At 65.3% G+C, this 56364-nt stretch carries 49 protein-coding genes, 2 tRNA genes and 4 pseudogenes; 29 read left to right on the top strand and 26 right to left on the bottom strand.

Going from position 1 to position 56364, the window contains the following annotated elements; translation table 11 throughout:
* Window positions 1-467: 467 nt before the first annotated feature.
* The gene (locus tag QX039_RS32510; RefSeq protein WP_315799222.1) at window positions 468-1826 is read right to left on the bottom strand and encodes a cytochrome c3 family protein; all 1359 of its coding nucleotides are present in this window, start codon (window positions 1824-1826) and stop codon (window positions 468-470) included.
* A 12-nt stretch (window positions 1827-1838) separates the two neighbouring features.
* Complete coding sequence (locus tag QX039_RS32505) at window positions 1839-2717, bottom strand: pyridine nucleotide-disulfide oxidoreductase (RefSeq protein WP_315774014.1); 879 nt, start codon at window positions 2715-2717, stop codon at window positions 1839-1841.
* A gap of 359 nt (window positions 2718-3076) precedes the next feature.
* Here QX039_RS32505 and QX039_RS32500 point away from each other — a divergent pair, with 359 nt between their 5' ends.
* From QX039_RS32500 to QX039_RS32465, 8 genes are all read left to right on the top strand, one after another.
* Window positions 3077-4378, top strand: a complete 1302-nt coding sequence (locus QX039_RS32500; protein ID WP_315774012.1) for an NAD(P)-binding domain-containing protein — start codon at window positions 3077-3079, stop codon at window positions 4376-4378.
* The gene (locus QX039_RS32495; protein WP_315737698.1) at window positions 4365-5888 is read left to right on the top strand and encodes an ankyrin repeat domain-containing protein; all 1524 of its coding nucleotides are present in this window, start codon (window positions 4365-4367) and stop codon (window positions 5886-5888) included. Before QX039_RS32500 ends, QX039_RS32495 begins: the two co-directional genes overlap by 14 nt.
* A gap of 298 nt (window positions 5889-6186) precedes the next feature.
* Entirely contained in the window at window positions 6187-8175 is a 1989-nt protein-coding gene (locus QX039_RS32490) for a heme lyase CcmF/NrfE family subunit (protein ID WP_315737697.1), read from the top strand.
* 8 nt (window positions 8176-8183) lie between these two features.
* Window positions 8184-8720 carry a DsbE family thiol:disulfide interchange protein gene (locus QX039_RS32485; protein WP_315737696.1) on the top strand — a complete coding sequence of 179 codons (537 nt, stop codon included), beginning with the start codon at window positions 8184-8186 and terminating at the stop codon, window positions 8718-8720.
* A complete protein-coding gene (locus tag QX039_RS32480; protein WP_315737695.1) occupies window positions 8717-9229 on the top strand; it encodes a cytochrome c-type biogenesis protein in 513 nt (170 codons plus the stop codon). The genes QX039_RS32485 and QX039_RS32480 overlap by 4 nt, the downstream gene beginning before the upstream one ends.
* Window positions 9226-10545 (top strand): c-type cytochrome biogenesis protein CcmI, encoded by a 1320-nt coding sequence (gene ccmI / locus QX039_RS32475; protein ID WP_315737694.1) that lies wholly within the window; start codon window positions 9226-9228, stop codon window positions 10543-10545. Before QX039_RS32480 ends, ccmI begins: the two co-directional genes overlap by 4 nt.
* A 64-nt stretch (window positions 10546-10609) precedes the next feature.
* Window positions 10610-11263 (top strand): response regulator transcription factor, encoded by a 654-nt coding sequence (locus tag QX039_RS32470; RefSeq protein WP_315737693.1) that lies wholly within the window; start codon window positions 10610-10612, stop codon window positions 11261-11263.
* Window positions 11264-11267: 4 nt separating this feature from the next.
* Window positions 11268-12644 (top strand): HAMP domain-containing sensor histidine kinase, encoded by a 1377-nt coding sequence (locus tag QX039_RS32465; RefSeq protein WP_315737692.1) that lies wholly within the window; start codon window positions 11268-11270, stop codon window positions 12642-12644.
* Here the strand turns inward: QX039_RS32465 and QX039_RS33140 are convergent.
* The 3 genes and pseudogenes from QX039_RS33140 to QX039_RS32455 all read right to left on the bottom strand — a co-directional run.
* Window positions 12551-12784, bottom strand: a pseudogene (locus tag QX039_RS33140) (hypothetical protein); the annotation flags it as partial. The gene QX039_RS32465 and the pseudogene QX039_RS33140 overlap by 94 nt on opposite strands.
* A gap of 259 nt (window positions 12785-13043) precedes the next feature.
* Window positions 13044-13128: transfer RNA gene (locus QX039_RS32460), tRNA-Leu, on the bottom strand.
* Between the two features lie 135 nt (window positions 13129-13263).
* The gene (locus tag QX039_RS32455; RefSeq protein WP_409997775.1) at window positions 13264-13557 is read right to left on the bottom strand and encodes a FliM/FliN family flagellar motor switch protein; all 294 of its coding nucleotides are present in this window, start codon (window positions 13555-13557) and stop codon (window positions 13264-13266) included.
* A gap of 20 nt (window positions 13558-13577) precedes the next feature.
* On the opposite strand from QX039_RS32455, the gene lipB reads away from it, so the two are divergent.
* Window positions 13578-14300, top strand: a complete 723-nt coding sequence (gene lipB, locus QX039_RS32450; RefSeq protein ID WP_315737691.1) for a lipoyl(octanoyl) transferase LipB — start codon at window positions 13578-13580, stop codon at window positions 14298-14300.
* Window positions 14301-14302: 2 nt separating this feature from the next.
* On the opposite strand, the gene QX039_RS32445 is transcribed toward lipB, so the two are convergent.
* Entirely contained in the window at window positions 14303-14731 is a 429-nt protein-coding gene (locus QX039_RS32445; RefSeq protein WP_315774009.1) for a 4-oxalocrotonate tautomerase family protein, read from the bottom strand.
* A 108-nt stretch (window positions 14732-14839) separates the two neighbouring features.
* Here QX039_RS32445 and QX039_RS32440 point away from each other — a divergent pair, with 108 nt between their 5' ends.
* The gene (locus tag QX039_RS32440; RefSeq protein WP_315754369.1) at window positions 14840-15697 is read left to right on the top strand and encodes a LysR family transcriptional regulator; all 858 of its coding nucleotides are present in this window, start codon (window positions 14840-14842) and stop codon (window positions 15695-15697) included.
* Window positions 15698-15756: 59 nt separating this feature from the next.
* Entirely contained in the window at window positions 15757-16794 is a 1038-nt protein-coding gene (locus QX039_RS32435; protein ID WP_315774007.1) for an AraC family transcriptional regulator, read from the top strand.
* 14 nt (window positions 16795-16808) lie between these two features.
* Here the strand turns inward: QX039_RS32435 and QX039_RS32430 are convergent, their stop codons facing one another.
* The 3 genes and pseudogenes from QX039_RS32430 to QX039_RS32420 all read right to left on the bottom strand — a co-directional run bounded on the left by QX039_RS32430 (window position 16809) and on the right by QX039_RS32420 (window position 19487).
* Window positions 16809-18245 carry a TIGR01777 family oxidoreductase gene (locus tag QX039_RS32430; RefSeq protein ID WP_315774005.1) on the bottom strand — a complete coding sequence of 479 codons (1437 nt, stop codon included), beginning with the start codon at window positions 18243-18245 and terminating at the stop codon, window positions 16809-16811.
* Window positions 18242-18900: pseudogene (locus QX039_RS32425) on the bottom strand (DUF4166 domain-containing protein). The gene QX039_RS32430 and the pseudogene QX039_RS32425 overlap by 4 nt, the downstream one beginning before the upstream one ends.
* Before the next feature lie 17 nt (window positions 18901-18917).
* The gene (locus QX039_RS32420; protein ID WP_315737686.1) at window positions 18918-19487 is read right to left on the bottom strand and encodes a GbsR/MarR family transcriptional regulator; all 570 of its coding nucleotides are present in this window, start codon (window positions 19485-19487) and stop codon (window positions 18918-18920) included.
* A 149-nt stretch (window positions 19488-19636) separates the two neighbouring features.
* Between QX039_RS32420 and QX039_RS32415 the strand changes: the two genes are divergently transcribed.
* Window positions 19637-20446: a class I SAM-dependent methyltransferase gene (locus QX039_RS32415; RefSeq protein WP_315737685.1), complete on the top strand. Its 810-nt coding sequence runs from the start codon at window positions 19637-19639 to the stop codon at window positions 20444-20446.
* A gap of 117 nt (window positions 20447-20563) precedes the next feature.
* Here the strand turns inward: QX039_RS32415 and QX039_RS32410 are convergent, their stop codons facing one another.
* The 5 genes from QX039_RS32410 to QX039_RS32390 all read right to left on the bottom strand — a co-directional run bounded on the left by QX039_RS32410 (window position 20564) and on the right by QX039_RS32390 (window position 25549).
* Window positions 20564-20866 (bottom strand): acylphosphatase, encoded by a 303-nt coding sequence (locus tag QX039_RS32410; RefSeq protein ID WP_315737684.1) that lies wholly within the window; start codon window positions 20864-20866, stop codon window positions 20564-20566.
* Entirely contained in the window at window positions 20863-21729 is an 867-nt protein-coding gene (locus QX039_RS32405) for an isocitrate lyase/PEP mutase family protein (RefSeq protein WP_315737683.1), read from the bottom strand. Before QX039_RS32405 ends, QX039_RS32410 begins: the two co-directional genes overlap by 4 nt.
* Before the next feature lie 233 nt (window positions 21730-21962).
* Entirely contained in the window at window positions 21963-23978 is a 2016-nt protein-coding gene (locus tag QX039_RS32400) for an acetyl/propionyl/methylcrotonyl-CoA carboxylase subunit alpha (protein WP_315737682.1), read from the bottom strand.
* Between the two features lie 156 nt (window positions 23979-24134).
* Window positions 24135-24353 (bottom strand): hypothetical protein, encoded by a 219-nt coding sequence (locus QX039_RS32395; protein ID WP_315737681.1) that lies wholly within the window; start codon window positions 24351-24353, stop codon window positions 24135-24137.
* 68 nt (window positions 24354-24421) lie between these two features.
* On the bottom strand, window positions 24422-25549 hold the full coding sequence (locus QX039_RS32390; RefSeq protein ID WP_315737680.1) for a putative zinc-binding peptidase: 1128 nt from the start codon (window positions 25547-25549) through the stop codon (window positions 24422-24424).
* Between the two features lie 226 nt (window positions 25550-25775).
* On the opposite strand from QX039_RS32390, the gene QX039_RS32385 reads away from it, so the two are divergent.
* The 3 genes and pseudogenes from QX039_RS32385 (at window position 25776) to QX039_RS32375 (ending at window position 29829) form a co-directional block, all read left to right on the top strand.
* Window positions 25776-28241 carry a PAS domain-containing protein gene (locus QX039_RS32385; RefSeq protein ID WP_315737679.1) on the top strand — a complete coding sequence of 822 codons (2466 nt, stop codon included), beginning with the start codon at window positions 25776-25778 and terminating at the stop codon, window positions 28239-28241.
* Window positions 28242-28268: 27 nt separating this feature from the next.
* Window positions 28269-28556: pseudogene (locus QX039_RS32380) on the top strand (MFS transporter); the annotation flags it as partial.
* Window positions 28557-28578: 22 nt separating this feature from the next.
* Window positions 28579-29829 carry an arsenic transporter gene (locus QX039_RS32375; RefSeq protein ID WP_315737678.1) on the top strand — a complete coding sequence of 417 codons (1251 nt, stop codon included), beginning with the start codon at window positions 28579-28581 and terminating at the stop codon, window positions 29827-29829.
* A 47-nt stretch (window positions 29830-29876) separates the two neighbouring features.
* Here the strand turns inward: QX039_RS32375 and QX039_RS32370 are convergent, their stop codons facing one another.
* Complete coding sequence (locus QX039_RS32370) at window positions 29877-31001, bottom strand: NAD(P)/FAD-dependent oxidoreductase (RefSeq protein WP_315737738.1); 1125 nt, start codon at window positions 30999-31001, stop codon at window positions 29877-29879.
* 45 nt (window positions 31002-31046) lie between these two features.
* Between QX039_RS32370 and QX039_RS32365 the strand changes: the two genes are divergently transcribed.
* The gene (locus tag QX039_RS32365) at window positions 31047-31754 is read left to right on the top strand and encodes a TetR/AcrR family transcriptional regulator (RefSeq protein ID WP_315737677.1); all 708 of its coding nucleotides are present in this window, start codon (window positions 31047-31049) and stop codon (window positions 31752-31754) included.
* A gap of 179 nt (window positions 31755-31933) precedes the next feature.
* Here the strand turns inward: QX039_RS32365 and QX039_RS32360 are convergent, their stop codons facing one another.
* On the bottom strand, window positions 31934-32428 hold the full coding sequence (locus QX039_RS32360) for a ferritin-like domain-containing protein (RefSeq protein WP_315737676.1): 495 nt from the start codon (window positions 32426-32428) through the stop codon (window positions 31934-31936).
* A 205-nt stretch (window positions 32429-32633) separates the two neighbouring features.
* Between QX039_RS32360 and QX039_RS32355 the strand changes: the two genes are divergently transcribed.
* Entirely contained in the window at window positions 32634-34490 is a 1857-nt protein-coding gene (locus QX039_RS32355) for an alkaline phosphatase family protein (protein WP_315774003.1), read from the top strand.
* A gap of 259 nt (window positions 34491-34749) precedes the next feature.
* Here the strand turns inward: QX039_RS32355 and QX039_RS32350 are convergent, their stop codons facing one another.
* Complete coding sequence (locus QX039_RS32350; RefSeq protein WP_315737674.1) at window positions 34750-35319, bottom strand: hypothetical protein; 570 nt, start codon at window positions 35317-35319, stop codon at window positions 34750-34752.
* A gap of 363 nt (window positions 35320-35682) precedes the next feature.
* Here QX039_RS32350 and QX039_RS32345 point away from each other — a divergent pair, with 363 nt between their 5' ends.
* Window positions 35683-36342, top strand: a complete 660-nt coding sequence (locus QX039_RS32345; protein WP_315737673.1) for a peroxiredoxin — start codon at window positions 35683-35685, stop codon at window positions 36340-36342.
* Window positions 36343-36359: 17 nt separating this feature from the next.
* Here the strand turns inward: QX039_RS32345 and QX039_RS32340 are convergent, their stop codons facing one another.
* From QX039_RS32340 to QX039_RS32320, 5 genes are all read right to left on the bottom strand, one after another.
* A complete protein-coding gene (locus QX039_RS32340; protein ID WP_315737672.1) occupies window positions 36360-36710 on the bottom strand; it encodes a type II toxin-antitoxin system RelE/ParE family toxin in 351 nt (116 codons plus the stop codon).
* A gap of 29 nt (window positions 36711-36739) precedes the next feature.
* Window positions 36740-37024: a type II toxin-antitoxin system ParD family antitoxin gene (locus QX039_RS32335; RefSeq protein ID WP_315737737.1), complete on the bottom strand. Its 285-nt coding sequence runs from the start codon at window positions 37022-37024 to the stop codon at window positions 36740-36742.
* An 83-nt stretch (window positions 37025-37107) separates the two neighbouring features.
* Window positions 37108-37509 (bottom strand): DUF2177 family protein, encoded by a 402-nt coding sequence (locus tag QX039_RS32330; RefSeq protein WP_315717693.1) that lies wholly within the window; start codon window positions 37507-37509, stop codon window positions 37108-37110.
* 72 nt (window positions 37510-37581) lie between these two features.
* Window positions 37582-39549, bottom strand: a complete 1968-nt coding sequence (locus QX039_RS32325; protein WP_315737671.1) for a DEAD/DEAH box helicase — start codon at window positions 39547-39549, stop codon at window positions 37582-37584.
* 182 nt (window positions 39550-39731) lie between these two features.
* Window positions 39732-40238, bottom strand: a complete 507-nt coding sequence (locus tag QX039_RS32320; protein ID WP_315737670.1) for a Spy/CpxP family protein refolding chaperone — start codon at window positions 40236-40238, stop codon at window positions 39732-39734.
* A 112-nt stretch (window positions 40239-40350) separates the two neighbouring features.
* On the opposite strand from QX039_RS32320, the gene QX039_RS32315 reads away from it, so the two are divergent.
* From QX039_RS32315 to QX039_RS32290, 6 genes are all read left to right on the top strand, one after another.
* On the top strand, window positions 40351-40863 hold the full coding sequence (locus QX039_RS32315; protein ID WP_315773998.1) for a DUF6789 family protein: 513 nt from the start codon (window positions 40351-40353) through the stop codon (window positions 40861-40863).
* A gap of 898 nt (window positions 40864-41761) precedes the next feature.
* Window positions 41762-43846, top strand: coding sequence for a hydantoinase/oxoprolinase family protein (locus tag QX039_RS32310; protein WP_315737668.1), 2085 nt, complete (start codon window positions 41762-41764; stop codon window positions 43844-43846).
* Between the two features lies 1 nt (window position 43847).
* Window positions 43848-45506 carry a hydantoinase B/oxoprolinase family protein gene (locus QX039_RS32305; RefSeq protein ID WP_315737667.1) on the top strand — a complete coding sequence of 553 codons (1659 nt, stop codon included), beginning with the start codon at window positions 43848-43850 and terminating at the stop codon, window positions 45504-45506.
* 275 nt (window positions 45507-45781) lie between these two features.
* Window positions 45782-46783 (top strand): TRAP transporter substrate-binding protein, encoded by a 1002-nt coding sequence (locus tag QX039_RS32300; RefSeq protein WP_315737666.1) that lies wholly within the window; start codon window positions 45782-45784, stop codon window positions 46781-46783.
* On the top strand, window positions 46776-47381 hold the full coding sequence (locus QX039_RS32295; protein ID WP_315737665.1) for a TRAP transporter small permease: 606 nt from the start codon (window positions 46776-46778) through the stop codon (window positions 47379-47381). The genes QX039_RS32300 and QX039_RS32295 overlap by 8 nt, the downstream gene beginning before the upstream one ends.
* An 88-nt stretch (window positions 47382-47469) precedes the next feature.
* Window positions 47470-48774: a TRAP transporter large permease subunit gene (locus QX039_RS32290; RefSeq protein WP_315737664.1), complete on the top strand. Its 1305-nt coding sequence runs from the start codon at window positions 47470-47472 to the stop codon at window positions 48772-48774.
* Between the two features lie 6 nt (window positions 48775-48780).
* Here the strand turns inward: QX039_RS32290 and QX039_RS32285 are convergent, their stop codons facing one another.
* The gene (locus QX039_RS32285) at window positions 48781-50484 is read right to left on the bottom strand and encodes a methyl-accepting chemotaxis protein (protein ID WP_315737663.1); all 1704 of its coding nucleotides are present in this window, start codon (window positions 50482-50484) and stop codon (window positions 48781-48783) included.
* Window positions 50485-50610: 126 nt separating this feature from the next.
* On the opposite strand from QX039_RS32285, the gene QX039_RS32280 reads away from it, so the two are divergent.
* Both QX039_RS32280 and QX039_RS32275 read left to right on the top strand, forming a co-directional pair.
* Window positions 50611-52056: a deoxyribodipyrimidine photo-lyase gene (locus QX039_RS32280; RefSeq protein WP_315737662.1), complete on the top strand. Its 1446-nt coding sequence runs from the start codon at window positions 50611-50613 to the stop codon at window positions 52054-52056.
* Window positions 52057-52128: 72 nt separating this feature from the next.
* On the top strand, window positions 52129-52422 hold the full coding sequence (locus QX039_RS32275; RefSeq protein WP_315737661.1) for a histone: 294 nt from the start codon (window positions 52129-52131) through the stop codon (window positions 52420-52422).
* A 236-nt stretch (window positions 52423-52658) separates the two neighbouring features.
* On the opposite strand, the gene QX039_RS32270 is transcribed toward QX039_RS32275, so the two are convergent.
* The gene (locus QX039_RS32270) at window positions 52659-53102 is read right to left on the bottom strand and encodes a hypothetical protein (protein ID WP_315737660.1); all 444 of its coding nucleotides are present in this window, start codon (window positions 53100-53102) and stop codon (window positions 52659-52661) included.
* 224 nt (window positions 53103-53326) lie between these two features.
* Between QX039_RS32270 and QX039_RS32265 the strand changes: the two genes are divergently transcribed.
* The 3 genes from QX039_RS32265 (at window position 53327) to QX039_RS32255 (ending at window position 55232) form a co-directional block, all read left to right on the top strand.
* Entirely contained in the window at window positions 53327-53587 is a 261-nt protein-coding gene (locus QX039_RS32265; protein WP_315737659.1) for a hypothetical protein, read from the top strand.
* Window positions 53588-53703: 116 nt separating this feature from the next.
* Window positions 53704-53780: transfer RNA gene (locus tag QX039_RS32260), tRNA-Arg, on the top strand.
* A gap of 225 nt (window positions 53781-54005) precedes the next feature.
* Entirely contained in the window at window positions 54006-55232 is a 1227-nt protein-coding gene (locus tag QX039_RS32255; protein ID WP_315773996.1) for a tyrosine-type recombinase/integrase, read from the top strand.
* A gap of 36 nt (window positions 55233-55268) precedes the next feature.
* Here QX039_RS32255 and QX039_RS32250 read toward each other — a convergent pair whose 3' ends face one another.
* The gene (locus tag QX039_RS32250) at window positions 55269-55475 is read right to left on the bottom strand and encodes a helix-turn-helix domain-containing protein (RefSeq protein ID WP_315774017.1); all 207 of its coding nucleotides are present in this window, start codon (window positions 55473-55475) and stop codon (window positions 55269-55271) included.
* 172 nt (window positions 55476-55647) lie between these two features.
* Window positions 55648-55857: pseudogene (locus tag QX039_RS32245) on the bottom strand (transposase); the annotation flags it as partial.
* Window positions 55858-56364: the final 507 nt, after the last annotated feature.

Genomic DNA, 56364 nt, shown 5'->3' with positions numbered 1-56364 from the left:
CTCGACTCGATCGCCATCCGAATATTCAACGGAGACCGGTCACCCCGAATCCAGCCGAAACCCTTGAGCGGCCCGCTGCTCGCCGGTCGCCCCAACAAACCCAAGACACTCCTGCGGATTTCCTCCCCAAACGGCCCGGCAGCATGCCTTCCCAGCTACCGAACACTCGGAACGCCCCCGGTCCCTTCAATCGAGCGCTACGTTGATCGGCGGCGACCAAGTCATCAGCCGGATCACGCAGCGTCACGCCCAACACAGGGCTTCATAGACCGGCAAAGCTGGCCCAAAACTGGGCCAAGCTGAACTCAAGCTGAATGGGTGGTAATGTTTCTGGTGTCCTTCGCTCACGAGGTTCTCGCAAGCGCATCGCGCAAACCGTTGATCTGCAGGCGAACTGATAACTGTTGCGAGCTGATGTCAGCTCGACACGATGTCGGACGACCGATGCGCCAGCGCAGCCGTCCGAATCAGTTCCTGATCTGAACGTTGCGCCATCCCGTTGCGACATGGCAGCGCTCGCACGTCTGACCGAAAGTGCCATTGTGCACGTCCGAGCTGCGATGACAGCTGAAGCAATCCATCGGCAACTTCAGATCCGGCGGCGACTTGGCCTTGTGGCAGGCCTCGCACGTGATCTTCTGGTGGACACCAACCAGCGGGAATCGTGTCTGCCGCGCGTGATCAAAGCGCCACAGCCGCCACCCATTCGGATTGTGACAACTGGCGCACCGTCCTCCGAGCTTCCCCTGGTGGAAATCCTTGTGGCAGCTCTCACAGGCCATCGGCGTATTCTTGTAGGTCGGCGTCCGGTGGCACTCCTCGCAAGGCACCGACTTGTGCAGACCTATCAACGGAAAACGCGTAATCTCGTGATCGAAGGAGAGCCTCTTCCGCCAGCCCGCATCGCTATGGCAGGTCTCGCAACGTTCGCCGAGCTTACCCTGATGCGGGTCCTGCTTGCGGTGACAGGACACGCATGACGTCGCGAGCTTGTCCCGATAGAGATCACCCGTATGGCAGCTCTCACACTTCACCTTGGCATGCGCATTTCGCAACGGGAAGCGGGTCTTGTCGTGATTGAAGCGGACCGTCTTCCACTTCTCCTGATCGTGACACGTCTCGCACTTGTCGCCGAAGCGGCCGGCATGGACGTCCTGAAGACGGTGGCATGAGCCGCACGACGTCTGCAGATCCTTGTATTGCTGGCCGGAGTGGCACGTTGCACAAGCGACCGACTTGTGGGCGCCCACGAGGGGAAACCTGGTCTTCGTGTGGTCGAATTCCTTGGTCGCGCGCCATTTCACCGCCGTGTGGCAGTTCTCGCAGCGCTCACCGAGCCGGCCGCGATGAGGATCGAGCGCCTTGTGACACTCGAAGCAGGTCGAGGGCGTGTTGCGGAACTTCACCTTCGCGACATGACATCCAGCACAAGGGACGTTCTTGTGCGCATCGACCAGCCTGTAGTTCGTCATGTCGTGGTTGAATGTTTCCTTGTCGAGCTGGACGATGTCGGTTCCACGCCCCTTGTGGTCGGTGTGACACTGCCTGCACTCCTGGGTCAGCGCCGCCTGCTCGCGTCCATGCAGGCGCTCATGCTGCCTGCGATCGACTGCAATCTCCTTGTGGCAATCGAGGCAGAGGCCCGACTGCGCCTTCCGCGTGAAGGCTTCGTGGCACTTTCCGCATTCGCTTTCGAGCTTGGCATGCTTCTCGGCCAGCGGGCCCGGCATGACCAGTTTTTCAAGCAACGTCTGCGCTCGAAGCCCGGCCGACAGCAGCGCAACACCGACCATGACAGCGACAACCGCCGCTAGGCGCCACCTCATCACGAAACTCCGTCAATAGTGATGGACGGCCCAGACATGAACGAAACCCGCCAGCAGCATGAGAAAAAACAGCGGCAGATGCAGAACGTGCCACAGCGAAAATAGGCGTTCGAAAAATGTCAGTTCGGCGGCCTTCCGCACCGCAGCGGTGTACCTCCGCACGACTTCTTCGATTCGCTTCTCGCGCCGTCGCCGCTCGAACCACGACCATCGCGCACGCTTGGCTTCGGCGCGAATGAGCCGGCGCGCTTCCGCAACCACGTTGGCACGCAGCCGCCTCGTCCGCGCCGCGATGATCGCCCCCGTCCGCAGGCTCCCCAGCGCAGTTCGCGGCACCCTGTTGTCGAGCCCCTTGCTGAAGGCAGCCAACTCCCGCGACACGAATGACGCTGCCTGCATCTCCTGACCGAGCTCCATCCTCATCGCCTCGGCTTCCGCAAGCAGCTCCTTGATGCGCGCCCTTCCACCATGAAGACCCATGTGGATCTTGCCGTAGATATACCGGCCGATCACGCCGCTGATCGCAACGATCAACATGGCAAAGAATGCCACGTTGCTGTTGAGTGCTCCCAGCTTGAAGTTGGCATGAAACAGGATCAGCACGGGGCCAACGACGCCCAGCAGCATGTGCGTTTTGAACCAGAATGGCACCGAGCCGATCCCGCGGAGCGACTTGAAGCGCTTGCGCATCGAATAGGCCAGCAACGATAGCATCGCGACGCTGCCGTATATTCCGAGCCAGTAGCCGGTCCCCGATCCCGGCGTAATATATTCCTCCTCCTTCTGCAGCCATCCGATGCCGATCGCTGCGACAACGAGAAGTGTGACGATGACCGGGATGGTTCCTCGAAGAGGATCGCCGTTCGCGCGAACGACTGCTGTTCTGCTCATGTTCTCGACGCTTCCTGTGAAACCCAAATGCCGGATGGGCGAATGTCCGGCTTGCCTGCGGATCTCCGGATCTCAGTCGAGAGATTCCTTCCTGATAACCACTTGCAAATAACTGTTGCGTCCTCCGGCACTGACATCATTCGTGTGAGATCAGTGCGAGCCATATTTCCGCCGACGGCATCTGTTCAACGAATGAACTACTCCTTGTCCGCAAAACTACAAATCATTCTGGAATTTCTATGTCGGCATCTGTTGAGACGAATTTGCATCTAGCAATGCGGCCGACCTTTCCGGGCGGCCACCACAGCCGGCACCTGCTGCCGCCTACTGTCAGGACTTAAGAAGGGGAAAGAGAGGACATGGCGCTCGATCTCCTGATCGTCTACGCCGCGCCGATGCTCGGCGTCTGGGCCACCTACATGGCCGTGCGCAAGCGTAAAGAAATAAAGAGCGTCGCGAAGCTCTCGGCCGCCAAGGACGCCGGTCTTCTCGAACCGGCATCGCTCCACCCCATCATCGATCCTGCCTTGTGCATCGGCTGTGGCTCATGCGTCAGGGCGTGTCCGGAGGGCGACATTCTCGGCCTGATCGGCGGCAAGGCGGCGCTCGTCGAGCCATCGCATTGCATTGGACACGGCGCCTGCAAGGCGGTGTGTCCCGTGAATGCCATCACGCTGGTGTTTGGCACCGAAACGCGCGGCATTGACATTCCAAACGTGGACGAGGCGTTTCAGACCAATGTGCCCGGCATCTTCATCGCGGGGGAGCTCGGCGGGATGGGGCTGGTGCGAAACGCCATCGAGCAGGGACGCCAGGCAATCGACTCCGTCCGCAAGATCAAGAACATCGGCAAGTCGGACATGCTCGACGTCGTGATCGTCGGCTGCGGTCCGGCCGGACTCTCCGCCAGTCTCGCCTGCCTGCAGCATCGGCTGCGCTTCGTCACCCTCGAACAGGACTCGCTCGGCGGCACCGTCGCGCACTTCCCCCGCGGCAAGCTGGTGATGACCGCTCCCTTCACGCTGCCGCTCGCAGGTAAATTCAACTTCAGAGAGCTCAGCAAGGAGAAGCTGATCGAGTTCTTCATGAGCATCGTGCACAAGTCCCGCCTCAAGGTGAACGTCGGCGAGCGCGTCGAAGCGGTCGCCCGCGTCGGCGATGGCTTCGACGTCAAGACGAACTGCAGCAGCTACAGAACGCATGCGGTGCTCTTGGCAATCGGACGACGCGGAACACCGCGCAAGCTGGACGTCCCGGGCGAAGAGCAGACCAAGGTCGTCTATCGACTGATCGACCCCGAACAGTATCGCGGCCAGCACGTGCTCGTCGTCGGTGGCGGCGACGCCGCGCTGGAAGCCGCCTGCTCCATCGCCGACGAGCCCGGAACGACGGTGACTCTCTCCCATCGCAGCGACTCGTTCAGTCGCGCCAAACTGAAGAACCGTCAACGGACGGAAGCAGCCGCCCAATCGGGACGGCTCCACGTCATGTACAATTCGTCAGTCAAACGAGTTGGCGGTGACGACGTCGAGATCGATGCCGATGGTAGGACGAGCACGATCCGAAACGATGCCGTCATCGTGTGCGTCGGCGGCATTCTGCCGACGGCGTTCCTGAAGAGCATGGGTATCGAGGTCGAGACGAAGTATGGCACGGCATAAATCCTCTCCTGTCATCCTCCCGCTGATCTGTCTCGTCAGCTTGACCGTACCATCGGTCGCCCTGGCCGGCGACACGGCGGTGCTGGGCGGCAATCCAGCGGGCGCGAGCTCCGAAGTCCCCGGCACGAGCCAGGCTGCGGACGCGGCAATCCGGGCCGGACGTCCCGAGGAAGCACTGAAGCTGCTCGAGCGCGCGGCCATCGCCGGGGATCCAGAGGCGCAGTACCGCCTTGCATCACTCTACCGCGCCGGCCTCGGCACCAAATCAGACGACGCGCTGGCGTTCAAATGGATGGAGGCAAGTGCAAGGAAAGGACACGTCAAGGCACAGTACAATGTCGCAGCGATGTGGCTCGCAGGACGCGGAACGCCCGCCGATCCCGACCGGGCGCGGGATTGGCTGCGTAAATCGGCTGCGGCCGGTTATCAGCCCGCCGAGCAGTTGCTGGCCGATACGGCCAATCGAAACGCGCGCCCGCGCGCCAGGGAGCCGGAGCGGGAAACTGCGCGCAGGCCCGCGCCGACGCTCGATGCGCAGGCCGCAATGCGAAACGGCCATCCGGCCATCATCGACGCCGCCCTGCGCGGCCAGCTCGATCCGATGCGCCAGCTCATCGCTGCGAAGGCTGACGTCAACGCGGTCAACCAGGACGGCGATACGCCTCTGGCGATCGCCGCGGCCGCCGGGCATCTTCGGCTGGTGGAGCTCCTGCTCGCCTCGGGAGCCAACCCGAACACCGGCAACCGGCGCGGCGACACGCCGTTGATGCTGGCAGCGGACAAGGATCATGGAGACATCATCAAATTGCTGCTGACAAAGGCGGCCGACCCATCTGCAGCGCGTGCGGATGGCGCGACCGCACTGCTGATGGCACTCAGCCGCTGCAATGGTGCCGCTATCGCCGCGCTCCTCGACGGCGCTTCCGGCAGCCTGCCTCCGTTGGCAGACGGCCGGACCCCACTCATGATCGCGGTCGCGTCGTGCACCAATGGCCCGCTCGATCGGCAACTCGTTCAGAGATCCGACCTCAACGCCGCCGATGGGCAGGGCCGCACCGCACTTTGGCACGCGGCCGGCAATGGCAATACGCAAGCGATCGGGCAACTGATCCGCGCAGGTGCGGACGTCAACCGCGCTGACGCCGACGACAAGACGCCGTTGCTGAATGCAATCGAAGGCCGCAGCGCCGCGGCCTCGCTGCTTCTGTTGGACCACGGCGCCGATCCGAAACGCGCGACAAGAGGCGGAAATACCGCTCTCATCCTCGCTGCGCGCGCCGGCCTTGCCGATGTCGTCGGTGAACTTCTCAGGCGCAAGGCCGATCCGAACGCGCGCAACGGCCAGGGCATGAGCGCGTTGATGATGGCGGCCCATGAGGGAGACATCGGCATTGCGCAAAGCCTTCTGGCCGCCGGCGCCGAAAAGCAATTGAGGAACAAGCGGCGCGAACGTGCCACGGACATCGCCGCCGCCAGCGGTCACAGCGATATTGCCAAGCTTCTGGAATAGCAGCCGATCTCGTTTCGCCTTCCTGCCCATCATGCGGTCGACGCAGCGTTCGCTGTTCCATGGCGCCGCAGACGATTCGACCGCTATTTACCAACGAATACAACGCTCCGTGCCGAGACGACCGATGATACCGTTCTCCGGCAGTGAGTGAGAATGAGTTGCAATTTCACGACGATACGCGTCGATGGATCATCATCTTTCCGTACAAATGATGCCTCATTCGGCGCATTGATTGTCGACGCATCACAGACACTTGATAGTTAGCTGCAGGAATATCCGCTGCAGTCGGAGATACTACATGACAGCGGAGGCCGGATCGTTTGCGCTCATTCTCGCGCTCATCGTGTCGCTGGTACAGTCGATCGTTCCGTTCGCAGCGCTGCGTCGTCAATCCGCGATGATCGCCGGCTTCGTTCGTCACGCTGCCCTGACTCAGTTTCTCTTCGTTGCGATCGCATTCGCGTGCCTGACGTCGCTGTTCGTCCACTCCGACTTTTCAGTCCAGGTCGTCGCAGCGAACTCGCACACGCTGAAGCCGCTGCTCTACAAGGTCTCCGGAGTCTGGGGAAACCATGAGGGATCCATGCTGTTGTGGGTCCTGATCCTCTCCTTGTTCGGCGCGGCAGTAGCATTGTTCGGAACGAACCTTCCCGAGCGGCTGCAGAGCAACGTTCTCGGCGTGCACGGCATGATCGGTCTCGGCTTTCTGGCGTTCATCGTCTCGACCTCGAATCCGTTCGCGCGGCTGGTCGATGCTCCCCTCGAAGGCAACGGACTGAATCCGATTCTGCAGGATCCCGGCCTCGCCTTTCATCCACCATTTCTGTACCTGGGTTACGTCGGCTTCTCGATGGCGTTCTCGTTCTCGGTCGCCGCGCTGATCGAGGGAAAGGTCGATGCCGGCTGGGCCCGCTGGGTTCGACCGTGGGTGCTCGCCGCCTGGTGCTTTCTCACGATTGGAATCACGCTGGGCAGCGCATGGGCGTACTACACGCTCGGCTGGGGCGGCTGGTGGTTCTGGGACCCCGTCGAGAACGCCTCCTTCATGCCGTGGCTTGCAGGGACTGCGCTGCTGCATTCCGCCCTTGTGGTCGAGCGTCGGAGCGCCCTCCAGAGCTGGACGATCCTGCTGGGGATCGTGACCTTCTCATTGAGCCTGATCGGGACTTTCCTGGTGAGGTCCGGCGTGCTCACCAGCGTTCATGCCTTCGCACAGGACCCGTCGCGTGGCGCATTCATCCTGGCGCTGATCCTGGTAGCGACCGGCGGGGCATTGACGCTGTATGCGATCCGGGCGCCAAGCCTGAAGCACGGCGCGCTGTTTGCAGCGGTCAGCCGCGAGAGCGGCCTCGTCCTCAACAATGTGCTGCTCACCGCAGCCGTGGCCACCGTGTTTCTCGGCACGTTCTACCCGCTCCTCGTCGACATGCTCGGGAACGACAAGATCTCGGTCGGCCCTCCCTACTACAACTTGACGTTCGTTCCGATCATGGTTCCGCTGCTGCTTGCCATGGTGATCGGCCCGGCTCTGAAATGGAAGCGCGATCTCCTCGTTGCGGCGCTGCAACGGCTCCGTCTGGCCGGGGGGCTTGCGGCATTCGTCGCCGTCGCAATCCTCGTCGCGACGTTCGGACAGCGTTTCCTAGTCGCATTCTTCTTCGGCATCGCCGTCTGGCTCGTGATCGGCTCGTTGATGGTGCTGGCTCATCGCGTGCGCCTCGGCACGACGACTCCCTTGGCGACCTCGCTCAACCTCGCGCGCACCACCCCGCTCGCGGTCTACGGCCTGGTGCTGGCCCATGCGGGAATGGGCGTCACCGTCGCAGGCATTACCGGGATGACCGCGTGGGCCTCCGAGAAGGTGCAGATGCTGCGGCCGGGCCAGAGCCTGCAGCTCGCGGGCTATGACATCAAGTTGCGCTCGATCGGAAAATTTCCGGGCCCCAACTACGAAGCCGAGCGTGGCTCGTTCGACATCACGCGGAACGGAAAGCCGTTCACGCAGCTTTCCAGCGAGCGCCGCTTCTATCCCGTCAGACAGCAGCAGACGACCGCCGCCGGCATTCGAACCAACCTGATCTGGAACGTCTATGTGACGCTCGGCGACCCCGACGACAAAGGCGCGTGGGCGGTGCGCTGCTACTATCACCCTCTGGTGCCGCTGGTCTGGATCGGCGCACTGATGATGGCTTGCGGCGGCTTCATCTCGCTGGCCGACCGGAGATTTCGTGTCGGTGCTCCGCGACGGGCGATGCGGGCCGTACCGACTGCCGTTCCTGCTGAATAGGACGAGATATGCCGCGCCTACCCTATCTCATACCTCTCGTGGCCTTCGCCGCACTGGCCGCTGGATTGGCTTTCAGCCTGACCAACGATCCGCGGCGAATGCCCTCGACCCTGATCGACAAGCCGACGCCGCGCTTCCAGCTCGCGTCGCTCGACGGCAAGGGCGGCGGTCTTGCCAGTACCGATCTGCAGGGCGATGTGGTCCTGCTCAACGTGTTCGCATCCTGGTGTCCCGGATGCCGCGTCGAGCACCCGATGCTGCTCAAGCTCGCGGAGAGCTCCGCCATCCCGATCTACGGACTGAACTGGAAGGACGATCGGAACGACGGCAAACGCTGGCTTGCCAAGCATGGCAGTCCCTATGCCCGTGTCGGCTCCGATGAGTCCGGCCGGGCCGGCATCGACCTCGGCGTGACCGGCGTTCCCGAAACCTTCGTGATCGATCGGGCCGGCCGCATCCGCTACCGCTATCCCGGCCCGCTGACCGAAGATGTATGGCGTGACGATTTCGAACCTCTGCTGAAGGCACTCAGGAGCGAGTCATGAGCTGCCGGCGGATGAAGGGATTAACCGGAGCGCTGCTCGTCAGCTCGCTCGTGCTGACGGCGACCTTGTCGCCGTCCCGTGCGGTGCTTCCGGACGAAATGCTGCGGGATGAGGGGCTGGAGGCCCGTGCGCGCGCGCTGGGCCAGGAGTTGCGCTGCGTCGTTTGTCAGAATCAAAGCATCGACGATTCGAACGCTCCATTGGCGCATGATCTGAGGGTTCTGCTGCGCGACCGCCTGCAGGCCGGCGACAGCGACCGGCAGGCGGTGGACTTCCTGGTCGCACGCTACGGCAACTTCGTCCTGCTCAAGCCTCCCTTGCAGTGGAATACGATCCCGCTGTGGATCGGCCCGCTCCTGGCGCTGCTGGCGGCCATCGTCGGCTTCGGCCGCTACGTGCGCCGCGCGGCAGCCAATGCGACCGCGCTCGGAGCGGAGCACGTCGCTCCGCTCAGCGCCGACGAACTCAAAGCCATCGAGGCGATCCTCGATCGACGGAGCCTTTCATGATGCTATGGCTGATCCTGACGGCGATGATTTCCGTGGCCGCCGTGCTGATATCGACGCCCTTCATCCGCAACTACGAGCGGAGACGGTTGGCTTCGGCTCAGGGACTCGCCGTCCACCACGATCAGCTCCGCGAGATCGAGAACGAAACCGCACGGGGCTTGATCGACAAGTCGGATGGCGAGAACGCGGCCAGCGAGATCAAGCGGCGCATTCTCGCCGCAGCCGCCGCCGAACAGCCGCCGGCGCCCTCCCTCACCAGCTCCGAACGAAAATTTGCGCTCGCCGTCGTCACGATGACGGTGGTGTTCGGCTCCGTCATCCTGTACGCGGTCATCGGAAATCCGGATGTCCCCGCAGCCGCGCCGGGCCAGACCGCCAGCAGCACGACGGCGAGGTCGGTTGGCGAAGCGCGATCCGACGCCGGCACCCGGGCCATCGCGTCATTGGAGCAGATGGCCAGCCAGGACGGTCGCGACCGGCCGCAGCAGGGCAGCGGACTGCCGCCGGTCGAAGAGATGATCCAGCGTGTGCAGACCAGACTGGAGCGGAATCCCAAGGATGCCGACGGATGGCGGCTGCTGGGCTGGTCGCTGTTCAACATCGAGCGCTTTGCAGAGGCGGCACAGGCCTATGCGCGCGCGATGGAGCTGCGGCCGGGCTCGGCCGAATACCGCAGCGCGCGCGGCGAAGCGCTGGTGCGGGCCGCAGACGGCACCGTCACGTCCGAAGCCCGCGCGGATTTCGACGAAGCACTCAAACTGGATCCCAAGGACGCGCGCGCCCGCTTCTTCATCGGCGTCGTGAAAGAGCAGGAGGGCGACAAACGGGGTGCGATGGCCGACTGGACGGCGATCGTATCGGAGGCCGATCCGAACGAGCCGTGGCTGCCCGATCTCAAGCAGCGACTCGGCGCGCTTCGTCGCGAGCTCGGGGAGGATGACGGCTCGCCATCGCCTGCCCGGCCGAACCTGTCCGCCGAGCGCATGCAGGAGCTCCTGCGCTCCGGCAAGACGGCGGCGACCGAGCCGGCGGAGCCGCGCGGCCCCCGCGCCGAGGACATCCGCAAGGCCGAAAGCATGTCCACACAGGACCGCAACCTCATGATCCGCGGCATGGTGGATGGCCTTGCAAGCCGCCTCGAACAATCACCGCGCGATGTAGAAGGCTGGATCAAGTTGATCCGCTCGCGGGTCGTGCTGGGCGAGGTCGAAGCGGCGAAACAGTCGCTGCAACGCGCACTGTCGGTCTTCGCGGAGGACGTCCCGGAGCGCACGCGCATAGCTGACGCAGCCAGAGAGCTCGGAATCAATCCATAACGTTCGAGGGCCCGATCCGCGTGTCATCATCGTCGGAACCCGTTCGGCAACCGGAGGAATGGCAATGCGCATTCTGCTCATAGAGGACGAGCCCGTCTACGCGGAGCGCATCAGGGAAAGCTTGGCCGATGCCGGTTTCGAGGCGGATCTCGCCACCGATGGCAAGCAGGGCTGGATGCTGGGCAACAGCCAGCCCTATGATGCCGCGGTCCTCGACCTCGGCCTGCCGTGCATTTCGGGCCTCGACGTGCTGCAACGCTGGCGTCATACCGGGCACACGCTGCCGGTGCTGATCCTGTCGGCCCGCAGCGGCTGGGCCGAGCGTGTCAACGGCCTGAACGCTGGCGCGGACGACTATCTCGAAAAGCCCTTCAAGGCGCAGGAGCTGGTCGCGCGGGTCAAATCGCTGCTCCGTCGGGTCTCCAGCAGACCGGAGGCCGTGCTCCGCCTCCGGCAGATCGAATTCAACGCGGCGGCTGGCCTGGTCAAGAAGGACGGGCAGATCGTCGACCTGACTGCACTCGAGTTGCGCGTCCTCGAGCTCCTCATGCGCCGCGCCGATCATATCGTGTCGCAGACCGAGCTACTGGAGCACATCTATCCGAGCAGCGACCATCGCGACTCCAATACGGTCGAAGTCTACATTGCCCGGCTCAGGAGAAAGCTGGGGCGTGATTGCATTCGCACCGTCAGAGGCATGGGATATCGCTTCGGATAGAGCAATGTTCAGCCGCAACTTCCGAGCCCGCATGATCGTGGTCGCCGCGATCTGGATTTCCATCGTCTTGTTCGCCAGCGGGCTCGGACTCTCGATCGTCATTCGCCGTGTCGTCGTGGCCCACTTCGATCATGACCTCCTGGATCACGCCCGCGAGCTCGCCGACCTCGTGGAAATCGACGCAACGCAGCGGCTATTCATCGCCCGCAATCTGAGCGATCCGCGTTTCTCCCCTGCCAGGTCCGGAATGTATTGGCAGGTCATCCTGCAGAACGGCGAGACCGCGCGTTCGCCGTCGCTACAGGATGACCTTTCTCTTTCATTCACGCCCGACCAGACTCGCGAGGGTTCCCTGCCCCCCTCCACGGCGCTTACGAATGTGGAGGGACCGACTGGGCCGATGCGCATGGTCCGAAACATCAGCGAGCCGTCTCGGCTCGGGCAACCCGTCGAAATCCGTGTCGGTGCCGACGAGCGACTGATCAGTGACGAGATGCAGCACCTCAATCTGACGCTGATCGCGACGCTGGGTATCATGGCCCTCGCCATGGTTGGCACCGCCTACGCTCAAGTCGTTTACGGCCTGCGGCCACTCCAGCGCATGAGTCGCGCCATCGTGGACGTGCGCAGCGGCAAGACCACGCGGCTGCCTGAGGACCTGCCGGAGGAAATCATGCCGCTCGTAACCGAGTTGAACGGAATGATTGCGGCAAATCTCATCATGGTCGATCGCGCTCGCGTGCTCGCAGGAAGTTTTGCACACGCGCTGAAGACGCCTCTGGCAATTCTCGACGAGGAGGCAGCACGGCTGAAAGCATCCGGCCAGGAGAGCCACGCTCAGATTCTGTCGGAGCAGTGCTCGCGAATGGCGCTGCTCATCAACTACCAGACGGCGCGCGCAAAGGCCTCCACGATCGCGAATGCAGGTGCGTTTGCGGTCGTCGCAGACGTATTGAGGAGCGTCATCAATACCTACTCGCGATTCAGCCCGGGGCACGACCGGCGGTTCGAAGTCGAAGGAGCAGCCGACGTCGTCGTTGCCTGCGATACGAACGATCTGACCGAACTCATCGGCAACCTGCTCGACAATGCGGCAAAATGGGCACATGACCGCGTCGTGATTTCGATCGAGGATCTCGACAGCACCGTCTTGATCACGGTGGAGGACGACGGGCCCGGCATTCCAGTCGAAGAGCGAATGCGCGTGTTCGACGTGGGCACGAGACTTGACGACGCGAAGCCGGGCACTGGGCTCGGTCTGGCGATTGCCCGCGACCTGACCAGTCTCTATGATGGCCGACTATGGATCGAGGATTCGAGAATTGGGGGCGTCGCCCTGAAGCTCGCACTTCGAAAGAAGGGTGATCCAAGCTCATCGTGACATGACTGGTGCCCGCAGCGCCACACGAAGCCGCCCTGGTCGATGCGTTTGGTGAACAGACGCCCCCCATTGCCGTCACAGAACCGGACCTTCAGCACCAACGCCTTCTTGCCGCGGAAAGCAAACGGGTAGCCGAAGAACGGCCCTTCGTCGGCGCGTCGTGTACCAGCATCGAGACCCCGAAATGCCGGCTCACGACATCGCCCAAGCCAACCGTGAGAAGCCTGGCATCAGCGGAATGGACGAGGTGGTCGCGTTCGACCAGAGCCTGTCATCGGAGGATTTTCTCAAGCCCGTCGCAGAAAACAGGACAGCAACGCCCCGCGGGAACGATCGGCAACATTCCCGAGCAACATACAGAAAAAAGTTCAAGGATTTCAAGGATCAAACGAGGATTTATGGTGCGCTCGGAGGGACTCGAACCCCCACGGTGTTACCCACTGCCACCTCAAGGCAGCGCGTCTACCAATTCCGCCACGAGCGCGAAGAAGAAGCCGGAGCCAGAGGAAGGGCGGCACCGGATCAGTGGCGCCCGTGTATCAAATCGATGTCGGGGGGACAAGGCCCGCCCTGCCCTAAAATACCGGATTGTGGATGGTTTTCGCGCCGCCCGGGGCTGCTATCGCGACGTCGGTGTCGGCGAGCGCGGCAGCATCTGCTTGACCTCGACCGCGATGCGGTTGCGGTCGACCAGCACGACCCCGTTGGCGATCGGCAGGTTGTTGGCGAGCACCTTGACGTCATCAGCCTCGGTGGCGTCCAGCTCGATGATGGCGCCGCGGGACAGGCGCAGAACCTGGTGGATGGGCATTGAGCAGGTGCCGAGAACGACCATCAGGTCGACTGTCACTTTATCGAGGGTTGACACTGCAGGACCACCGAAGTCACGACTGGATTTTCGTTGCCCAGACATCACCATGTTGTGGTTAGCCAATGGTTAACAGCCGCCAAACACTCGACCTGACCACCTTTGCGGGCCCCCCCGGCAACGCCGTGGCGTGGTGCATCTCCGATTCGCTGGTCGACTACGCCCAGGCCACCGAATTCATGGAGGCGCGGGCGGCGGCGATCGCCGCCAACGAGGCCGCGGAGATGGTCTGGCTGCTCGAACACCCGCCGGTCTACACCTCCGGTACGTCGGGCAAGGCGGAAGACCTGCGGGATCCGCGCTTTCCGCTGGTGCCGACCGGCCGTGGCGGCCAGGTCACCTATCATGGGCCCGGCCAGCGGGTGGCCTATGTCATGCTCGACCTCAAGCGGCGGCGCCCCGACGTACGCGCCTATGTCGCCGCGCTCGAGGAGACGATCATCCGCACCCTCGACGCCTTCAACGTGCGCGGCGAGCGGCGCGAGGATCGCGTCGGTGTCTGGGTCAAACGGCCCGACAAGGGCGAGGGCCATGAGGACAAGATCGCCGCGATCGGCGTGCGGCTGAAGCGCTGGGTCACCTTTCACGGCATCGCCATCAATGTCGAGCCGGACCTGTCGCACTTTCAGGCCATCGTGCCCTGCGGCGTGACCGATCCGCGCTACGGCGTCACCAGCCTGGTCGATCTCGGCCTGCCGGTGACGCTCGCCGATGTCGACATCGCGTTCCGGCAGGCGTTCGAGAGCGTGTTCGGCGCCGTCAGCGTCGCGCAGCCGGAGACGGCATGAGCTCACGCAGCGCCCTGCTGCGGCGGCACGCCGAGCTTCGCCGCGACATAGCGGCGCTCCTGGCTCAAGCCACCGAAGCCGTAGGCATCCGCCTTGACCTCGTCGACATGAAGGTAGGTCTCGTGATGCAGCGGTCCGATCAGCTCGGCCATGCGCGCGAACACCGCGGCGAGATAGGCGGCCTTCTCGTCCTTGGTATTGGTGCCCTCGCTGACGTGAACGTCGATCCAATAGCTTGAAAGCCCCTGCTCCGCCAGCGCGGCGCCGCCGGCGAACCAGTCCGCGGCATCCGCTTCCGAGACGATGACGGCGGTGACCTTGGGATCCTTGCGCAGGATGCGTGCGGTCAGTTCGGTGACCGCGTCCGCAATGTCCTTCTTCAGCGCGGGCGAGCGACGCTGGCTGGCATAGACGATGTTGATCAATGGCATTTTTGGCTCCCGGTCTCGAGCGCGTGACTGCGCTTCGAGAGCAAAGCTAGCCCCATGCCGCTCATTTTGGTACGTTATCGATATGGATATCAATGATAACAGACGCATATGACCGCCACGCTCGACATCGCAACCGTCCGCGCCTTTCTGCTGGTGAGCGAGCTGCACAGCTTCACGCGGGCGGCCGAGACGCTCGGCACCACCCAGGCCGCGGTCAGCCTGAAGCTGCAGCGACTGGAAGCGCTGCTCGGAAAGCGGCTGGTCGAGCGTTCGCCGCGCGCGGTCCGGCTCACCGCCGACGGCGCGGCTTTCGCCGAGAACGCCCGCGCGCTGGTTGCCGCGCATGACCTCGCGCTCACCGGAGCCCCCAGCATCCGGCCGCTGCTGTCGTTGGGGATCAGCGATCACGTCGCCGGCCCCGAGCTGGTGCCGATGCTCGAGCAGATGCATGCAGCCATGGCGGACCTCGTCCTGTCGGTCAGCATCGGCTTCTCGCGCGACCTGCTCGACCGCTACGATGCCGGCAAGCTCGACGCCGTGATCGTCCGCCAGGAGGCGAGCCGCCGCGGTGGCGAGGCGTTGATCACGGACGAGTTCGGCTGGTTCGCAGCTCCCAGATTTCGTCTGCCGGCGGGCGGCACGCTGCCGCTCGCCACGCTCGCGCCGCCCTGCGGCGTGCGCAGCATCGCGGTCCGCGCTCTCGAGCGCGCCCGAATCAGCTTCAGCGAGACGTTCGTCGGCGGCGGGGTGACGGCCGTTGCGGCCGCCGCGCGCGCCGGTCTTGCGGTTGCGCCGCTGGCCCGCCGGATCGCGCCGAGCGGACTGATCGATGTCGGACCGGATCTCGGCCTGCCCAAGCTCGGCCGTTCCAAGGTGATGCTGCATGCAAAGGCAGGAGACGCGGCCAAGCGCGCGGCCTTGCGCACGCTGGCCGCGGCCTTCCGAAGCGCCGCGATGTCGAAGTAATTGACGCCCGCGGAGCCTGATGTAGCATGGGTTGATGATCGGAGCTCAGGAGCAGCGGCTTGAACCGTCTCTTGACCGCAGCTGACCTCGTCAGCGCCCCAGCAAAGCCGAGCCCGGCCTCGACCGGCCTTGAACCGTTACATCGCCACGCGCTGATCCGAACCTCCAACGCCGACGTACTGCGCGACCTCGCGGGGCGCCGGCTCGGCGCCGAGCGCGTCGACTTCAGGAACGCCGAGCGCTTCGAGGCGATCGTCAACCTGATCGAACTCGAGACCATCGGCCTCGCCTTTGGCACCACGACCTGCGACATGGTCTGCGACCATCGTGCGGCCGACTTCATCAGGGTGCAGATCGCCCTGAAGGGACGCGCGGTCAGTTGCGCCCGCGGCGAGGCGACCGACGTCAACGAGCATCAGTTCGCAGTCGCGCCGGCCGGCGTGCCATGGCAGATGGCGTGCCAGGGTGGCCATCGACGCCTCACTTTGCGGCTCGATCCGCAAGCGCTGCGGCGGCGCCTGACGGCGCTGGTCGGCGTGCAGCCGCGCGCCGACTTTGCGGTCGCCCCCGCCATTCCGGCCGCCGATCCGCAGGCCCGCAGCCTGATGCGGCTGCTCGATTTCCTGACGACCCAGCTGAACGAGCAGGATGCGGCGTTCCCCGCTGCGGTCTATCGCGAGCTGGAGGATGCGGTGCATGTCGCCTTCCTCTGCGCGAGCCGTCATCGTTTCCGCGACACGCTCCTGGATCCCTCTCCGATGCCGGATTTCGGCCTGGTCAAGCGGCTCGAAGATTACATCGAGGCCAACTGGCGCGAGCCGATCACGATCGAGCGCCTTGCGCGCGAAGCCGGCGTCAGCGCCCGCTCGATCTTCCGTCTGTTCGAGCGCGTGCGCGGCTATTCGCCGATGGCCTTTGCCAAGTCGGTGCGCCTGCGGCGCGCCCACGAGATGCTGCGGTCCGGCGATCCGGCCGTCACGGTTGCGGCGGCGGCCGCCGCCTGCAACTTTGCCAATGCCGGACACTTCGCCCGCTACTATCGCGCCACGTTCGGCGAGTTGCCATCGGCGACGATGACGCGCGCCGAGCAATCGTGACGGCTTTCGGCCGCTCACAGGATGGCTTCGAGCGCGCTGCGCAGGCTCTGATGGCGGAACACGAAACCGCTCGACAACGCCTTGTTCGGCACCACGCGCTGGCCGCCGAGCAAAAGCTCCTCGGCGAGGTCGCCGCCGATCCGGCGCAGTAGGCCGGCGGGAACGCGCAGCAGCGCCGGTCGCCGCAGGCAGCGCGCGAGCTCGGCGGTGAAGGCGAGATTGCGCACCGGTAGCGGCGCTGTCGCATTGACCGGCCCGGTGATGGTCTCGGTCGCAATCACGTGCGCGATCAGCCGGACGAGATCGTCGCGCTCGATCCAGGACATCCATTGCAGGCCGGAGCCGAATGGCCCGCCCAGGCCGAATTCGAACGGCGTCAGCATCCGCGCCAGGAAGCCGCCGTCGCGGCCGACGACGAGACCGATCCGCAGCAATGCGACGCGGACGCCATGTGCTTCGGCACCGCGAGCCGCCTGCTCCCAGGCGTCGCAGAGGTCATGACTGAAGCAGGCATGCGACCCGGCGGATTCGGTCAGCGGCTGGTCCTGCCACAGGCCGTACCAGCCGATCGCCGAGCCGTTGACCAATACACTCGGCTTGCGGTCGAGCCGAGCAATCAGAGAGACGACGGCTTCCGTCGTAGCCAGCCGCGACTGCAGGATCGTGGCGCGCTTGGCCGCGGTCCATGGCGCGTTGCCGATCGGCTCGCCGGCGAGATTGACGATCGCGTCGATGCGGGTGTCGGAGGCGAGCTGATCGAGACCGGTGATCAAGGTCAGTGGCGCCGGCAACGCGGCGGCCTTGGCCGGGTCGCGCACCAAAGCGACGACGTGATGGCCGGCCGCGGTGAGACTCGCCGCCAGCCGCGTGCCGATGAAGCCGGTCGCACCGGTGACGAGAATGGTCTGCGCCGGCGGCAGCGCCGCGACCAGCGCGGCGGCATCGGGCTGTGACATCCGCGCCAGGCGCCGTGCCGCGGCGAAGTCGCGCAGACCGCACAGGCCAGCGCCAACCGCGGCCGCGGCAGCAATCCAGCTCAGCACGCCCGCATAGGCCGGCACGATCGCAGAAGGCCGCGTCGCCCAGCCGATCAGCAGCGGCACCAGCAGCATCAGGATCGCGCCGTAGTTGATGGCGAGCAGAGTGTGATTGATACGCTCGCTCGGTGGCAGCCTGCGCGTCAGATCCTCCTCGACGAAATCGGTCAAGGTGATGGCGATCTCGGCCACGAGCACCGCGAGCAGGAGGATTGCGAACAGGCCATGCACCTCGCACCAGCCGAGGACGGCGAACAGCAGCGCATAGAGCACGTTGCGGATACCGTGCAGCTTGAGCTCGCCCTGCTGCGACGGCCGCCACGCCAGGCGCTCGGTGAACTCATGGTGATAGAAGGTGTCGAACACGCCCATCACGATCTGCAGCGCGATCAGGGACCAGAGCAGCGGCGTCATGGTGTGGACTCCCGGAACACGGCGCTCTGGCGGATGATGCGCCCGAAGCGCGGGTGGGTGATCTCGAGCGAGAAGCGAAAGACGCCGCTGCCGAGATCGGAATGGGTGACGGTGAGGTCGCCGGGCGTGAGCCATGCCGGCAGCGCCCAGCGCCGGCCCGCGAAGTCGAACGTGTAGCCGGCGCTATGGAAATGAAGCGCCCATCGGCGACGCCGACACGCAGGCTCATGCTAAGGCCCCAGCCGAGATATTCCTCGAGCCCCGTTGGACCGGCGAAGCGCTTGGCGGAATGGATCACCTGCGGGAAGCCATGCGGGCGCCCGCAAATGCGTGTCCAGATCTGACCGCCTCTCGCCGCGTCCTCCGTCACCGCGACGATCATCGGCACACCGATGTCCGCGCGCGTCGGCAGCGGCCCGCCGATCAGCCGTGCCAGATGCGCGAACCAGAAGCCGGCACGGCTGATCTCGGCCTGATCGACCTCGCCGACATAGACGACGGTGGCGCCATCGGCGAGTTTCTTGGAGAAGCGGCGCCAGATCGACACCGGCAGTCGTCCCCAGTCTTCGGCGGACAGCAGCGCACGAAACCTGTGATCATCATGGAGCCGGGCGCTGGAGGGCGTTGAAAGTCCGAGATGTCGCATGGTGACCATGACGCCCTCCACTCTCCTCAAGCGCTGCCGGACCTGGACCTTCCCGACGGCAACAGATTTGCAATCTTCTCGCCGAGCTTGATCAGCGCGACGAGACGCGGCCGCGGCACCTTCAGCATCTGCACGTACCAGCGGTCGATCAGCTCGGTGAACGCCAGCATGTCCTTCAGACGCTTGGCTGCGACCGCGCTGATCGTGGGATCGCCGGTCGCTTCCGCGACGCAGGCGCGCAGCGCCGCGATGGCCGGATCGATCTCGCGTTCCTTGCGGCCGGCCGCGATCCGCTGCGCCACCTCCCAGATGTCGGTCTCGGCCTCGAAATGATCGCGGCGGTCGCCGAGGATCGGCACGCGCCGGATCAAGCCCCAGGCGAGCAGCTCCTTCAGCGAGTTCGAGACATTGGAGCGGGCCATGCCGAGCGTGTCGGCGACGTCCTCCGCCGTCATCGGCTTCTCGGCGAGGTACAGCAGGCCGTGGATCTGGCTCACCGAGCGGTTCACACCCCACTGGTCGCCCATGTCGCCCCAGTTGAGAATGAAGCGCTCGACGGCGGGCGGAAGCTTCCGATTGCCTGGTGTTTCTGTCATGACAGAAATATCTGACCGTAGAGAGTGAATGTCAAGAGCGTCTTATTTGAACCGGGCGGGTGGCCGGCAAGACGGATGTTACAGCGCCCCTCTTGCGCGCGCCGAGACCGCCTGATCCCCGCCTGCCCCATCTGCAACAGGAGCAAGCCATGACGGCATCCGACAAGGCTTTCACCGGATCGATCCCGCAGATCTACGATCAACTGCTGGTGCCCTTGATCTTCGTGCCCTACGCGCAGGATCTTGCGCGGCGCATCGCGGCCTGCCTGCCGCGCGACGTGCTGGAGACGGCGGCGGGCACCGGCGTGGTCACGAGGGCGCTGCACGCGCAACTGCCGCCGGAGGTCCGGATCACCGCCACCGACCTCAACGAGCCGATGCTCGCACAGGCGAAGACGCATCTCGCCACCGAGAGCCGCATCGCATTTCGTCAAGCGGATGCGCTGGCCCTGCCCTTTGCCGACGCGAGCTTCGATGCCGTCGCATGTCAGTTCGGCGCGATGTTCTTCCCCGATCGCGTCAAGAGTTATGCTGAGGCCCGCCGCGTGCTCAGGCCCGGAGGACGTTTCGTCTTCAATGTCTGGGACCGGATCGAGGAGAACGAAATCCCTCACGTCGTTCACGAGACGTTGCAGCAGGTGTTCCCCGAAAACCCGCCGCAGTTCTTCACCCGGACTCCGCACGGCTACTACGACACCGGGCGGATCGAGGCCGATCTGACAGCAGCAGGCTTCACCGATATCGTGATCGAGACGGTTGCACATCGCAGCCGCGCCGCCTCGCCACATCAGTCGGCAATGGCGTTCTGCCAGGGCACGCCGATGCGCGGCGAGATCGAAGCGCGCGGCACGCCCGGCCTCGCAGCCGTCACGCAGGCGGCCGCGGACGCGCTGGCGCGCCGGTTCGGCGACGGACCGATCGAGGGCCGCATACAGGCGCTGGTGATCTCGGCTGGGTGAGCGACAGCGACCGCTCTACGGTGCACCGCGGGTGAAATGCACCCGCAGCAGGATCAAAGCCGTCCAGAACAGAAAGCCGACAAATGTGCACGATCGGTAGTCGGCAACGGAAGACAACTACGCCGTCTGCAGCACCGAGAACGATTCGCCGGGCCGACGCAATGCGAGCTGATCGACCGTCCCGGCGACGTCGATCACGTCGTCGACACGCGCAGCCGGCGGCCCTTTGCGGCAGGCCGTGACCATCGCCGCGACGTCGTCGGCGGGACCGGCGAAGACCGCCTCGACGCTGCGGTCGCTGCGGTTGCGGACCCAGCCTTCGAGCCCGTTGAGGATGGCCTGGTCCTCGACCCAGGCGCGGTAGCCGACGCCCTGGACGCGGCCGCGGACCGTGACGTGGACGATGGCGCGACCGATCATGAACCAAGCCCCAGGAACTCGCGAAGTCTCTTCTTCACGTCGCCATCGCGCATGACGCGCGCGGTCAGTTCGGCCGACGGCAGCCCCTTGAGCTGCTTCGGCGAGGCGCCGTTGCGCAGCGCCTTCAGCGTCTCATGCACCGCCTGCGTCGCGGCCGCGATCGGTGCATGGCCCTGCAGCGCGACGCGGACGCGGCGCGAGGCGAGATAGCCGAGATCGGACATCTCCTCCGGCGCGCCACCGAGCACGATCGGCAATGTGGTGACTGCCGTAATTGCATCGAGCTGATCGCGCGAGGTGATGCCGGTGAAGAACAGGCCGTCGACGCCGCAGGCCTCGTAGGCTTTGGCGCGCATGATCGCGTCGTCGAGCGAGGCGATGGAGACGGCCCCGGTTCGCCCCAGAATGACCAGCGCGGGATCGCCTCGGCCGTCGAGCGCTGCCCTCACCTTGCCGACCCCTTCGGCGAGCGAGATCAACTGCGGCTTCGCCTCGCCAAAAGCCTGCGGCAGCAGCGTATCCTCGATGGTGAGACCCGCGGCACCGGCCGCCTCCAGCTCCTGCACCGTGCGGCGCACGTTCATCGCATTGCCATAGCCGTGATCGGCATCGACCAGCACCGGCAGCGCGGCGGCGCGCGACATCCGCCGCATCTGCTCGGCCAACTCGGTCAATGTGATCAGCGCGATGTCGGGATCGCCGAGGACGGCGAGCGAGGCAGCCGAACCGCCGAACATGCCGAGCTCAAAGCCGAGATCTTCGGCGATGCGGATCGAGATCGCGTCGTACACCGAGCCCGGATGGATGCAGCGATCGCCGGCGAGGATCGCACGGAGCGCCTCTCTGCATGCACGGAAGGTCATCCTCGCCTCCTCTCCTTCGTCATTGCGAGGAGCGCAGCGACGAAGCAATCCAGAATCGTGCCCCGAACTCTGGATTGCTTCGGAGCTGACGCTCCTCGCAATGACGGATGATGGTTCGTTCGGTCATCCGGGCCGCCTTCGACGAGACGAACCCGGACTTTCGAAATTCTCAGATGCGCAATTGCGCATCATGGTTCGATGCTGCGCATCGCCCCGGAATGATGGAGCAAGTCCTACGCAAACTCCAGGATCAGCGCGTCCACCGCGAGCGTAGCGCCGGCTGTCGCGTGGATCTTCTTCACCGTACCGTCCTGCTCGGCGCGCAGCACGTTCTGCATCTTCATGGCTTCGACCACGGCGAGCGTCTCGCCGGCCTTGACCTCCTGCCCTTCGGTCACGGCGATCGAGACCACGAGGCCGGGCATCGGGCACAACAGCTTCTTGCCGCTGTCGCCGGCGGTGACGACCGGCATCAGCCGCGCCGCGGTCGCCTCGGCTTCCGTGTAGACGTAGACTGGCGCTTCGACGCCCTGATGCGCAAGCCGCACACCGTTCGCAATGAGGCGCGTCTGCACTGCGATGGCCGCGCCATCGATGGTGCCGTGCCAGACCGCGTCGCCCGGTTTCCAGTCCGACACCAACTGATGCGCCGCGCCGACCTTGCCGTCGGCCCCGACGAAGCGGACCGTGATCGCGCCGTTCTCCCTGGTGATGTCGAGCAGGATCTCGTCACGCCCGAGCCACACCGCGCGGCGGCCCTGCCGCCTCACAGGCCGGCCGATCATCTGCTGCGAGATCTGCCGCTTGCGCTCGCCGAGCACGTGGTCGATCGCAGCACCCACCGCCGCTAGCCGGCGCGCGATCTCGCCTTCCGGCGCACGCGCGGCGAAGCCCTTGGGAAACTCCTCGGCGATGAAACCGGTCGACAGCCTTCCCTCGCGCCAGCGCGGATGGTTCATCAGCGCCGACAGGAACGGGATGTTGTGGCGGATGCCATCGACATAGAACGCATCGAGCGCGGTCGACTGCGCCTCGATCGCGGCAGCCCGCGACGGCGCATGGGTGACCAGCTTGGCGATCATCGGATCGTAGTAGATCGAGATCTCGCCGCCCTCCTGCACGCCGGTGTCGTTGCGCACGGTGACGCCGTCCGCCTTGCTCTCGGCCGGCGGGCGATACTTCACGAGGCGGCCGATCGACGGCAGGAAGCTGCGGAACGGATCTTCCGCATAGACGCGCGACTCCACCGCCCAGCCGGTCAGCGCGACGTCCTTCTGCGCAAGCGCGAGCTTCTCGCCGGCGGCGACGCGGATCATCTGCTCGACGAGATCGATACCGGTGACGAGCTCGGTGACGGGATGCTCGACCTGCAGGCGGGTGTTCATCTCCAGGAAGTAGAAGCTCTTGTCCTGGCCGGCGACGAACTCCACGGTGCCGGCGGAGTCGTAGTTCACGGCCTTGGCGAGCGCGACCGCCTGCTCGCCCATCTTGCGCCTTGTCTCCTCGTCGAGCAGCGGCGACGGCGCCTCCTCGATGACCTTCTGGTTGCGGCGCTGGATCGAGCATTCGCGCTCGCCGAGATAGATCACGTTGCCATGCTTGTCACCGAGCACCTGGATCTCGATGTGGCGGGGATCGACGATGAACTTCTCGATGAAGACGCGGTCGTCGCCGAACGAGGCCTTGGCCTCGGCCTTGGCGAGGTTGAAGCCCTCGGCCACCTCGGCGGTCGAATGCGCGATGCGCATGCCCTTGCCGCCGCCGCCGGCGGAGGCCTTGATCATGACGGGATAGCCGATCTCGTCGGCGATGCGCACGGCATGCTTGTCGTCCTCGATGACGCCGAGGAAGCCTGGCACGGTCGAGACCTTGGCCTTGGCGGCCGCCTTCTTCGATTCGATCTTGTCGCCCATCGCGGCGATGGCGCCGGGGTTGGGGCCGATGAAGACGATGCCAGCCTCGGCCAATGCCCGCGGGAAAGCCTCGCGCTCGGACAGGAAGCCGTAGCCCGGATGCACCGCCTCGGCGCCGGTCTTGCGGCAGGCCTCGACGATGCGGTCGATCAGGAGATAGCTCTCGGCGGCGGCGGGCGGGCCGATCAGCACGGCATCATCGGCCATCTCGACATGAAGCGCATCGCGGTCGGCTTCCGAATAGACCGCAACGGTCCGGATTCCCATGCGGCGGGCGGTCTTGATGACCCGGCAGGCGATCTCGCCGCGGTTCGCGATCAGAATGGTTTTGAACATTTCTTGCTTGATACCTTTGGGCGGGCTCCCCGCTCGTGGCACAGGCGTAACACCGCGAGCTTGACCGGTTCGTCTATACCAAAATCGCCCGCGCGCAACCCGCCTCTCGTTCCGACGTTGCCGTCCGGCGAGGCATGCCAGCTGCGTCCCTTGCCGTCAGCCGGAATAGCTGTGGAAACGTCCGCGGGCATAGGCGTGCGACACCGCCTTCATCAGTTCGCCGACCTCGGTCTCGAGAAAATCGTTCGCAACGATCAGGGCACGAATGGCCGCCCGCGGATCGCCCCCGCAGGCAGCAATGGCCTGGTCTACGGCGGCGTCCAGCGCGAGGTCTTCGGTGTCCGCGGCATCGGTCTTGGATTGCGATCTGGGCATGCGCGATGACGGTCCTCGCTCCGGTCACGCCGCCATGTTCACCTTATGTTCGAAGGAGTCAAGGCGGATCACGCCGCCCCGATCTCTTCCTGCTGAGGCTCGGCCTGTGGCTTTTCGGGAGCCAGAGCGACAGACTTTTGCTGTGCGCCCTGCCGCACCAGATGGTGGACGAAGCCGAGCTTGCCGATGACCGGCGGCGTCAGGATGAATGGATAGAGATCGCGCGCGCCCATCGCCCGGGCGACGCTGTTCATGGCGAAGGTGAATGGCAGCCAGGCGTTGACGATGATGTCGAAATCCTCCGCGACATACGGATCGAAGGTGACGCGCGCCGTCAGCCCGCCGATCTGGTCGGCGGGCGGATCGATCTCGATGCCGAACTCGGAGGCCATCTCCAGCGTATCGACGATGTGGAGGTAGTGCGCCCAGGTCTCGGCAAAATCCTCCCACGGATGCGTGGTGGCGTAGGCCGAAACGAAATTGTCCTGCCAGTCCACCGGAGGCCCCTGATCGTAATGCCGCCTCAGCGCCTCGCCGTAGTCCTGGGTATCGTCGCCGAACACGGCCCGGCATTCCTCGAGCCTGCCGGCATCGCGCACCAGCACGTCCCAGAAATAGTGCCCGACCTCGTGGCGGAAATGACCGAGCAAGGTCCGGTACGGCTCGTCCATTTCGAGCCGCCGTCGCTCGCGCTCGAAATCGTCGGCCTCGGCCAGCGCGATGGTGACGAGGCCGTTGTCGTGGCCCGTCATGACGTTCTGCTGGCCGACGGGGTCATCGGCGAGGAAGTTGAAGATCAGCCCGTGCTCGGGGTCCTCGATCCGCGTCTTCACAGGGAGTTTCCATCGGATCAGCGAGTAGAACAGTCGGTGCTTGGCCACCTCCAGCTCGCGCCATCCCGCGAGCTGCGCGGGATCGGACAGATTGGGAATGGTGCCGTTGTGCCGGCAGGCTCGGCAGAAGCCTGCGGTCTCGCCGGTCTCGAGCAGCCAGTTGCAGGCGTCGTGCTCGGCATTGGCGCAGAAGAAGCGCCCCGTCCCGTGGTCGGCGAGCGTCCGAAAGCCCTCCTCCGCCGGCTCGATCGCCGACAGGATCTGGCGCTCCGGCATGAAGGCGAGCTGATGGCCACAGCGCCCGCAGCTCCGATTCTCGAAGTACAGGATGTTCGTGCAGACCTGACAGACGAAGAGCTTCACGGCGTGGACCTACGTGTTGCGGTGTTCAGGGCCTGACGACGCACGACAGTAACAGTCCGTTCCGGGAGCGCGGAACTTTTTGTCTGCCCCGACGTTCTCGTCATGCCGGCGTTTGCCCGCCTTAATCTCTGGTCAGTTTGCTTTCCTTGGTCCCAATGTCGCCAAGCTTCCGAACACCCGCGATGGAATTCTCGGGCGACTGCTCGCCACATCAGTGCAGGTCAGCATGAACAGCGCGGATGCGCCCAGAGACGAAGTGAGGCCGGAGGCTGCCGCCGACGCGCTGCGCCAGCATATCGAGGAGATCGCGCGCGATCGCGATGAGGCCTATCGCGCGCTGCAGGAACGCGAGGCGGAGCTCGCGCGCATCCAGCGGATCGCCCGGGTCGGCGGCGTCGAGGTCGACCTGCGCGAAGGCTACCGCAACCGCCGCTCCCCCGAATACCTGATCATTCACGGCCTGCCGCCGGAAGCCGTTCACGAGACTCACGAAGACTGGGTCAGGCGCGTCCATCCCGACGACCGCGTCAAGGCCGAGCAGGAGTTCATCGCCGCGGTCAAGAGCAAGCAGGAGGACTACACCACCGAATACCGCATCATCCGTCCCAGCGATGGCGAGATCCGGTGGGTCCGCGTCATCGCCCGCATCGAGCGCGACTGGAACGGCCGCGCCATCCGCCTGGTCGGCGCGCATATCGACGTCACCGACCAGATGCTGGCGCAGGCCAAACTGCGCGAGAGCGAGGAGCGCTTCCGGCTGATCGCCGACAGCGCCCCGGTGCCGATCTGGGTGACGAAGCTCGACCGCACCCGCTCCTTCGTCAATCGCGCCTATGTCGATTTCCTCGGCCTGCCCCATGACGAGACGCTGGCCTTCGACTGGCGCAAGGTGCTGCATCCCGAGGACCTTCCGCGCATCCTGGAGCAGCAGCAGTCGGGAGAGCGCTCGCTGAAGCCGTTCTTCCTCGAGGCGCGCTACCGCCGCGCCGACGGCGAATGGCGCTGGCTGCGCTCGGAATCGCAGCCGCGCTGGGACGCGAACGGCAAACATGTCGGATTCATCGGCGTCGCTCACGACGTCACGGCCGCCAAGCAGGCCGAGATCGAGCTGCGCCGCATCAACGAGACCCTCGAAGAGCGGATCAAGGAGCGCACCGCCCAACTCGAGGCCAATGAAGCGCGCATGCGCGCGATCTTCGACACCAGCAATCAGTATCAGGCCATCCTCGACGTCGAGGGCCGCGTGCTGCATGCCAACCGCATCGCGGTCGCCGGCATGCGCGCCGGTGAAGTGAACGTCATCGGCCAGCCGCTCTGGGATGCGCCCTGGTTCACCCATACGCCGGGCGTGACCGAGATGCTGCGCAAGGCGTTCGCCCGCGTTCTCGCCGGCGAGAGCTTTCGGACCGAGATGCGGCTCGATTTCGCCAGCGGCCAGCGACATTTCGAGCTTTCGATGCGGCCTCTGTTCGACCAGCATGATGTGGTCACCGGCGCGGTCGCCGAGGCGGTCGACGTCACCGAACGCATCCAGGGCGAGGAGCTGTTGCGGCAGTCGCAGAAGATGGAGGCGATCGGCCAGCTCACCGGCGGCGTCGCGCACGATTTCAACAACCTGCTCACCATCATCCGCTCGGCCACCGACTTCCTGCGCCGCCGCGATCTCCCCGAGGAACGGCGCCGGCGCTATGTCGATGCGATCTCCGAGACGGTGGAGCGCGCCTCGAAGCTGACCGCGCAACTTCTGGCCTTCGCGCGGCGGCAACCCTTGACGCCGCAGGTGTTCAATGTTGGCGAGCAGGTCGAGAACGTCGTGCAGCTGATCCGTCCTCTCGTCGGCGGCCGCATCCAGATCGAGCTCGCGGTCACGAACAGCGGACTGTTCACCCTCGCCGACGTCGCGCAATTCCAGACCGCGCTGATCAACCTCGCCGTCAATGCGCGCGACGCCATGAACGGTGAAGGACATCTGAAAATCGGCGTGCAGCGGACCGAGAGCATCCCGGCCTTGCGTGGCCAGGGCCCCCGGCCCGGTGCCTTCATCGCGATTTCGGTCGCCGACACCGGGGGCGGCATCGCGCCTCAGCACCTCAACGCCATCTTCGAACCCTTCTTCACCACCAAGGAGGTCGGCAAGGGCACGGGTCTCGGCCTCAGCCAGGCGTTCGGCTTCGCCAAGCAGTCCGAAGGCGACATCGCGGTCGACAGCCGCATCGGCCACGGCGCGACCTTCACGATCTACCTGCCGCAGGCCACGGCACCGCAATCCGGCACGGAAGCCGGCTCCGCGCGCATCGAGCCGGCGACCATCGGGCGCGGCTACCGCGTGCTCGTGGTCGAGGACAATGACGAGGTGGGGCAGTTCTCGACCGAGCTGCTCGAGGACCTCGGCTATGTGACGCGCCGCGTCGCCAATGCCGCCGATGCACTGGCAATCCTGGCGAACGACGAATTCGCGGTCGACCTCGTGTTCTCCGACGTCATCATGCCCGGCATCAACGGCCTGGAGCTCGCCGGCATCATCCGCGACCGCTATCCCGGCCTGCCGGTGGTGCTGACATCCGGCTACAGCCACGTGCTCGCGGAGAACGCCCATCACGGCTTCGAGCTGATCAAGAAGCCCTATTCGGTGGAGTCGCTGTCGCGCATCCTGCGCAAGGCGATGGCCGAGAAGGCGCCGCTGCCGCGCTGAGTAGGTAGTGCGCGCTTCGCGCGCCCCGGCGCCGGCATCTTCGGCGCGATCATGCCGGTGATCGTCGCGGACCTGATGCGCGGCACCGGCCGCTTCAACATTGCTCAGGGCGCCGTGATTACAGCGCAGAGCATTGGCGCGGCGCTGTCGACCGCGCTGGCGGGCCCGGTCGTCGTCCATGGCGGCTACAGCGCCGCGTTCCTGGCCTTCGGCGCGGCCGCCGTGATCGTATGCTGGCGGCTGCAGCCCGAGACCGGTGGACCGGAGGCCGCGCACCCGGATGCGGCGTCCTCGCCCGCTATCCCCGCCGAATGATTTGCTCTATCGATCCCTGATCATGTCCCTGCAAGATACCTGGCTCGCTTACGCCATCATCATTCCCGCCACCGCCGGCGTCATCATCCGCCCGTTTCGGCTGCCCGAGGCCGTGTGGGCCGTCGCCGGCGCGATCCTGTTGGTCGCGCTCGGCCTGCTGCCTGTCGCTGATGCGCTCACCGGCATCCGCAAGGGCGTCGACGTCTATCTGTTCCTGATCGGCATGATGCTGATTGCCGAGCTGGCCCGCCGCGAGGGCTTGTTCGACTATCTCGCGGCCTATGCCGTGGAGCATGCGCGCGGCTCGCCGCAACTCCTGTTCCTGTTGGTCTATGCGGTCGGTACCCTGGTCACCGTGGTGCTCTCCAACGATGCCACCGCGATCGTGCTGACGCCGGCCGTCTATGCCGCCACGCGCGCCGCCGGCGCTTCGCCGCTGCCCTATCTCTACGTCTGCGCCTTCATCGCCAATGCCGCGAGCTTCGTGCTGCCGATCTCCAATCCGGCCAATCTGGTCGTGTTCGGCGAGCGCATGCCGCATCTCACCGAATGGCTGCGCCAGTTCACTTTGCCCTCGATGGCCGCGATCGCCCTGACCTATGTCGCGCTGTGGCTGACCCAGCGCCGCGCGCTCCGTGAGGAGACGCTGCGGACCGATGTCGACAAGCCGCATCTGAGCCGCGAGGGTCGGCTCGCCGCGGTCGGAATCATGGCGATTGCCGCCGTGTTGCTGACCGCCTCGGCGCTCGACGTGCAACTGGGCTTGCCGACCTTCGTCTGTGGCGTGGTCACGGCGGCCGCGATCCTGCTGATCAGCCGGCAGTCGCCATGGCCCACGATCAAAGGCGTGTCCTGGGGCGTGCTGCCGCTGGTCGGCGGCCTGTTCGTGATGGTCGAAGGCCTGAACCGGGCCGGCGCGATCGGCCAGCTCAGCGCCTGGCTGCACCAGGGCGTTACCGGCTCACCGGCTGGCGCCGCCTGGGCCGCGGGCCTGATCACGGCGATCGCCGACAACATCGCCAACAATCTTCCCGTCGGACTGGTCGCCGGCTCGGTGGCGGCCAGCGATCACCTGTCGCATGAGGTCATCCGTGCAATTCTGATCGGCGTCGATCTCGGCCCCAACATCTCGGTGACCGGCTCGCTCGCCACCATCCTGTGGCTGACCGCCCTGCGGCGCGAAAAAATCGAGGTGTCCGCCTGGCAGTTTCTCAAGATCGGACTCGTAGCAACGCCGCCAGCGCTGATCGCGGCGCTGGCCGCAGCGATCTGACATCGATGTGATGGCGGTGGGCACGGTGACGAAGGCGGGAGCCCGCCCTACCTCTCCAGGGCACCGTTGAAGAAGTCGACGAGCCCGAATGGTGCGCTGTCGCCGAGGCAGAGCTTGAGGATTTGATGCGCGCCTGCGGCCGCCGACGAGCTGCGCGGGAATAGCGCTGCTTCGTAGATGGCGAGTGCCGCTTCGATGTCGCCGGGGTGGGCAGCGATCGCCTTGCCGAGCTCGGCGCCGTCGAACATCGCCAGGTTCGCGCCCTCGCCGGCCGGCGGCGCCAGGTGCGCGGCATCACCGAGAAGCGTCACCCCAGGCACACGGTCCCACCGATGGTCGTTCGGAAGCGTGTGGATCATGCGCGGGACCGGCGGGGTTTCGCCGTCGGTGATCAGCGCGGTGAGCGCAGGCGCCCATCCGTCGAACTCGGCCGCAATTCGCGCCGTCGCGGCGGCAGCGTCCATGAAGTCGATGCCGGCGATCCACTCGGCGGAGCGGTTCAGCGCGACGTAGGCGTGAAGAACCTGTCCTGCCTCACGGTGCGCGCAGATCCCCTGTCCCGGAGCGAGCGCGAACAATGCGCCGCCGCCGACTGCTTCGGCCGCCGCGGTGTGCCGCTCGTCGGCGTCATGCAGGTAGGTCTCAACGAACGTCGTGCCGACATATTCCGGCTTGGCGGCCGACAGCAGGGGCCGGACCTTCGACCAGGCGCCGTCGGCGCCGACCAGCAGGCTCGTGACCACGCTCGCCCCGTCCGCGAATCTCAGCTCGTGCCTGTGGTCGCCGAGGCGCACGACGCCGGTCAGCTTCTTGCCCCACTGGATCGTCTCAGCTGGCAGGGACTCGAGAAGAATCCGCCGCAGATCACCCCGCAGCACCTCGGGGCGTCGGCCGTCATCGGGCTGCGCGAGCAGCACCGTGCCATGCCGGTCAAGCACGCGCGACGCCGCGCCGCCCTCATGGATGATCTCACGGAACGCATCGATGAGGCCGGCGTCTGCGAGGGCACGTTGCCCGTCGTGCTCGTGAATATCGAGCTGGCCGCCTTGCGCCCGGGTCTCGGCAGATGGCTCCGCCTCATAGATCGTAGCCGGGATACCGTGGACATGGAGGACGCGTGCGAGCGTAAGGCCGCCGAGGCCCGCGCCGACGATCGTGACGGGTGTCGTCATCATCTGCCTTTCAAATTGACTGGAACGTCGTTCCATGAAAGTTGATTGGAACAACGTTCCAATCATGTCAAGATGATGGTCATGGCGAGCAGAACACAACGGACGGAACGGCGCGCGGATGCGCTCTCGAAGGAGAGAATCGTCGAGGCCGCGACCGAGATCCTCGACACCGAGGGCGAAAGCGCTCTGACCTTCCGCGCGCTCGCAGCTCGCCTGGCGACCGGCAGCGGGGCGATCTACTGGCACGTCGCCAACAAGAGCGATTTGCTCGCAGCGGCCACCGATGACGTCATTGCCCGTGTCATGACCGGGGTCGTGGGCGATGCAGAGCCGCGACAGGCGATCCGTGCCGTTGCCCTCGGGCTGTTCGACGCAATCGACGCCCACCCCTGGGTGGGTGCCCAGCTTTTCCGTGAACCGTGGCGGTCCGCGATGCTGCAGATCGTCGAAAGCGTCGGCGGACGGCTCCAGACGCTCGGTGTCCCCGAAAGCGCCCTGTTCGATGCCGCGTCCGCGCTCTTGAACTATATCCTTGGCGTGGCCGGGCAGAATGCCGCGAACGCCCGCCTCCTCCCGCGCGAGACGGACCGCGCGGCGTTCCTCGGAGCGGTCGCCACGCGGTGGACGCAGCTCGATCCCGCGGAGTACCCGTTCGTGCATCGGGTGGCGACGGAGCTGCGCGAGCACGACGACCGCGCGCAATTTCTTGCCGGCATCGACCTCATCCTGGCCGGGATCGGGACCATCCGATAGGCAGCGGCTGACTTGCAGCCCACCTGCCTCCTCCGAACGCAAGGAGATGCGCAACCGGCGGGAGAATATCGAGGTCGGCGCCTTGGCAGGCTCCAACCAGGCTCCGAAGGTGCGACTCGTGACGCCGCCGCCAGCGCTGGTGGCACGCTGGCGGCGTTGTGATCACGATCGGCCGATGGTCATGCCGCGGCTTCGTAGTTGACCGCAGTCTCAGCGATCTTGGTCAGCGTCTCGTCGGTCTTCCGCTCTTCATTCAGCGTCTGGTCGAGCAGCTTGGCGGCCTTCGGCAGGTTGAGCTTGAGGGCCCAGGCCTTCAGGGTGCCATAGCGCGACATCTCATAGTGCTCGACCGCCTGCGCTGCCGCAAGAAGGCCGGCGTCGAGCGCCTGTGTCCCCTTGTACTCGTCCATGATCTCCTTGCCCTCGTCGATGATGCCCTCGATCGCATCGCACTTCTTGCCACGGGCGGGCTTGCCGATCAGCTCGAAGATCTGCTCGAGCCGCTCGATCTGGCCTTCGGTCTCGTCGTGGTGCTTCTCGAACGCCGCCGCCAGCTTCTCCGACTGCGCCGCCTTGGCCATTTTCGGCAGCGTCTTCAGGATCTGCTTCTCGGCGTAGTAGATGTCCTTGAGGGTATCGAGGAAGAGCTCGTTGAGGTCTTTGTCGGCAGGCATGGTGTGCTCCTGTTGATTGTGAGCCGACAACCAGAAAGCCATACCCTAGTTCCTGCCACCGACGAGCCCGCCGCAAGAAAATCCTGCCCGGAGCGCTGTCGGCGGCCCTCCGAGCCTCTTGTAACAAAACTGTCACCCGGCAAAACTACAGCTCTTCCCTGCGGCGAGACGCCGCGATTCCGCCGATTGCCTTCAGGAGTTTTCAATGCGCCGCCCGCTCGTGCTGCTGTGCGCCGGACTGACCTTGCTGTCGTCCGGAGCCGCATTTGCGCAGAACGCCACCCCCCATAACCTCATCCTGTTCATTCCCGACGGCCTGCGTGCGCTCAAGGTGACGCCGGAGACCGCCCCGGCCATGGCCGCCGTCCGCGACAAGGGCGTCAACTTCAAGAATTCGCACTCGCTGTTTCCGACCTTCACGATGGCCAACGGCTCGGCCATGGCGACGGGCCACTATCTCGGCGACACCGGCACGTTCTCGAACACGATCTTCACGGGCTACACCTCGGCGCCGGCCGGCGGCACCGTCGTGCCCTTCATCGAGAACGACGCCGTGCTCGGCGATATCGACGAGCATTTCAACGGCGACTACCTCAACGAGGACACCATCCTGAAGCTCGCCCGCAAGGCCGGCTATTCGACCGCCGCGATCGGCAAAGTCGGCCCGACCTACCTGTTCGACCACACCGGCTGCCCTTGCAAGCCCGGCGCGACCTCCTCGATCGTGATCGACGATTCCACGGGCAATAAGAACGGCGTGCCTGTCACAGACGAGGTCAAGGACGCCATGACCAAGGCCGGCCTGCCGCTGGCGACGCCGTCGCGCGGCGACAACGGAAAGGCGGGCGACGCCAAGACGCCGGGCACGACCTCGGCCAACGTCGTGCAGCAGGCCGACATGGTCGACGTCGCCACCAAGGCGGTGCTGCCGATGTTCAAGGCCCGCAACAAGCCGTTCGTTCTGGTGTTCTGGTCGCGCGATCCGGACGGCAGCCAGCACAATCACGGCGACAGCCTCAACACCATCACGCCGGGCATCAATGGCCCGACGTCGATGGCCGGCATCAGGAATGCCGACGACAATCTGGCGGCGTTGCGCAAGGCGCTCGACGATCTCGGGCTTGCCGCCTCGACCAACATCATGGTCCAGGCCGACCACGGCTTCTCGACCATCTCCAAGGAGAGCAAGACCAGCCCATCGGCCAAGGTCAGCTACGACGACACCCCGAAGGACTTCCTGCCGATGGGCTTCCTGGCGATCGACCTCGCCAAGGCGCTTGACCTGCCGCTGTTCGATCCCAACGACAAGAACGCGGCGGTGCCCAACGGCAAGCACCCGAAGGCCGGCAACGGCGTGCTCGGCAAGGATCCAACCAAGCCCGATCTCGTCGTCGCCACCAATGGCGGCTCCGACCTGATCTATCTGCCCAACAACGACAGGAAGCTCGCCCGCCGCACCGTCAAGGCGCTGCTGGCGCAGGACTACGTCTCCGGCATCTTCGTCGACGACAAGCTCGGCGAGATTCCCGGCACGCTGCCGCTGTCGCGGATCAACCTGCAGGGAAAGGCGGTGACGCCGCATCCGGCGATCGTGGTCAACTTCCGCTCCTATGTCGCGCCGGGCTGCGATCAGCCGAGCAACTGCCAGGTCGAGGTCGCCGACACCGTGCTGCGCCAGGGCCAGGGCATGCACGGCTCGTTCGGCCGCGGCGACACCTACAGCTTCATGGCGGCCACCGGACCCGACTTCAAGGCGGGCTTCGTCGATCCCCTGCCCGTCAGCAATGCCGATGTCGGCATCACCGCGGCGAAGCTGCTCGACCTCAAGGTCGCTCCGAAGGGCAGACTGATCGGCCGCATCATGACCGAGGCGATGCCGAACGGCACCACGCCGAAGGCGACGTCGGACGTCATCAAGTCGGATCCGGCCGCCGGCGGACTGCGCACCGTGCTGAAGCTGCAGCGCGTCGGCACCCAGCGCTATTTCGACGCCGCCGGCTTCCCCGGCCGCACCGTGGGACTCGACGACGAGGCGCCGAAGAAAACGGCGGCGGCGAAGTAGTCAGTCCGCCACCTCTACGCGATCAGCAGAGTGCCCCGCGAAAGTGGGGCATTTCTGTTTCGACTAGACGTGGTGCCGTAGCCCGGGTGAGCGCAGCGATACCCGGGGAGACCGTTCCCGCATGTCGCACCGCCGATTGATTCACCGGCCGGGCGGCGCCATCAAGAGCCGTCATGCGATCGCCGCCGGTCAAAAAGAAAAGAGCGCGATGAGGTCATCGCGCTCGTCGAACTCGTGCCTTTGGATGAACGCGACGCGCTTACATGCCGATGTCGATCATCGACGGCAGTTGCGCCAGCGGCAGCACGGTGACGCCGACCAGCGTGGCCACCATCGCCATCAGCGCACGGTTGCCCTGGCGCTTGCCGCGCATCTGCTTGGCGACCCATTCCAGCGCATCGGTGCGGAGGCCCCGCGCATTGACCGGAGCCCAGCTCTCGATCGCCGTCTCCGGCGACAACGCCACGCTGCGCGGCGGCACCGGCAGGCCGGAGGCGGCCGCGGCATGATGCGCCACCGCCTTGGCGAGCAGATCCTCGAACCGGCCGTCGTCCTTGCGCTCGGTCGCGGCGGCATCGATCGCGAACAGCGCTTCGGCCTCGGCGCGGCTGACGGGCACGTCGTTGATCGCGGCAGCGCTTAGAATGCGCGCGCACCAGGCGGCGTCATCGGCATCGAGCACGCGGGAGAAATGCACGCGTCCCGCGGTGGTCGGACCCTCGCCGGTGATCACGCCGTCGCGCACGATGCCGAGCGCGAAAGCAGCGGTCTCACAGGAGGACGGTTCGAGACCATCGATGCCGATGGTTTTTGGTGCAGAGGTAGCCATGTTCTCTTCTCAGTTGCTGTGTTGACCCACCTTGTCGGCCCGCGTCTGAACGAGTGGTTAACGGTTCGAAACGGTGCTGTGGGTTTTTGTATCGGTTGCCGATTTGCCGCAGTGACCTCGATCACGGTTCAAAGCCAAGGGGCGTCAGGGGGCGGCGTGTTGCGACCAACAGATGGCGAAATCTGGGCAACCGGTCGTCTCATGGATGTTTCGCCGCAGCCCGGAAACTCAAAAGAAGTTGTTGGCCGCGTGAGCTTTGGAGCAATTATCTTCTCTTTTCCGTCAGCCAGTTCCCTTCCGCGGCGGCATTTCCTATAGTGTTTAGAAGATTTATTCCCGCCACCTGTACTGAAAGGGACTGCCATGGCTCTCCAGATCGGCTCCACTGCCCCGGACTTCGAGGCAGACACCACCGAAGGCAAGATCAAATTCCACGACTGGATCGGCGACAGCTGGGCCCTCTTGTTCTCGCATCCGAAGGATTTCACCCCGGTGTGCACCACCGAGCTCGGCGCGCTGGCGCGGCTGAAGCCGGAGTTCGACAAGCGCGGTGTCAAGCTGATGGGCCTGTCGGTCGACCCGGTGGACAACCACGCCAAATGGTCGGAGGACATCCGCGAGACGCAGGGCGCGGCGCCGAACTATCCGATGATCGGCGACACCGACTACAACGTCTCCAAGCTCTACGACATGCTGCCGGCGGCGATCTCCGGTGATCCGTCCAAGCGCACCGCGGCCGACAATCAGACCGTCCGCAACGTCTTCATCATCGGGCCCGACAAGAAGATCAAGCTGATCCTGGTCTACCCGATGACCACCGGGCGCAACTTCCAGGAAATACTGCGCGTCATCGACTCGCTGCAGCTCACGTCAAAGCACCGCGTCGCCACCCCCGCCGACTGGAAGCAGGGTGAGGACGTCATCATCGCCGGCTCGGTGTCCGACGACGAGGCCAAGACGATCTATCCGAACGGCTGGAAGGCGCCCAAGCCCTATCTGCGCGTGGTGCCGCAGCCGAAGTGAGTGCTCGAGCGGCCAGTTCATTCGCCCTTCTCGGATGGGAAGGGCGAATGCCGCCGCAGGTCCATACGGTCATGCAGGATGCGGCCGATCTCGATGATCCCACAGCCACCCACGCGGTAGAGCAGCAGATGGCGCCCAGCGCGGCCGTGTCGTGCGACATGAAGTGTGCGAACGCCGTGCATGATCTCATCTCGAGCCCTGGATCCCGCAACATCGGGACCATACGCTAGTTCTCCGATCGCGCGCAGCAGCGTGTCCCGGTACACTTCGGCCTGACGGCGACCGAAGTTCTCTACCGTCCATTTCAGGATATTCGCGAAGTCGAGCTCTGCGACGGCACTGAGACGAACTCTCCACGTCTCCTCCATCGTCAGATGCTCCCGTGCGGGCGCGGCGATCAATCGGCGCGGCTGATAAGCCTGTCCGAGAGGCCGTAGAGATAGGCTTGAAGCTCGTCCATGCTGGTGAACTCCTTGAACTCGCCGCGATCGAGCGCAGAAAAACCAGCCTGCGCGGCCTCGCGCAGGCCGTTCAGCCGTGCAGCATCTTCGGCCTCGCGCTGCTCGATCAAACGCAGCCCATCGCGCAGCACTTCAGTCGCGTTCTGGTACCGGCCGGACTCCACCAGACCTTGGATGATCTTTTCCTGATCGTCCGTCAGAACGACGTTTCGTACCGGCATCGCAAGGCCCATTGCGTGAGTTATAGGCTCACTATGCCACGGGCGACGGCTTCTGTCGCCAGGCTTCCAGACCCAGGAACGTGCTAGCCCCGTGGCGTCGCCCAGTCCGCGATCAGCAGCCCGAGTGTCGCCGACACTGCCGTCACGAACACGCCCCAGCTGATGTCGACCGCCACCACCGCCCAGGTCCACTGCTTGAGCATCGCCAGCGACGTCAGCTCGAAGGTCGCGTAGCAGAACAGCCCGAACAGCGCGCCGTAGAGCAAGGTCGAGCGCCATGTCGCGTCGGCCGTCCCGCTGACGAAGATGAGCACGCCCACGACATAGAGCAGATAGAACAGCACCGCCGGCACGGGACGGATCTCGCCCAGCATCTCGCCGACCTGCGACTGGAAGAAGCCCCTGGCGACGACACTCAGGAACGGGATGTCGAAGCCGAGCAGCACGGCCAGCGTCGCGAAATACAGAACGGCGTACCGGCTCATGCGCGGCTCCTCCCTGGTGGCTCAGCTGCCGATAACGCGGAGCGACGGCAGCCCCCGCCTGGGCCGGGCCAATCAGCCGCGGCGTTTGGCCTTGGCCTTCTTTCCACCCGGCGCCTTCGCCCGCGAGGGTCTGTCTGAATACGTCTGTCCGCCGTGGCTGGACTTGTCGCGATGCTGCTTTTTGTTCGCGAACGCCGGCTGTTGGCCGGGTTTCGCCGGCCCCTCGCGATGCGGCTTGCCGCGCGGCTTGGCGTCCCTGCCCCCGCGCGGCTCATCGCGCTGCAGCGGATGGTAGGCCGTCTCGTCCGCCTCGCGCCGCGGCGGCCGCTTTTCGGCGCGCGGCTTGTCCGGCGACGCCTGCCCCGAGGGCGCGCCCGCCAGCGGCTCGATCCGGATATTGTCCTCCTTGTCGGGACGGCGGATGTTCGCAGTGAAAGCGTCGGCGACGCGCGCGGCGATCTCGAACTCGGTCGTCGTGTCCTGGATCTTGATGGCGCCGATGTCGTGCTTGTCGATGCCCCCGCGGCGGCAGATCATCGGCAGCAGCCAGCGCGCTTCCGCATTCTTCCTGCGCCCGATCGCCGCCCGGAACCAGACGCTCGGCTCGCCCATGCCGTGGCGCGCCGACGGCTTCCCCGTCTTCGTTCGGGGCGACGGTGGCCGCTCCTCGCCGCGCGCCGGCCTGACGGTGTCGCGACCGCGATCCTCGCGCGCACGGCCACGATCCTGGCCTGGATCGAGAATGTCCTCGGGCGACGGCAGCCGCGCGCGATAGAGCCGCGCCAATGCGGCGGCGATGTCCTCGGCCGACCGCTCCGCCAGCAGCGCCTGCGCGAGCGCCAGATCCTCCGCCGTCGTCTCCTCGGTGAACACCTGGTCGTGGAGCATGCGCTCCTGATCGAGCTTGCGGATCTCATCCGCCTGCGGCGCGGCGCCCCACGCGGCCTCGATGCCGGCGAGGTTCAGCAGCGTTTCCGCGCGCCGTCGGCGGGCCGGCGGCACCAGGAGCACGCTGACGCCCTTGCGGCCGGCGCGGCCGGTGCGACCCGAGCGATGCTGCATCACCTCGGGATCATTCGGCAGCTCGGCGTGGACGACGAGGTCGAGCTTCGCGAGATCGATGCCGCGTGCTGCGACGTCGGTTGCCACGCACACCCGCGCGCGCCCGTCGCGCAGCGACTGCAGCGCCGTGGTCCGCTCGTTCTGGGTCAGCTCACCCGACAGCGCGACGACGGAAAAGCCGCGCTCCAGCAGCGCCGCCTGCAGATGGCGCACCTTCTCGCGGGTGTTGCAGAACACGATCGCGCTCGGCGACTCGTAGAAGCGCAGCACGTTGACGACCGCATGCTCGACATCGTCGGCGGCGATGCGGATGGCGCGGTACTCGATGTCGGCATGCCCGCCTTCGTCGCCCTCGACCTCGATCCGGAAGGCGTCGTCCTGATACTGTTTGGCCAGCGCGACGATGCCGCGCGGGAAAGTCGCCGAGAACAGCAGGGTCCGGCGCGTGTCCGGCGTGGTCTCGAGGATGAACTCGAGGTCCTCGCGAAAGCCGAGATTGAGCATCTCGTCGGCCTCGTCGAGCACCACGGCCTTCAGTTCCGAGATGTCGAGACGCCCGCGCCGCAGATGATCACACAGCCGCCCGGGCGTGCCGACGACGATATGGGCCCCTGCCTCCAGCTCGCGCTGCTCGCGGCGCGGATCCATGCCGCCGACGCAGGAGACGACGCGCGCGCCCGCGTGCTGATAAAGCCATGCGAGCTCGCGCTGGACCTGCAAGGCAAGCTCGCGCGTCGGCGCCACGATCAGCGCCAGCGGCGCGGTGGCCCGCTCGAACCGCTCGGCCTTGCCCAGCAGGTTGTTCGCAAGCGCCAGCCCATAGGCCACGGTCTTGCCCGAGCCGGTCTGCGCCGAAACCAGGAGGTCACGGTCGACGGCGTCATGCGCAAGCACGGCGAGCTGTACGGGCGTCGGAGTCTCATAATTGCGCTCGGCCAGAGCGCGGGCGAGCGGCGGATTCGTCGTGGGAAAGGACAAGTGACCGGAAACCTCGTTTCGATCCGGCTGCTTTACGCCATGCCGCGCCGGAACACGAGGGCCGTGAACGGTCAAATCCTGTCCTGCTCAGTGCGCCCAGCCGGGCCGGGCGATACCGATGGTCGACGGCCGCGCGGCCCGGAAGATGCGAGACGCATGGCCACCGCTGCGCCAGATCTCGGCTACTCGTCGCTCCACGGCCAATGCCAGTGACGCCAGCCCCAGTTGCGCGGACCGCTGGCGTCCATGGCCGCCTTCTGCTTGTCATCGAGCGAGTCGTAGAGCGCCTGAAACGCCGGCCGGACGATCTTGATCGCCTGCTGCATCGTGTCGAGCCGCTGCTCCGCCAATGCGAGGCGGTCGGTCGCCTTGACCGGCGGCGTCGCCGGGCAGTCCTTCGTGATCAGCTCCGCCGCCTTGGCCGATGCCGCTTTGAGATCATCGAGCCGCGCCCGCTGCGCGTCGTTCGGCTTGATGGCGGCCTCGATCTGCGACATCCGCCATTCGGCAAATCCGGCCATGCGGGGATTGCAAAGGAAGCCGAAGCCCCGGCCGCCCATCATCCCCGGCCCCATCATCATGCCCGGGCCCCAACCTGGTCCGCCCGCGCCCGGCTGGGCAAAGCCCGGTGCGGCGGTGACGGTGACGATTGCGGCCGCGAAGACCAGCGCGCGTGGATCTAATCGCATTGCAGAACTCCTTGACGTGGCACCAATGAGTTTGCGCAAACTAAGCGAGCGGCGAGATCGCATGCTTGAGCGAGATCAACGAGCCACGGACGAGCCATGGCGAATAGAGGAGATGACAAAGATACGCAGCTATCGCTGGATATGGACGTCGGCGGTCGCATCGGGCTGCGGGACGCTGGCGCATATCGGCCTGATGGAGCTCAAGAGCCGGCTTCACCTATTGCCGCAGTTCGATCCCGCCTCGGCGCTTCTCGACACGCTCTCGCCCCTGTTCGCCCGAGCGATGCACGATGGGGCGCCGCTATGGTTGCTGTCGCAGCTCAACGGAGCCTTCCTGATCGGCCTGCTGTTCGGCCGCTTCTTCCACCGCCTGCCCGGCGGCAGCGGCGTCGCCAAAGGCTTCCTGCTCGGGCTCGCCGGCTGGGTGTTGCTCGGAATCGGTTTGTTTCCCGCCATCGGCCTTGGACCGTTCGCAACGTCGCTCGGGCTGGGCGCCGGCCCGGCGCTGTTTTCGCTGGCGATGGTCGAGGCGTACAGCGTCGTGCTGGGCGCCGTGTATGCGGCCCTGCAGAGACCGGATCCGAAGGCCGAGCTTCGCCGAGTCGGAGAAAGCGATCACGTCTGAGCGCCGCCGTCTCGTCTACTTCGAAAAGACCGAAATTTTTTGCTTTCGTTTTCTCGTAAATCATGTATGATCCGCGTCGTCCCGCCCCATGCAGAGGGACGTACGCGTCGTCACGAACGTCGGGTGCGGGATGCGGTGGCCGCAGTCATGCCGGACGCGCCTTCGGCGCAGACGACCGGCATGATTGCGGACGCGAAGTCGCAGCGTCCTGACACCCCGATGCTGGTGTTACGTTCGCGACGGCGCTCGAGGCGCCGCGCGGATCATGGTGGCCAACACGCTCGGCGCACCAGGGAGACTGCGTATAAGCGTGAAGACATCGCGCAGGGAATGCCGGTTGATCGGCTTTGCCTGTGGTACCTGCCGCCTGCATTTTTTTTCGCAGGCGGGCCATGGGTGAGGCCTTCACCCGGCATTCCCTGCACCCTCTCGTTTTGCAGAGGGTAAACAGGCCGCAGAACTCGGGCTGATCATGCCGCGGGAATGCGAACGCACGTCTTCGAGATGCTCCGCACGCGCTCCGATCTCCGCTGTCGTCCCGGACAAGCCACGGCGCGCGTCAGCGCGACGCGGCGCCGATCCCGGACCCATACTCCGCAGCGGATATGATGCAGAGGGTGTCAAATGATCGGCCTGCCCCAAACCGCTCCCTTGGGGTTATGGGTCCCGGCTTTCGCCGGGACGACAGCGGAGCATGTGAGCAGCACTGAACGCGGCGTCGTATTCAATGTTGCTAGCAAACAACCGCCCCACGATCAGCAAGGTTGCGCGCCGATCGCACCGCGACCTCAAATCCGCACCGCACCAAACGCAGAGCAGCAAGCTGCATCTCCGCTGGCGCAATGGCATAGGAATTGCTGAACTCGCACATCAATTCGTCGCTTGCGGAGACCATCGAATGCTTGAAGGAGCCGAAGTCCGGCTGGCCGTCGATATCGGAGGCACGTTCACCGATATCGTTCTCGACATCGGCTGTCAGCGCCGGACACGCAAGCTGCTGACCACGCCGGCGCAGCCCGAGCAGGCCGTGCTCGACGGCGTCAGCCTCATTCTTGCCGACGCAAAGGCTCGCATCAGCGACATTGACGTCTTCATTCACGGCACCACGCTCGCGACCAACGCCATCATCGAGCGCCGCGGCGCCAAGACCGCGCTGATCGCCACTTCCGGCTTTCGCGATGTTCTGGATATTGGAACCGAGAGCCGCTACGACCAGTACGATCTCTCGATCGACAAGCCGAAACCGCTGGTGCCGCGCTCCCTGCGCTTCACCGTGCCCGAGCGCGTCGATGCCCACGGAGACGTCAGGCTGCCGCTCGACGAAGCGGCGGTGCGTGCGCTGGTGCCGCAACTGCGCACGCTCGATGTCGCCAGCATCGCGATCGCCTTCCTCCACGCCTATGCCAATCCCGCGCATGAGCGCCGCGCCGCGGAGATCCTGGCCGAGGAAATGCCGGACATGTCGATCACCTTGTCCTCGGCGGTCTGTCCCGAAATCCGAGAGTACGAACGCACGTCGACCGCCGTCGCCAACGCCTATGTGCAGCCGCTGATGGACAGCTATCTCGCGCGCATGGAGCAGGCGCTAAGGATCGAGCAGTTCCGCGGCGCGATCTATCTCGTCACGTCGGGCGGCGGCGTGACCTCGATCGCGACGGCGCGGCGCTTCCCGGTGCGCCTCGTCGAATCCGGTCCCGCAGGCGGCGCCATCTTCGCCGGCCAGATTGCGGCGCGGCTCGGCGAGCGCAAGGTGCTGTCGTTCGACATGGGCGGCACAACCGCCAAGATCTGTCTGATCGAGAACTTCGAGCCGGAGAGCTCGCGCGTGTTCGAGGTCGATCGCGCCGCGCGCTTCCTGAAAGGCTCTGGCCTGCCGGTGCGCATCCCCGTCATCGAGATGGTCGAGATCGGCGCCGGCGGCGGCTCGATTGCGCGGATCGACGCAATGAAGCGCGTCACCGTCGGCCCTGAGAGCGCCTCCTCCGAGCCCGGTCCTGCGTGCTACGGCCGCGGCGGCCAGCGTCCTGCCGTGACCGATTCCGACGTCGCACTCGGCATGATCGATCCCGACGCGTTCGCCGGCGGCACCATCACGCTCGATCCCGAGCTGTCGAGACAGGCCCTGCTCCGCGACGTCGGCGCGCCGCTCGGCCTCGATGCCGAGACCGCGGCTTATGCGGTGCATGAAGTCGTTTGCGAGAACATGGCGAGCGCGGCGCGCGTCCACGCCGTCGAGCGCGGCGCCGTGATTGGTCAGCACACGCTGATCGCGTTCGGCGGCGCCGCGCCGCTGCACGCCGCCCGCGTCGCCGAGAAGATCGGCGTCGCCAGGGTGATCGTGCCGTCCAACGCCGGCGTCGGCTCGGCGGTCGGTTTCCTCGCCGCGCCCATCGCCTATGAGCTGGTGCGCAGCCGCCATGCCCGGCTCGATGATTTCGATACGGCGCTCGTCTCCAGCCTGCTGCAGGAGATGGCGGACGAGGCGCGTGCGCTGGTCGAGCCGGGTGCGGCTGGAGCTGCGGTGCGCGAGCGCCGCGCCGCCTTCATGCGCTATGTCGGCCAGGGTCACGAGATCAATGTCGAGCTGCCGAACCGCCCGCTCACCGCGCACGACCTGCCGGCGCTGCGCGCCTCGTTCGAGGCGGGCTATGCCGCTTTGTTCGAGCGCCCGATCCCCGGCGCAGCGATCGAGGTGCTGAGCTGGTCTGTGCTCGCGACCACGGACGCGCACCAACCGCCTGCTGTCGCCGAGGTGCAGCGCAAGCCCGCGGGGCAAGCCGCCGGCCATCGCAAATTCTTCGACGGCCGCGCCGGCCGCTTCGTCGACATCCCGCTGTATCGCCGCGAGCAGATGATGCCGGGCGCCGTCATCGCGGGACCGGCCGTGATCGCCGAGGACGAAACCTCGACCTTCATCTCCAACAGTTTTGACGCACATATCGACGGTGCCGGCAGCATCGTCATGGAACGGAAGGCGGCCTGAGATGAGCCAGTTCCAAGCGACGAGCCTGATCGACCTGCAGATCATGTGGCACCGGCTGATCGCCGTGGTCGAGGAGCAGGCCCAGGTGCTGCTGCGCACCGCCTTCAGCCCGATCGTGCGCGAATGCGGCGACCTCTCCGCCGGCGTGTTCGACCTGAAGGGCCGCATGCTGGCGCAGGCCGTCACCGGCACGCCCGGTCACGTCAACTCGATGGCCGAGTCGGTGAAGCACTTCATCACGCATTTCCCGATTGCGACGATGAAGCCGGGCGATGCCTACATCACCAACGATCCCTGGATGGGCACCGGCCATCTCAACGACTTCGTCGTCACCACGCCCTGCTTCAAGGACGGCGAGCCGGTCGCGCTGTTCTCCTGCACCAGCCATCTGATGGACATCGGCGGCATCGGCTTCGGCCCCGATGGCACCGACGTATTCATGGAAGGACTGTACATCCCGATGCTGAAGCTGATCGACCAGGGCGTCGTCAACGAGACGCTGATGGCGATGATCAGAGCGAATACACGCCTGCCGGTGGACACCGAGGGCGACACCTACTCGCTCGCCGCCTGCAACGATGTCGGCTGCCAGCGCCTGGTCGAGATGATGACCGAGTTCGGCATTGCCTCGCTCGATGAGCTCGGCGACTACATCTGCGACCGCTCGCGCGAGGCCGTCCTGGCCGAGATTGCCAAGCTGCCCAAGGGCACCTGGCGCAACGAGATGGTCGTCGACGGCTACGACGCGCCGGTGACTTTGAAGGCAGCGCTGACGATCTCGGACGACGGCATCCACGTCGATTTCGACGGCACGTCGAAGGCCTCGAAGTTCGGCATTAACGTGCCGCTGTCCTACACCACGGCCTACACCGTGTTCGGGCTCGGCTGCGTCGTGGCCTCCGCGATCCCCAACAATGCCGGCTCGCTGTCGCCGCTCACAGTGTCGGCGCCATCGGGCGCGATCCTCAATGCGCCGAAGCCCGCGCCGGTCGCCTCGCGCCATGTCATCGGCCAGATGCTGCCCGACGTGGTGTTCGGCTGCCTGCGCCAGATCATCCCGGAGCGCGTACCTGCCGAAGGCACCTCCTGCCTGTGGAATCTCAATGTGCGCGGCCAGACCCGCTCCGGCGCCGGCGGCAATTACGGATTCTCGATGGCGGTGACCTCGAACGGCGGCACCGGTGCCCGCTTCGACAAGGACGGGCTGTCGGCGACCGCCTATCCCTCGGGCGTCCGCGGCACGCCGGTCGAAATTGCCGAGACGCAGACGCCGCTGATCTTCTGGCGCAAGGAGCTGCGGCCGGATTCCGGCGGCGCCGGCCGCACCCGCGGCGGCCTCGGCCAGATCATCGAGGTCGGCAGCGGCGTCGATGCGCCGTTCGACATCCTCGCCGCCTTCGACCGCATCGGTCACCCGCCGCGCGGCCGCGACGGCGGCCACAACGGCCAGGCCGGCTATGTCGGGCTCAAGTCAGGAAAGAAGCTGCGCGGCAAGGGCTTTCAGACCGTGCCGCCGGACGACCGGCTGGTGGTGCTGACACCCGGCGGTGCCGGCATCGGCGATCCCGGGGAGCGGGCCGCAGAGCTGGTGCGGAGCGATGTCGAGAGCGGACTGGTGTCGGCGGACAATGCAGCAAAGCTCTACGGACAGGCGCGGTGAGATCTCATGCCCGCCGGAACATTTGTGGCCTCATGGTTCGAGACGCGTCGCAAGGGCGACGCTCCTCACCATGAGGGTTTAGTACCGCGATCGATGCTGCACATTGACCATGAGAAAAGTCCTCATGGAGAGGATCAGCATCTTGCCGCGCAACGTACCCTCATCCTGAGGAGCCCGCCGCAGGCGGGCGTCTCGAAGGATGGCCGCGAGCATAGTGCTCGCCCAACCTTTTTCGATCTCATGCAAATAGCTCAGCAACGAACCCGGAGACACTCATGATCACGCGACGGACGTTCACGGCAGGTGCAACTACCCTGCTCGCAGCCAGCCATGTCTCAACGAGGGCACGCGCCGCAACGACGACCTGGGACATGTCCACGGTCTGGCCCGACGGCAACTTCCACACCCAGAATGCGATGGCCTTTGCCGAGGAGGTGAAGAAGCAGACGGGCGGTGCGGTCAACATCACCGTGAAGGCCGGCGGTCAGCTTGGCTTCAAAGGGCCTGAGCATTTGCGCGCCGTGCGCGACGGCCTGGTGCCGCTGGCGGACGTGCTCAACATCCAGCAGGTCGGCGACGAGCCGTTCATGGGTGTCGAGAGCATCCCGTTCCTCGCCGGCTCGATGGACGAGCTCAAGGTGCTGCACAAATATGTGCGGCCCGAATATGAGAAGATCGCGGCGCGCAACAACCAGAAGATCCTCTACATCGTGCCGTGGCCGACGCAATATCTGCACCTCAAGGCCAAGGTTTCCGACGTCGCCGGGCTGAAGAACATCAAGATCCGCGTGCCCGACAAGAACGCGGTCGACATGCTCAACGCCATCGGCATGGCCGCTGTCATGATCCCCTGGGGCGAGACGATCCCGGCGCTGGCCTCGGGCGCCGTCGCCGGCGTCTCGACCTCGTCGGTATCGGGTGTCGACGGCAAGTTCTGGGAGTTCCTCAAATACGTCTACCCGACCAACCATGTGTGGTCGTCGCAGATGCTCAACGTGAACCTGGATTCCTGGAAGGCGCTGGCGCCCGAGCAGCAGACAATCATCACCGACGTCGCCGCGAAGATGGAGCCGACCTTCTGGGCCAACTCGGTCAAGGCCGACGTCGACAGCCTCAACCGGCTCAAGGAAGGCGGCATGGAAGTCGTTGCGGTCTCCGACGCCATGATGACGGAAATCCGGACCAAGACCGCGCCGCTGATGGACGCCTTCCTCAAGCGCGTGCCCGCCGCCGAAGTGCCGGTGAAGGCCTATCTCGCCGAGATGAAGCGTGGCTGAGGGCCTCGTGGAGCCGTCGCCGGGCCAGACGGCGAGCCTCAACGCAGCGGCGCCGGCGCCGCTGCGCATCCTGCTCGACGTCATCGACCGGCTCGGCCGGCTCGATGGCTGGATCGGCGGCGGTTGCCTGCTGACGCTGACGTTGCTGATGCTTGCCGAGGTCACGACGCGGGCACTGTCGAACGTGCTGCCGTTCTTCCCGCCGACGATCTCGATCGCCTGGGAATACTCGTCCTACCTGATGGCGGCCTCGTTCACCTTCGGCGCCGCCATGACGCTCCGCGTCGGCGGCCACATCCGCGTCGTGCTGCTCCTGAAGAACGTGCCGGCACCGCTGCAGCGCGCGATGGAGGTGCTGGCGGCAGCCGCCGGCTTCGCCTTCATGGCGTTCCTGACCTGGGCGATGACGAAGTTCGCCTTTGGCTCGTTCATGCGCGGCCAGGTCTCGACCTCGAGCGACACGCCGCTGTGGTTTCCGCAGGCCGTCGTCACCTTCGGCATGCTGCTGCTGACCCTGCAATTCCTCGCGCGTGCAATCCAGGCCGCGCTGGGGCTGCCCGTGGAGGATCACCGGATGAAGGCCTCGCCGGTCGAATGAAAACGTCCTCCCTCCGTCATGCCCGGGCTTGTCCCGGGCATCCATGTCCCTCCCCGCCCGCCCCACTCACCGCGGACTCCGTCGCCTCATGACCATCGAAGTCATCGCCCTGTTCGCCATCCTGTTCGCGCTGCTCGCCGGCGGCCTGTGGATCGGGCTCACGCTCGCGCTCACAGCGACCTTGCTGCTGGCGATGTTCCGCTCGATCCCGCTCGACAAGCTGCTTCCGCAATATGCCTGGAACATCCTGACCACCCAGGAGCTGCTGGCGCTGCCGCTGTTCATCCTGATGGGCGAATTGCTGTTCCGCACTCGGCTGTCGCGCTCGCTGTTCCAGGGCCTGGCGCCGTGGGCCGGCCTGCTGCCGGGCCGCCTGCTCCACGTCAACGTCATCGGCTGCACCATCTTCGCCGCGATCTCCGGCTCGTCGGCGGCGACGACGCAGGTGATCGGCCGGATGTCGCTCAACGAGCTGCTGCGCCGCGGCTATTCGCGCGACATCGCGATCGGCTCGCTCGCCGGCGCCGGCACGCTCGGCTTCCTGATCCCGCCGTCGAACATCATGATCATCTATGGCGTGCTCGGCGACGTCTCGATCCTCAAGCTGTTCACCGCCGGCGTGCTGCCGGGGCTGCTGCTGGCCGGCACCTTCATGGGCTGGGTGATGCTGCATACGACGCTGAGGCCCGCCATGGTGCCAAAGGCGGAGGCGCTGCTGTCGCAGGTGCCGTGGGCGGAGCGCTTCGCCGCGCTGAAGGACCTCGCCCCTGCCCTGTTCCTGATCGCCTGCGTGCTCGGCTCGATGTATGGCGGCCTCGCCACGCCGTCGGAGGCCGCCGCCGTCGGCGTGCTCGGCGCGGCGCTGGTCGCCTATTTTCAGGGGTCGATGTCGCTGCAGGTGGTGCGCGACGTGATGATCGGCTCGGTCATCACCTGCTCGATGATCGCTCTGATCGTGCTCGGCGCGTCGATCCTGGGCAATGCCGCGGCCTTCCTCGGCATCCCGCAAGCCGTGGCCACCTTCGTGAAGGGGCTCGGCCTGTCACCGTTCATGCTGATCGCCGTCCTGATCGTGTTCTACCTGATCCTCGGCTGCTTTCTCGACGGCTTCTCGATGATCGTGATGACGCTCCCGATCGTGCTGCCGATCGTGAAGGGCGCCGGCTTCGACGAGGTCTGGTTCGGGATCTTCCTGGTGCTTGCCGTCGAGATGGCCCAGATCACGCCGCCGGTCGGCTTCAACCTGTTCGTGATTCAGGGACTGACGGAGGACGGTCTCGGCTACATCGCCCGCGTGACCGCCCCCTACCTCGTCATCATGATCGCCTTCGTGCTGCTGCTCACGCTGTTTCCGGGCATCGTGACCATCCTGCCACGATGGCTCTACGGGTAGCGCTTGTCAGGCCGCGCGCATCCCGTCGAGGAACTTCTGCACCTCGGCCTTCAGCCGCAGGCTCTCGCTGGACAGCGCCTGGGCCGAGGCGAACATCCGGTTGGAGCTTTCGCCGGTCTCGCCTGCCCCACGCGCCGCGCTGCGGATGTTCTCGACGACCTCTGCGGTGCCGGTCGCGGCCGAGCGGACGCTCTGGGTGATGTTCTGCGTGGCGGCGCGCTGCTGTTCGACGGCGGCCGAGATCGAGGCGGCGATCCCGTTGATGCGCTCGATGGTCGAGCCGATCGCCTTGATGGCGTCGACCGATTCCTGGGTCACGGTCTGCATGTTGGCGATCTGGCTGGAGATCTCCTCCGTCGCCTTGGCGGTCTGCCCGGCCAGGGTCTTGACCTCCTGAGCGACCACCGCGAAGCCGCGGCCAGCATCGCCGGCCCGGGCCGCCTCGATGGTGGCGTTGAGCGCCAGCAGGTTGGTCTGCTCGGCGATCGAGGTGATCAGCTTGACGACGTCGCCGATGCGGTTGCCGGCGTCGGACAGCTCCTTGATGCGCTGGTCGGTCGCGGTGGCTTGGTTGACTGCCTCGGCGGCGATGGCGTTGGACTCCTGCACGCGACGGATGATCTCGGCGATCGAGCCGGACAGCTCGTCCGAGGCAACGGCCGCGGTGCGGACGTGCTCGGAAGCGGTTTCCGAAGCGCCGGCCGAATGGCCGGACAGGTCGGCGGTGGTCCGCGCGGTCTGGGTGAGCTGGCGCGCCTCGCGCTCGAACTCGCCCGACGAGGTCAAGACGTTCTCGATGATGCCGCCGATGCTGGCCTGGAACGAATCGACGAAACGCTGCAGCTCGGCCTTGCGCTGCTCGACGGCCGCGGCGGCCGCAGCCGTCTGCTCCTCGCGCATCCGGCGCCGCTCACTCGCGGCACTGCGGAACACGACCAGGCTGCGGGCGATCTCACCGATCTCGTCGCTGCGGTCATCGGACTTGATCGCAACGTCCTCGCGGCCCTCGGCGATGGCGGTGAGCGCATCGGTCACCGCGGCGAGAGGCTTGGTGACGCGGCGCACCGCCAGCATGGTCAGGCCGAGCACCAGCAGCGCGGCGATCGCAGCGGCGACGACCATGGTCCGCATCGCCTGCGACAGCATGGCGTCGAGCTCGGCCATGGGCACGCCGACATACAGAATGCCGATCACCTTTCCAGCCGGATTGGTGACGGGAAAATAAGCGGTCATGAACGACTTGCCGAACAGCGTCGCGGGGCCCTTGTAAGCCTCGCCGCGGCGCAGCAGCGCCTGCGCCGGATGATCCGCGGCAAGCTGGGTGCCCACGGCGCGGTCGCCATTCTCCTTCTTCACGTTGGTCGAGCGGCGGACGAACTGGCCGCTGTCATCGACCACGAACAGCGTGGCGCTGCCGCCGACATAGGACACCGCGCGATCGACGATCGCGTGATCCTTGATCTCGGGAATCGCCGTAATCTCGATGCGCGTAACGACGCCGTTCTGCACGCTGACTTTCGCGTCCTTGAACGTTTCGGTGAACGTCAGCGCAAAGGTGCGCAGATTGCCTTCGATGTCGCGCTTGGCGCGGTCGGCGAAGTCAGAGGACAGCGACCAGTACGCTGCGCCGACGACCAGGGCGGTATTCAGGGCGATCACGACAACGGCGCCGATCAGCGCCTTGGTGCCGAGCTTCAATTTGACGGACACGTCATAAACCTTCCAGGGGAACTGCAACTGAATCTCAAAGTGCCCGTAGTTCGTTTCAAAGCAGTTATTTTCCGGAACGTAGAATACCGGAACTCTCTATAAAAACGGCAGTAAGATACCCTGATCATGTCCTCCTCCCCCATCATCGTGTGGTTTCGCGAGAGCCTGCGGCTCTCTGACCACCCCGCGTTGTATGAAGCAGCAAGGTCGGGCACTCGGATCGTTTGTAGTTACGTCCACGATCAGGAAAGCCCTGGGTTGCGTCCGCTCGGCGGCGCGACGCGCTGGTGGCTCGCGCAATCGTTGCGTGCACTCCAGGCCGAACTACATGCGCTCGGCGCCGGGCTCGTGATCCGCCGTGGAGCCGCGGCCGAGGTGCTCTGCGAACTGGCGCGTGAGACCAAGGCCGGCGCGGTGTACTGGAACGATGTCGCGCAGGCCGCTCCCCGCGCCGTGGCTGCCGATGTCGAAGCAGCACTCGCCGAGATCGGCGTCTCTTCACGCGTGTTTCCCGATGACCTTCTGGTCGATCCGGCCGAGTTGCGCGGCAAGGATGGACGCGGGCCGCGCGTGTTCACGCCGTTCTGGAAGCGCGTGCTCGCTCTGGGTGATCCGCCGAAGCCGCTGCCGCGGCCGGCCCGGCTGTCGCACGCCCCCGGCGGCGCGAGCTTGCCGATCGACGAGCTCGCGCTCGAGCCGCGCAAGCCCGACTGGGCGGGCGGCCTGCGCGCGTCATGGCAAGCCGGCGAGCGCGCGGCACAGGCGCGCCTCGCCAGCTTTCTCGAAACGGCCGTTCAGACCTATGCCGCCGATCGCGACCGGCCCGACATCGAGGCGACCTCCCGGCTCTCGCCGCATCTGCGCTTCGGCGAGATCAGCCCGCGCCAGGTCTGGCATGCGGCGCGATTTGCCGCCGCCGAACGTCCGGCTTCCGCCGCCGGCATCGACAAGTTCCTGAGCGAGCTCGGCTGGCGCGAGTTCAGCCGCCACCTGCTCTACAACAATCCCGACCTCGCAACCCGCAACCTGCAGCCGTCATTCGACGCCTTTCCCTGGGCTCAGGATGATGCAGCGCTGCAGGCCTGGCAGCGCGGGCGAACCGGATATCCGATCGTCGACGCCGGCATGCGCGAGCTCTGGCATACCGGAAGCATGCACAACCGCGTCCGTATGGTGGTCGCCTCGCTGCTCGTGAAGCACCTTCTGATCGACTGGCGGCTCGGCGAACAGTGGTTCTGGGACACGCTGGTCGACGCCGACCCGGGCAGCAATCCGGCAAGTTGGCAATGGGTTGCAGGATCGGGCGCCGACGCCGCGCCCTACTTCCGCGTCTTCAATCCCGTGCTGCAGGGCGAGAAGTTCGATTCTCACGGGACCTATGTCCGCCGCTGGGTGCCGGAGCTGGCGCGCCTGCCGGCCGCGCTGGTCCACCAGCCCTGGGCGGCAAAGCCGCTCGAGCTCGCGGAGGCCGGGGTTGCACTCGGCCGCACCTACCCGGCGCCGTTCGTGGATCACAAGCCCGGGCGGGAGCGCGCGCTGGCAGCCTACGCGAGCTTGCGCACAAGTGATTAGTTGGGGTGCGCTTTGACAGCACGGAGAATCCAGCTATCGTCGCAGGGTTTCCAACAAATCGGGGGACCCGATATGGACGACACTCCACTCTCTGATCCGACCGTGACCGAGACCAGCATGCCCGCCGAGGCGCCGAAGGATCCGGTGATCACGACGGCACCTAAGGCCCGGCGAGCGGCCAAGAAGACCGCGAAGAAGACCTCCAAGAAGGCTGCACCCAAGCGGGCCGCCGCCAAGGCCAAGAAGGTCGCGACCAAGAAGTCCGCCAAGAAGACTGTGAAGAAGGCGGCCAAGAAAGCTGCGAAGAAGACGGCCAAGAAGGCCACCAAGAAAGCGGCCAAGAAGACGAAGAAGGCCAAGCGCTGATTCTGCTCGGCCCGGCCTGAAGGCAGGCGATCGGCTTGCCCCGGCCGACTCGGCGAAACAATCCAGTGCCCGGTCGTGGGGACAATCTGGCGCTGGATTGTTTCGTGTGGTGTGGTCCGGATGCCGGCCCGGAACCACGATCCGGTGTCCAGGGCATAACGCAGCATACATGCTGCAACCCGGCGCGACGATCGGAGCCGTCGGAGAGGCCGGCGTCTCGAGGAGGAACGTCGTCCTCACCAGACGTCAGGACAGGGGTCGACGATCTTCCAGAGCTCGATGCCGTTCTTGATCCGCTTCATCTCGGTGGTGAGCCCGCCGTTGCGCCGGATCCAGTCCTTCACCGAATCGGGGTAATAGGACATCAGTTCGGACGTCCCCTCCACGCTGGTGACCTTGATGCCGAACGTGAACGCCTTGTCGTAATAGGCTTGGTGGAAGCCGAGGCTGGCCCTGGGCGTGACGCAGATCCTGTTGAGCGGCACCAAGCCGAAGACGAGCGTACAGGCCGAATTGCAGATGCCGTCGATGATGACGCGCTGATGCGTTTCCCGGATGTGCTTGTACTTGGCCTTGTACTCTTCGATGTAGCCACCATGATCGCGCGTAATGTGCAAATCCGCACGCACCGGGCTAGCGGCGACCAGCAGGAGCACGACGCTTGGGATCAGGCGATTCATGGATCGGACGGGCAAACCCGGTCTTTTCTGGCGCTGTCGCGACAACGCCTCGAGCCAAATGCACGACGGCACTTGCCGGACCTTGTCATGGTCTCCTTAAGCATGCGGAAAAGGCCAAAATTTTGACGAACTATCGCCTTTTGCGCACCCTTTCCGCCACTTCCGCGTTAGGCTACCGGCCAGACGGCCGGCCTTGACGTCGTTTTCCGGAGAAGAGAAAAGTCATGAGCAAGCTCGCATCCCTCGCCGCCGCCTTGATCGTGTCAACTGCCGCCCTGGTGCCCGCCACGTCCGAGGCACGCAGCCATCATCGGCATCATCGCCACCACTACGGGCTGCCCTACGCCATCAGCTTCCTGCACAATTATGGCCCCGGCCCGCTGCCCGGCACCTTTGCGTTCTATGACGGTCCTTCCACCAACCACTGCTACCAGAGCTCGGCCGCCTATATCGGCCAGGACCGACGCCGGCATCCCTGCTTCTGATGCCATCCGGGGACGCTGAGCCAGCTTCGGCGAACGACCATTCATGCGCGGCGGAGGCTGGCCTTGCCCATCCAAGTCTGGTATCCCGGTGACGCTGGAGATTTGGCCCGCACCGCGCGCTCGTAGCTCAGCTGGATAGAGCATCGGATTTCGATTCCGAGGGTCGGGAGTTCGAATCTCTCCGAGCGCGCCAGGCCCGTCTTCGCCACCCTTCACCAGCCATCGCCGATCGCCGCCGAAGTGCGCAATAACGCCTTGTTAGATCGCAGATTTTCGTGCTTTCGGTGACTGCAGCGTACCATCGGCGATCGTCGGCGAACTCCGCCAGACCGCCCTTTGGCCATCCCTCGACCTGAGTTAGAATCACCCCGGCCTGAAAAAGCGCCTTTTCAGCGAGGGACAGGAGTTTAAATCTCCTATGCAGCTTCTAACTAAAAAGCCCGAGATCACCGCCAAGAACTATCTCTCCGTCGGGCCCGGTGAATACCCGTGCGGCAACAACCTCTACCTGATCGTCACCCCAAGTGGCGGCCGCCGCTGGGCGTTCCGTTACCAGCGCAACGGCATCGTCAAGAAGATGGGCTTTGGTTCGGCCAAGGAAACCGGCCTGAGGCTCTCCGAGGCCAGGGACAAGGCAATTGACGCTCTGCGGCTGCTGGCAAAGGGGACCGATCCGAGAGAGCACCGCGACAACGAGAAACGCCGCACCCAGGGTTCGCGCCAGTTCGGCGAATTCGCCGAGGAATGGCGGCGAACCTACGAGACCGGCATGAGGCACAAGGCCGCAAAAGCAAAGCTCAAGCGCATCGTGCAGGTGATCTGCCATCCGCTCCACAAGCTCTGGGTCCACGAGATCGAGACCGCGCATGTCGTCAACGTGCTTATGCCGATCTGGCACCAGCCTGAGACCTCGCGCTCCGCTCGCCAGATCATCAAAAAGATTCTCGACGCAGCGATCGCCCACAACCTGCGACCGAAAGATAACCCGGCTGATTGGGCCAGCCGACTGCAACCGATCATGCCCAGGCAACGGCGGCGTGGCACGATACGGGGCGGCCACAAGGCGATGGACTACCAAGACCTACCGGCGTTCATGCACAAGCTCAGCGCCATCTCGACGCAAAGCGCGCGGGCGATCGAGGTCATCATCCTGACCCTGGGACGAACCGCCGAAGTTCAGAACATGCGCTGGGCGCAACTCGATCTCGAAAACGGAATCTGGGATCTTGGCTTTCTCGGCACCAAGAACGAGCGGCCAAAGCGCACGCCATTGCCCCGGCAGACGCTGACCTATTTGCGCAAGGCTTACGAGAGCCGCGTGGGTGACGAATTCGTGTTTCCCGGTCGCAGTCTAAAGAGACCGATGAGCAACATGACCATGCTCAAATATCTCAAGGAGCTCACCGGAGACGAATCCCTGACTGTGCACGGATTCCGCACGACGTTTCGAACCTGGGCGCAGGAGCAAACCCACTTCGAGGAAGAAATCGTCGAGCATTGCCTGCACCACATCACGGGCGACGATGCCGAAAAGGCCTATAAGCGCGGCGAGGCCCTGAAGAAGCGACTGCATGTGATGCAGACATTCGCGGACTTCGCGACGCAACGACCAAAGAGCAATGTGACCCCGATGAAGGTCGCCTGAGAATTCAAGCTATCGACCTTGCCCCGACGAGGAATGTCACCGCTCGGACTGCTTGGTCCCGTCAGGTAGGCTTTCCAAGAAGGTTGCCAGATCCGCGCGCGTGATGATCGTCCGCGTGCCATACTTTCGGATTCGCAGCCGCCCTTCTTTGATGGCCTTGTAAAGGGAAGTCTGGCCCAGCGAAGACAGTACCGCAGCCTCTGGAACGGTGAGGCCGAGCTTTTCCGGAGCGGTTCGGAGCATAGGTTCGCGCTTTGGCATCTTGGGTTGGTCTCGCTTCATTTGTCGTCCGGGATGCCCCTCCTCTGTCGGCCCGCCGCGAGCTTATTGCCTTTGGCATGAGCTAAGGCGTGCCGACCCGTCTGCTGGAGGCGAAGCCGATGCTCGGCAACGTCCGAAGTCCCGCAGGCGCGGTTTCGGCCGCGATTTCGTGCAATTGGGTGTCCAGCGCCTTCAGCCGCTTAGCCTCCGAGACGTCCATTCCGCAGAACTTGGCTTTCCACTTATAAATGCTGGCGTCGCTCACGCCATGCTTACGGCACAGGTCGGTGACCGGAACGCCAGCCGCGTGCTCCTTCAAAATCCCGATGATCTGCTCTTCGGTAAAGCGGCTGCGCTTCGTGATCTGGTCCTCGTTGCTGGCCAGAAAGGAACTTCAAACTGGATTAAGCCCGAGGGGCACGGTCGCCAGGGTGCCGCTGAGATAGGGGCCGTCTCAGTTCATGGGCCGTAGCCGGTTTCTGCACCAGCGCGCCGAGCCCTTCCGCAGCCGTAGAGCGGCGCGACCTGATCGACGATCTAGTCCCAGTCCACCTTAGCCACGAGCTGAACGAGCTCGTGCTTCATGTTGATAATCTGATCGAGCCTGGCCCGGAACAGATCGCCTTCCGTCACCTTCGGCCTCTTCGGCCGCATCGATCCCTCCGATGCGTCATCGAATCAGGCTTCGCGATTCGAGGGCATCTCAATCCGAAGATTGCAGGCTTCCGAGCCAAAGCCCTGGCAAAGCCTGCAATTCAAAACGCTCTATTCTCCGGAAAGCCGTTTCCTGCTCAGGTAGAGTCGAGGAAGGGCGCGGTGGCTTGGGCCATTCGGCAACGCCCCGTTTCCCTTCCCCGCTCATCGAACCGGA

Origin of the sequence: Bradyrhizobium sp. SZCCHNR1043, from assembly GCF_032489675.1 — a bacterium.
Taxonomy (GTDB): domain Bacteria; phylum Pseudomonadota; class Alphaproteobacteria; order Rhizobiales; family Xanthobacteraceae; genus Bradyrhizobium.
Note: the sequence above shows the minus strand (reverse complement) of the source record. Positions and strands in the feature narration are given on the sequence as shown.

Bases quoted from the DNA above. Each gene is read 5' to 3' on its own strand.
- QX039_RS32510 (WP_315799222.1), bottom strand. From the start codon at position 1,826: ATGAGGTGGCGCCTAGCGGCGGTTGTCGCTGTCATGGTCGGTGTTGCG.
- QX039_RS32505 (WP_315774014.1), bottom strand. From the start codon at position 2,717: ATGAGCAGAACAGCAGTCGTTCGCGCGAACGGCGATCCTCTTCGAGGA.
- QX039_RS32500 (WP_315774012.1), top strand. From the start codon at position 3,077: ATGGCGCTCGATCTCCTGATCGTCTACGCCGCGCCGATGCTCGGCGTC.
- QX039_RS32495 (WP_315737698.1), top strand. From the start codon at position 4,365: ATGGCACGGCATAAATCCTCTCCTGTCATCCTCCCGCTGATCTGTCTC.
- QX039_RS32490 (WP_315737697.1), top strand. From the start codon at position 6,187: ATGACAGCGGAGGCCGGATCGTTTGCGCTCATTCTCGCGCTCATCGTG.
- QX039_RS32485 (WP_315737696.1), top strand. From the start codon at position 8,184: ATGCCGCGCCTACCCTATCTCATACCTCTCGTGGCCTTCGCCGCACTG.
- QX039_RS32480 (WP_315737695.1), top strand. From the start codon at position 8,717: ATGAGCTGCCGGCGGATGAAGGGATTAACCGGAGCGCTGCTCGTCAGC.
- ccmI (WP_315737694.1), top strand. From the start codon at position 9,226: ATGATGCTATGGCTGATCCTGACGGCGATGATTTCCGTGGCCGCCGTG.
- QX039_RS32470 (WP_315737693.1), top strand. From the start codon at position 10,610: ATGCGCATTCTGCTCATAGAGGACGAGCCCGTCTACGCGGAGCGCATC.
- QX039_RS32465 (WP_315737692.1), top strand. From the start codon at position 11,268: ATGTTCAGCCGCAACTTCCGAGCCCGCATGATCGTGGTCGCCGCGATC.
- QX039_RS32455 (WP_409997775.1), bottom strand. From the start codon at position 13,557: ATGTCTGGGCAACGAAAATCCAGTCGTGACTTCGGTGGTCCTGCAGTG.
- lipB (WP_315737691.1), top strand. From the start codon at position 13,578: ATGGTTAACAGCCGCCAAACACTCGACCTGACCACCTTTGCGGGCCCC.
- QX039_RS32445 (WP_315774009.1), bottom strand. From the start codon at position 14,731: ATGCCATTGATCAACATCGTCTATGCCAGCCAGCGTCGCTCGCCCGCG.
- QX039_RS32440 (WP_315754369.1), top strand. From the start codon at position 14,840: ATGACCGCCACGCTCGACATCGCAACCGTCCGCGCCTTTCTGCTGGTG.
- QX039_RS32430 (WP_315774005.1), bottom strand. From the start codon at position 18,245: ATGACGCCGCTGCTCTGGTCCCTGATCGCGCTGCAGATCGTGATGGGC.
- QX039_RS32420 (WP_315737686.1), bottom strand. From the start codon at position 19,487: ATGACAGAAACACCAGGCAATCGGAAGCTTCCGCCCGCCGTCGAGCGC.
- QX039_RS32415 (WP_315737685.1), top strand. From the start codon at position 19,637: ATGACGGCATCCGACAAGGCTTTCACCGGATCGATCCCGCAGATCTAC.
- QX039_RS32410 (WP_315737684.1), bottom strand. From the start codon at position 20,866: ATGATCGGTCGCGCCATCGTCCACGTCACGGTCCGCGGCCGCGTCCAG.
- QX039_RS32405 (WP_315737683.1), bottom strand. From the start codon at position 21,729: ATGACCTTCCGTGCATGCAGAGAGGCGCTCCGTGCGATCCTCGCCGGC.
- QX039_RS32400 (WP_315737682.1), bottom strand. From the start codon at position 23,978: ATGTTCAAAACCATTCTGATCGCGAACCGCGGCGAGATCGCCTGCCGG.
- QX039_RS32395 (WP_315737681.1), bottom strand. From the start codon at position 24,353: ATGCCCAGATCGCAATCCAAGACCGATGCCGCGGACACCGAAGACCTC.
- QX039_RS32385 (WP_315737679.1), top strand. From the start codon at position 25,776: ATGAACAGCGCGGATGCGCCCAGAGACGAAGTGAGGCCGGAGGCTGCC.
- QX039_RS32375 (WP_315737678.1), top strand. From the start codon at position 28,579: ATGTCCCTGCAAGATACCTGGCTCGCTTACGCCATCATCATTCCCGCC.
- QX039_RS32370 (WP_315737738.1), bottom strand. From the start codon at position 31,001: ATGACGACACCCGTCACGATCGTCGGCGCGGGCCTCGGCGGCCTTACG.
- QX039_RS32360 (WP_315737676.1), bottom strand. From the start codon at position 32,428: ATGCCTGCCGACAAAGACCTCAACGAGCTCTTCCTCGATACCCTCAAG.
- QX039_RS32355 (WP_315774003.1), top strand. From the start codon at position 32,634: ATGCGCCGCCCGCTCGTGCTGCTGTGCGCCGGACTGACCTTGCTGTCG.
- QX039_RS32350 (WP_315737674.1), bottom strand. From the start codon at position 35,319: ATGGCTACCTCTGCACCAAAAACCATCGGCATCGATGGTCTCGAACCG.
- QX039_RS32345 (WP_315737673.1), top strand. From the start codon at position 35,683: ATGGCTCTCCAGATCGGCTCCACTGCCCCGGACTTCGAGGCAGACACC.
- QX039_RS32340 (WP_315737672.1), bottom strand. From the start codon at position 36,710: ATGGAGGAGACGTGGAGAGTTCGTCTCAGTGCCGTCGCAGAGCTCGAC.
- QX039_RS32335 (WP_315737737.1), bottom strand. From the start codon at position 37,024: ATGCCGGTACGAAACGTCGTTCTGACGGACGATCAGGAAAAGATCATC.
- QX039_RS32330 (WP_315717693.1), bottom strand. From the start codon at position 37,509: ATGAGCCGGTACGCCGTTCTGTATTTCGCGACGCTGGCCGTGCTGCTC.
- QX039_RS32320 (WP_315737670.1), bottom strand. From the start codon at position 40,238: ATGCGATTAGATCCACGCGCGCTGGTCTTCGCGGCCGCAATCGTCACC.
- QX039_RS32315 (WP_315773998.1), top strand. From the start codon at position 40,351: ATGACAAAGATACGCAGCTATCGCTGGATATGGACGTCGGCGGTCGCA.
- QX039_RS32310 (WP_315737668.1), top strand. From the start codon at position 41,762: ATGCTTGAAGGAGCCGAAGTCCGGCTGGCCGTCGATATCGGAGGCACG.
- QX039_RS32305 (WP_315737667.1), top strand. From the start codon at position 43,848: ATGAGCCAGTTCCAAGCGACGAGCCTGATCGACCTGCAGATCATGTGG.
- QX039_RS32300 (WP_315737666.1), top strand. From the start codon at position 45,782: ATGATCACGCGACGGACGTTCACGGCAGGTGCAACTACCCTGCTCGCA.
- QX039_RS32290 (WP_315737664.1), top strand. From the start codon at position 47,470: ATGACCATCGAAGTCATCGCCCTGTTCGCCATCCTGTTCGCGCTGCTC.
- QX039_RS32280 (WP_315737662.1), top strand. From the start codon at position 50,611: ATGTCCTCCTCCCCCATCATCGTGTGGTTTCGCGAGAGCCTGCGGCTC.
- QX039_RS32275 (WP_315737661.1), top strand. From the start codon at position 52,129: ATGGACGACACTCCACTCTCTGATCCGACCGTGACCGAGACCAGCATG.
- QX039_RS32270 (WP_315737660.1), bottom strand. From the start codon at position 53,102: ATGAATCGCCTGATCCCAAGCGTCGTGCTCCTGCTGGTCGCCGCTAGC.
- QX039_RS32265 (WP_315737659.1), top strand. From the start codon at position 53,327: ATGAGCAAGCTCGCATCCCTCGCCGCCGCCTTGATCGTGTCAACTGCC.
- QX039_RS32255 (WP_315773996.1), top strand. From the start codon at position 54,006: ATGCAGCTTCTAACTAAAAAGCCCGAGATCACCGCCAAGAACTATCTC.
- QX039_RS32250 (WP_315774017.1), bottom strand. From the start codon at position 55,475: ATGCTCCGAACCGCTCCGGAAAAGCTCGGCCTCACCGTTCCAGAGGCT.